Source organism: Martelella sp. AMO21009 (assembly GCF_053484295.1).
The window spans coordinates 1-57,671 of sequence record NZ_JBAKFR010000020.1; the positions used below are offsets into that span (position 1 = coordinate 1).

The 57,671-nt window shown below is 61.9% G+C and carries 51 protein-coding genes; 38 read left to right on the forward strand and 13 right to left on the reverse strand.

All coding sequences use genetic code 11. From position 1 onward, the window contains the following. Nucleotides 1–224: 224 nt before the first annotated feature. Complete coding sequence (locus tag V6766_RS18185; RefSeq protein ID WP_448468904.1) at nucleotides 225–986, reverse strand: IclR family transcriptional regulator; 762 nt, start codon at nucleotides 984–986, stop codon at nucleotides 225–227. 191 nt (nucleotides 987–1,177) lie between these two features. Between V6766_RS18185 and V6766_RS18190 the strand changes: the two genes are divergently transcribed. The 7 genes from V6766_RS18190 (at nucleotide 1,178) to V6766_RS18220 (ending at nucleotide 9,250) form a co-directional block, all read left to right on the forward strand. After that, nucleotides 1,178–2,767, forward strand: coding sequence for an ABC transporter substrate-binding protein (locus V6766_RS18190; protein WP_448468906.1), 1,590 nt, complete (start codon nucleotides 1,178–1,180; stop codon nucleotides 2,765–2,767). 65 nt (nucleotides 2,768–2,832) lie between these two features. Continuing rightward, nucleotides 2,833–3,687, forward strand: coding sequence for an alpha/beta hydrolase family protein (locus V6766_RS18195; RefSeq protein WP_448468908.1), 855 nt, complete (start codon nucleotides 2,833–2,835; stop codon nucleotides 3,685–3,687). Beyond that, complete coding sequence (ggt, locus tag V6766_RS18200; protein WP_448468910.1) at nucleotides 3,684–5,306, forward strand: gamma-glutamyltransferase; 1,623 nt, start codon at nucleotides 3,684–3,686, stop codon at nucleotides 5,304–5,306. Before V6766_RS18195 ends, ggt begins: the two co-directional genes overlap by 4 nt. Nucleotides 5,307–5,328: 22 nt before the next feature. Beyond that, entirely contained in the window at nucleotides 5,329–6,303 is a 975-nt protein-coding gene (locus V6766_RS18205; protein WP_448468912.1) for an ABC transporter permease, read from the forward strand. Nucleotides 6,304–6,306: 3 nt separating this feature from the next. After that, the gene (locus tag V6766_RS18210) at nucleotides 6,307–7,230 is read left to right on the forward strand and encodes an ABC transporter permease (protein WP_448468914.1); all 924 of its coding nucleotides are present in this window, start codon (nucleotides 6,307–6,309) and stop codon (nucleotides 7,228–7,230) included. After that, entirely contained in the window at nucleotides 7,227–8,216 is a 990-nt protein-coding gene (locus tag V6766_RS18215) for an ABC transporter ATP-binding protein (protein ID WP_448468916.1), read from the forward strand. The genes V6766_RS18210 and V6766_RS18215 overlap by 4 nt, the downstream gene beginning before the upstream one ends. Continuing rightward, nucleotides 8,213–9,250 (forward strand): ABC transporter ATP-binding protein, encoded by a 1,038-nt coding sequence (locus V6766_RS18220; RefSeq protein WP_448468918.1) that lies wholly within the window; start codon nucleotides 8,213–8,215, stop codon nucleotides 9,248–9,250. Before V6766_RS18215 ends, V6766_RS18220 begins: the two co-directional genes overlap by 4 nt. A 265-nt stretch (nucleotides 9,251–9,515) precedes the next feature. Here V6766_RS18220 and V6766_RS18225 read toward each other — a convergent pair whose 3' ends face one another. Continuing rightward, nucleotides 9,516–10,316 (reverse strand): IclR family transcriptional regulator, encoded by an 801-nt coding sequence (locus V6766_RS18225; protein ID WP_448468920.1) that lies wholly within the window; start codon nucleotides 10,314–10,316, stop codon nucleotides 9,516–9,518. A 232-nt stretch (nucleotides 10,317–10,548) separates the two neighbouring features. Between V6766_RS18225 and V6766_RS18230 the strand changes: the two genes are divergently transcribed. The 5 genes from V6766_RS18230 to V6766_RS18250 all read left to right on the forward strand — a co-directional run bounded on the left by V6766_RS18230 (nucleotide 10,549) and on the right by V6766_RS18250 (nucleotide 17,741). Then, the gene (locus V6766_RS18230) at nucleotides 10,549–12,255 is read left to right on the forward strand and encodes a M28 family metallopeptidase (protein WP_448468922.1); all 1,707 of its coding nucleotides are present in this window, start codon (nucleotides 10,549–10,551) and stop codon (nucleotides 12,253–12,255) included. Nucleotides 12,256–12,316: 61 nt separating this feature from the next. After that, nucleotides 12,317–13,876, forward strand: a complete 1,560-nt coding sequence (locus tag V6766_RS18235) for an ABC transporter substrate-binding protein (RefSeq protein ID WP_448468924.1) — start codon at nucleotides 12,317–12,319, stop codon at nucleotides 13,874–13,876. 135 nt (nucleotides 13,877–14,011) lie between these two features. After that, the gene (locus V6766_RS18240) at nucleotides 14,012–14,992 is read left to right on the forward strand and encodes an ABC transporter permease (protein ID WP_448468926.1); all 981 of its coding nucleotides are present in this window, start codon (nucleotides 14,012–14,014) and stop codon (nucleotides 14,990–14,992) included. After that, nucleotides 14,992–15,915, forward strand: coding sequence for an ABC transporter permease (locus tag V6766_RS18245; protein ID WP_448468928.1), 924 nt, complete (start codon nucleotides 14,992–14,994; stop codon nucleotides 15,913–15,915). Before V6766_RS18240 ends, V6766_RS18245 begins: the two co-directional genes overlap by 1 nt. Beyond that, nucleotides 15,915–17,741 carry an ABC transporter ATP-binding protein gene (locus V6766_RS18250; protein WP_448468930.1) on the forward strand — a complete coding sequence of 609 codons (1,827 nt, stop codon included), beginning with the start codon at nucleotides 15,915–15,917 and terminating at the stop codon, nucleotides 17,739–17,741. The genes V6766_RS18245 and V6766_RS18250 overlap by 1 nt, the downstream gene beginning before the upstream one ends. Before the next feature lie 648 nt (nucleotides 17,742–18,389). On the opposite strand, the gene V6766_RS18255 is transcribed toward V6766_RS18250, so the two are convergent. Beyond that, the gene (locus tag V6766_RS18255; RefSeq protein ID WP_448469052.1) at nucleotides 18,390–18,827 is read right to left on the reverse strand and encodes an Lrp/AsnC family transcriptional regulator; all 438 of its coding nucleotides are present in this window, start codon (nucleotides 18,825–18,827) and stop codon (nucleotides 18,390–18,392) included. Nucleotides 18,828–18,945: 118 nt separating this feature from the next. On the opposite strand from V6766_RS18255, the gene rocF reads away from it, so the two are divergent. From rocF to V6766_RS18295, 8 genes are all read left to right on the forward strand, one after another. Beyond that, on the forward strand, nucleotides 18,946–19,866 hold the full coding sequence (gene rocF / locus V6766_RS18260; protein WP_448468932.1) for an arginase: 921 nt from the start codon (nucleotides 18,946–18,948) through the stop codon (nucleotides 19,864–19,866). A 341-nt stretch (nucleotides 19,867–20,207) separates the two neighbouring features. Beyond that, nucleotides 20,208–20,699, forward strand: a complete 492-nt coding sequence (locus V6766_RS18265; RefSeq protein ID WP_448468934.1) for an RNA polymerase sigma factor — start codon at nucleotides 20,208–20,210, stop codon at nucleotides 20,697–20,699. Nucleotides 20,700–20,747: 48 nt separating this feature from the next. After that, nucleotides 20,748–21,749, forward strand: coding sequence for a FecR family protein (locus V6766_RS18270; protein WP_448468936.1), 1,002 nt, complete (start codon nucleotides 20,748–20,750; stop codon nucleotides 21,747–21,749). 143 nt (nucleotides 21,750–21,892) lie between these two features. Then, on the forward strand, nucleotides 21,893–24,538 hold the full coding sequence (locus V6766_RS18275) for a TonB-dependent receptor domain-containing protein (protein ID WP_448468938.1): 2,646 nt from the start codon (nucleotides 21,893–21,895) through the stop codon (nucleotides 24,536–24,538). Nucleotides 24,539–24,621: 83 nt separating this feature from the next. After that, on the forward strand, nucleotides 24,622–25,422 hold the full coding sequence (locus V6766_RS18280; protein WP_448468940.1) for a hypothetical protein: 801 nt from the start codon (nucleotides 24,622–24,624) through the stop codon (nucleotides 25,420–25,422). Nucleotides 25,423–25,432: 10 nt separating this feature from the next. Further along, the gene (locus V6766_RS18285) at nucleotides 25,433–27,265 is read left to right on the forward strand and encodes a type I secretion system permease/ATPase (protein WP_448468942.1); all 1,833 of its coding nucleotides are present in this window, start codon (nucleotides 25,433–25,435) and stop codon (nucleotides 27,263–27,265) included. Next, nucleotides 27,252–28,556: an HlyD family type I secretion periplasmic adaptor subunit gene (locus V6766_RS18290; protein ID WP_448468944.1), complete on the forward strand. Its 1,305-nt coding sequence runs from the start codon at nucleotides 27,252–27,254 to the stop codon at nucleotides 28,554–28,556. Before V6766_RS18285 ends, V6766_RS18290 begins: the two co-directional genes overlap by 14 nt. Before the next feature lie 61 nt (nucleotides 28,557–28,617). Further along, the gene (locus tag V6766_RS18295; protein WP_448468946.1) at nucleotides 28,618–31,419 is read left to right on the forward strand and encodes an autotransporter outer membrane beta-barrel domain-containing protein; all 2,802 of its coding nucleotides are present in this window, start codon (nucleotides 28,618–28,620) and stop codon (nucleotides 31,417–31,419) included. Nucleotides 31,420–31,726: 307 nt separating this feature from the next. Here the strand turns inward: V6766_RS18295 and V6766_RS18300 are convergent, their stop codons facing one another. Further along, a complete protein-coding gene (locus tag V6766_RS18300; RefSeq protein WP_448469054.1) occupies nucleotides 31,727–32,194 on the reverse strand; it encodes an autotransporter outer membrane beta-barrel domain-containing protein in 468 nt (155 codons plus the stop codon). Here V6766_RS18300 and V6766_RS18305 point away from each other — a divergent pair. Then, nucleotides 32,165–32,374, forward strand: a complete 210-nt coding sequence (locus tag V6766_RS18305; protein ID WP_448468948.1) for a hypothetical protein — start codon at nucleotides 32,165–32,167, stop codon at nucleotides 32,372–32,374. The two genes, V6766_RS18300 and V6766_RS18305, sit on opposite strands and share 30 nt — an antisense overlap. A gap of 94 nt (nucleotides 32,375–32,468) precedes the next feature. Here the strand turns inward: V6766_RS18305 and V6766_RS18310 are convergent, their stop codons facing one another. The 3 genes from V6766_RS18310 to V6766_RS18320 are packed head-to-tail and all read right to left on the reverse strand — an operon-like array spanning nucleotide 32,469 to nucleotide 35,431. Continuing rightward, a complete protein-coding gene (locus V6766_RS18310) occupies nucleotides 32,469–33,224 on the reverse strand; it encodes an ABC transporter ATP-binding protein (protein ID WP_448468950.1) in 756 nt (251 codons plus the stop codon). Further along, nucleotides 33,218–34,285, reverse strand: a complete 1,068-nt coding sequence (locus V6766_RS18315) for a FecCD family ABC transporter permease (RefSeq protein ID WP_448468952.1) — start codon at nucleotides 34,283–34,285, stop codon at nucleotides 33,218–33,220. Before V6766_RS18315 ends, V6766_RS18310 begins: the two co-directional genes overlap by 7 nt. 9 nt (nucleotides 34,286–34,294) lie before the next feature. Continuing rightward, nucleotides 34,295–35,431, reverse strand: a complete 1,137-nt coding sequence (locus V6766_RS18320; RefSeq protein WP_448468954.1) for an ABC transporter substrate-binding protein — start codon at nucleotides 35,429–35,431, stop codon at nucleotides 34,295–34,297. Between the two features lie 114 nt (nucleotides 35,432–35,545). Between V6766_RS18320 and V6766_RS18325 the strand changes: the two genes are divergently transcribed. Then, entirely contained in the window at nucleotides 35,546–36,334 is a 789-nt protein-coding gene (locus tag V6766_RS18325; protein WP_448468956.1) for a class I SAM-dependent methyltransferase, read from the forward strand. A 56-nt stretch (nucleotides 36,335–36,390) separates the two neighbouring features. On the opposite strand, the gene V6766_RS18330 is transcribed toward V6766_RS18325, so the two are convergent. Next, the gene (locus tag V6766_RS18330) at nucleotides 36,391–37,290 is read right to left on the reverse strand and encodes a LysR substrate-binding domain-containing protein (protein ID WP_448468958.1); all 900 of its coding nucleotides are present in this window, start codon (nucleotides 37,288–37,290) and stop codon (nucleotides 36,391–36,393) included. Between the two features lie 93 nt (nucleotides 37,291–37,383). On the opposite strand from V6766_RS18330, the gene V6766_RS18335 reads away from it, so the two are divergent. From V6766_RS18335 to V6766_RS18355, 5 genes are read left to right on the forward strand one after another with little or no spacing between them, the layout of a single operon-like run. After that, nucleotides 37,384–38,544, forward strand: a complete 1,161-nt coding sequence (locus V6766_RS18335) for a trans-sulfuration enzyme family protein (RefSeq protein WP_448468960.1) — start codon at nucleotides 37,384–37,386, stop codon at nucleotides 38,542–38,544. A gap of 43 nt (nucleotides 38,545–38,587) precedes the next feature. After that, nucleotides 38,588–39,610 carry an amino acid ABC transporter substrate-binding protein gene (locus V6766_RS18340; protein ID WP_448468962.1) on the forward strand — a complete coding sequence of 341 codons (1,023 nt, stop codon included), beginning with the start codon at nucleotides 38,588–38,590 and terminating at the stop codon, nucleotides 39,608–39,610. A gap of 8 nt (nucleotides 39,611–39,618) precedes the next feature. Then, a complete protein-coding gene (locus V6766_RS18345) occupies nucleotides 39,619–40,767 on the forward strand; it encodes an amino acid ABC transporter permease (RefSeq protein WP_448468964.1) in 1,149 nt (382 codons plus the stop codon). After that, nucleotides 40,767–41,855, forward strand: coding sequence for an amino acid ABC transporter permease (locus V6766_RS18350; RefSeq protein WP_448468966.1), 1,089 nt, complete (start codon nucleotides 40,767–40,769; stop codon nucleotides 41,853–41,855). Before V6766_RS18345 ends, V6766_RS18350 begins: the two co-directional genes overlap by 1 nt. After that, on the forward strand, nucleotides 41,852–42,595 hold the full coding sequence (locus V6766_RS18355) for an amino acid ABC transporter ATP-binding protein (protein ID WP_448468968.1): 744 nt from the start codon (nucleotides 41,852–41,854) through the stop codon (nucleotides 42,593–42,595). The genes V6766_RS18350 and V6766_RS18355 overlap by 4 nt, the downstream gene beginning before the upstream one ends. A 110-nt stretch (nucleotides 42,596–42,705) precedes the next feature. Here V6766_RS18355 and V6766_RS18360 read toward each other — a convergent pair whose 3' ends face one another. Together V6766_RS18360 and V6766_RS18365 are read right to left on the reverse strand one after the other, a co-directional pair. Further along, nucleotides 42,706–43,323, reverse strand: a complete 618-nt coding sequence (locus tag V6766_RS18360) for a ZinT family metal-binding protein (protein ID WP_448469056.1) — start codon at nucleotides 43,321–43,323, stop codon at nucleotides 42,706–42,708. 1,236 nt (nucleotides 43,324–44,559) lie between these two features. Continuing rightward, nucleotides 44,560–44,694, reverse strand: coding sequence for a hypothetical protein (locus tag V6766_RS18365; protein WP_448468970.1), 135 nt, complete (start codon nucleotides 44,692–44,694; stop codon nucleotides 44,560–44,562). A 65-nt stretch (nucleotides 44,695–44,759) separates the two neighbouring features. On the opposite strand from V6766_RS18365, the gene V6766_RS18370 reads away from it, so the two are divergent. Then, entirely contained in the window at nucleotides 44,760–44,942 is a 183-nt protein-coding gene (locus V6766_RS18370) for a hypothetical protein (RefSeq protein ID WP_448468972.1), read from the forward strand. 30 nt (nucleotides 44,943–44,972) lie between these two features. Here the strand turns inward: V6766_RS18370 and V6766_RS18375 are convergent, their stop codons facing one another. Next, nucleotides 44,973–45,263, reverse strand: coding sequence for a helix-turn-helix transcriptional regulator (locus V6766_RS18375; protein WP_448469058.1), 291 nt, complete (start codon nucleotides 45,261–45,263; stop codon nucleotides 44,973–44,975). Nucleotides 45,264–45,310: 47 nt separating this feature from the next. Beyond that, complete coding sequence (locus V6766_RS18380; protein ID WP_448468974.1) at nucleotides 45,311–46,171, reverse strand: alpha/beta fold hydrolase; 861 nt, start codon at nucleotides 46,169–46,171, stop codon at nucleotides 45,311–45,313. A gap of 310 nt (nucleotides 46,172–46,481) precedes the next feature. Between V6766_RS18380 and V6766_RS18385 the strand changes: the two genes are divergently transcribed. Then, nucleotides 46,482–47,510, forward strand: coding sequence for a VOC family protein (locus V6766_RS18385; RefSeq protein ID WP_448468976.1), 1,029 nt, complete (start codon nucleotides 46,482–46,484; stop codon nucleotides 47,508–47,510). On the opposite strand, the gene V6766_RS18390 is transcribed toward V6766_RS18385, so the two are convergent. Then, entirely contained in the window at nucleotides 47,474–48,286 is an 813-nt protein-coding gene (locus V6766_RS18390) for a DNA-binding transcriptional regulator (RefSeq protein ID WP_448468978.1), read from the reverse strand. The genes V6766_RS18385 and V6766_RS18390 overlap by 37 nt on opposite strands. Before the next feature lie 139 nt (nucleotides 48,287–48,425). Here V6766_RS18390 and V6766_RS18395 point away from each other — a divergent pair, with 139 nt between their 5' ends. The 9 genes from V6766_RS18395 (at nucleotide 48,426) to dmpG (ending at nucleotide 57,616) form a co-directional block, all read left to right on the forward strand. Further along, nucleotides 48,426–50,141: a bifunctional 3-(3-hydroxy-phenyl)propionate/3-hydroxycinnamic acid hydroxylase gene (locus V6766_RS18395; protein WP_448468980.1), complete on the forward strand. Its 1,716-nt coding sequence runs from the start codon at nucleotides 48,426–48,428 to the stop codon at nucleotides 50,139–50,141. A gap of 2 nt (nucleotides 50,142–50,143) precedes the next feature. Further along, nucleotides 50,144–50,941, forward strand: coding sequence for a 2-keto-4-pentenoate hydratase (gene mhpD, locus V6766_RS18400; protein WP_448468982.1), 798 nt, complete (start codon nucleotides 50,144–50,146; stop codon nucleotides 50,939–50,941). Between the two features lie 71 nt (nucleotides 50,942–51,012). Then, the gene (locus V6766_RS18405) at nucleotides 51,013–52,191 is read left to right on the forward strand and encodes an ABC transporter substrate-binding protein (protein ID WP_448468984.1); all 1,179 of its coding nucleotides are present in this window, start codon (nucleotides 51,013–51,015) and stop codon (nucleotides 52,189–52,191) included. 51 nt (nucleotides 52,192–52,242) lie between these two features. After that, complete coding sequence (locus V6766_RS18410) at nucleotides 52,243–53,109, forward strand: branched-chain amino acid ABC transporter permease (RefSeq protein ID WP_448468986.1); 867 nt, start codon at nucleotides 52,243–52,245, stop codon at nucleotides 53,107–53,109. Beyond that, nucleotides 53,106–54,119: a branched-chain amino acid ABC transporter permease gene (locus V6766_RS18415; RefSeq protein WP_448468988.1), complete on the forward strand. Its 1,014-nt coding sequence runs from the start codon at nucleotides 53,106–53,108 to the stop codon at nucleotides 54,117–54,119. The genes V6766_RS18410 and V6766_RS18415 overlap by 4 nt, the downstream gene beginning before the upstream one ends. Further along, complete coding sequence (locus tag V6766_RS18420) at nucleotides 54,116–54,901, forward strand: ABC transporter ATP-binding protein (protein ID WP_448468990.1); 786 nt, start codon at nucleotides 54,116–54,118, stop codon at nucleotides 54,899–54,901. The genes V6766_RS18415 and V6766_RS18420 overlap by 4 nt, the downstream gene beginning before the upstream one ends. Beyond that, entirely contained in the window at nucleotides 54,894–55,598 is a 705-nt protein-coding gene (locus V6766_RS18425) for an ABC transporter ATP-binding protein (protein WP_448468992.1), read from the forward strand. The genes V6766_RS18420 and V6766_RS18425 overlap by 8 nt, the downstream gene beginning before the upstream one ends. Before the next feature lie 36 nt (nucleotides 55,599–55,634). After that, nucleotides 55,635–56,579, forward strand: coding sequence for an acetaldehyde dehydrogenase (acetylating) (locus tag V6766_RS18430; RefSeq protein WP_448468994.1), 945 nt, complete (start codon nucleotides 55,635–55,637; stop codon nucleotides 56,577–56,579). Further along, nucleotides 56,579–57,616 carry a 4-hydroxy-2-oxovalerate aldolase gene (dmpG, locus tag V6766_RS18435; RefSeq protein WP_448468996.1) on the forward strand — a complete coding sequence of 346 codons (1,038 nt, stop codon included), beginning with the start codon at nucleotides 56,579–56,581 and terminating at the stop codon, nucleotides 57,614–57,616. The genes V6766_RS18430 and dmpG overlap by 1 nt, the downstream gene beginning before the upstream one ends. The last annotated feature ends 55 nt before the right edge of the window (nucleotides 57,617–57,671 follow it).

The following is a 57,671-nucleotide window of genomic DNA, read 5'->3' on the forward strand; positions in this document are numbered from 1 at the left end:
CCGTCAACACCGAAACGGCCAATGACAACCGGTTCCAGAAGCTTCCCGAAACCGGTCTGCGCGCCGCCGATTGCGGCAACCTGCCCTTTGACGAAAACGATGCGGCGGGCAACCGGGACACACCATCCGCAAGGCCGTCGGCGCAGTGGTTTCTCGCGGCGCCGTTCCCGTGCTGATCGGCGGCCCGCTCCATGGCGCTCAAGTCCGCTCGTGCAAATATAGAGCTAGATATTGCGTTCGATCTTGCGGGCGGCATCCTTGAGCAGATGACGGTAGCGGTCGATGTCGGCCTGCTCCGTGCGGAAACTCGGGGCGACGATATTCAGGCAGGCGAGCGCCATTCCGTCGAAGCCGCATACCGGAACGGAGATCGCGACCAATTGGTCGCTAACCTCCCCGTAACTTACGCAATAGCCGTTTGCCCGGATTTTCCTGAGTTCCTGAAATAACCTCTCCTTCTTCGTGATCGTGTTCGCGGTGAAGCGCGTAAAGCTTTCCGGCAATAACGTGTCCCAGCTCTCCTCGGGCAGGAAGGCCAAGATCGTCTTGCTCGATCCGGCATAGAGCGGCCTTCGCTTGCCGATATGGGCATGGACCCTGAGATCCCTCGATGGTTCAGCCTTGGCAATGCACAGGGTCTCGGTATTGAGCCGGATGCGCAACTGCACAGTTTCATTGGCCTTGAGCGCGAGTTGGTCGAGAACCGGCTCCGCACGTTTGACGAGATCAACCTGGGTCGAGGCGGCGCTGCCGAGCACCAGCATGGCCGTGCCGAGCCGGTAGCCGCCTTTCTGTGACCTCTGAAGCAGACCACGCCGTTCCATTGTACGTAACGATCGCAATATTCGAGGCTTGCTCTCGCCCAGTCTCCGTGCTGTTTCGCTGAGGGTGATATCGGCCGAACCAGCGATTTCGATCAGAATTGAAATCGCAAGGTCAACTGATTGTATATAATCAATATTATTTATTTTTTCTACTTTGTCCAAGCCGCTCTCCGATCACTCGTTCAACGTTTCGAAAACTACAACTTATGTCGTTACGACAGTCGTAACAATGAAAAAATTACCTTGACTTTACATAAACGGCCAAACCAGAATTACCCACATTCGCAACCAAAGATTCCGCTCGCGGATCGCCAAAACCAAGAGCGAATGTGCAAAACACAGAGGAGAACACGATGACCCTTCGCCTTACCAGACGCGCGCTCCATAAATCCGTTCTGGCCATGGTGGCGGCCGCAACCTTGCCCCTTGGCGCTCACGCCCAGCAGGGCGAAATGCTCGTGGTCGGCATGTCCACGACGCCGACGACACTCGATCCGCATGAAGACAGCAGCGCCCCGAACAACGCGATGTCGCGTCATATCTTCGACAGCCTGATCAATCGCAGCGGGTCCGCCGAGAACATGCCGCAACTGGCGACCAGCTGGAAAGTGATCGACCCGACTCATTGGGAGTTCAAGCTGCGTGAGGGCGTGACCTTCCACGACGGTTCCGATTTCGACGCCGAAGACGTCACCGCCTCGCTGCTTCGCGCCCGCGACAAGCCGAGCCAGAGCTTCGCCTCCTATACCCGCACCATCAAGGACGTGACAGCCACCGACCCGCTGACGATCGTGGTCGAGACGACCGCTCCAGATCCGATGATCCTCAACTCCCTGAGCCGCATCCGGATCATCAGCTCCGATTACGCCGACGCAAGCGTCGAGGATTTCGACAATGGCAAGGCGGCGGTCGGAACCGGTCCGTTCAAGTTTGCCGGCTACACGCCGGGCGACCGTCTCGAACTCGTCCGCAATGATGATTACTTCGAGCAACCGGCCGACTGGTCAAAGGTGACCCTGCGCTTCGTGCCTGATGACGGGGCTCGCCTCGCGGGCCTGCTTTCCGGCGACATCGACCTGATCGAGACCCTACCCGGCGAGGGTGCCGACCGCGTCGAAAGCAATGATAATCTCGATATAATCCGCGGCCAGTCCACGCGCATCGTCTATCTTGGCACTGACCAGGAAAACGATGTGACACCGTTCGCGACGGCGAAGGACGGTTCGCCCCTTCCGACCAATCCCTTCAAGGACGAGCGGGTGCGCAAGGCGCTGCTGATGGCGATCAACCGAGAGGCAATCGTTGAACGCGTCATGCAGAAGAACGGGACCGTCGCCGACCAGTTTGTCGCCGAAGGCTATTTTGGCCATTCGGATAAGGTCGAGCCGGTCAAGTACGATCCGGAGGGCGCCAAGGCGCTGCTGGCGGAAGCCGGCTATCCCGACGGCTTCAAGCTGACGATCCACGGTCCGTCAGGACGCTATGTCGACGACAGCGAAGTTCTGCAGGCCGTGGGCCAGATGTTCGCCCGTGTCGGCGTCGATACCCAGGTCGAGGTCATGCCGTGGTCGATGTATGCTGACCGTTATGCAGCGGGAGACTTCAGCCTTTTCCTTGCCTCGTGGGGCGTCAATACCGGGGAAGTCTCCAATCCGGCGACGGCTCTGGTCGCGACCCGCGACTCCGAAAAGGGAACGGGGCGCTACAATGGCGGCGGCGTTAGCGTTCCCGCACTTGATGCCCTGATCGACGAGGCCAACCGGACGCTCGATGAGAATGATCGCAGGCCGATCCTTGAGGACGTTTCGGAAATGACCTTCAACGAATATCTAATCCTTCCCATGCATTACGAAAATGTCGTACTGGGCGCGCGCAAGGGGATCGAATACTCCCCGCGCGGGGACAAGTATACGCTCGCCTATGACGTGAAGTCTGACGAATAAGCGCAGAGTTCGATAAAAGGCGGCCGCGATGCACTGCGGCCGCCGAAATTTTCCGGAGAAAAAACATGAAAGAGCTCGGTGACACCGATGCGCGCGCGCGCGCGGCGGCGATCTATGACTATGGCGCGACCGCGATATTCGCGTCCCGCTTCGACCCTCGCCTGCACATGCTCCTCTACGTCCCGAAGGTTGCTGCAGAGGGTCGCCCACTCAAGCTGATCGTCGCCGTCCACGGCACAGGCCGCACCTCGGCCATAGAATTCCGCGACGGTTTCGCCGAATTCTGCGAGTATAATGACTGTGCTGTCCTCTGTCCGATCTTTCCTATGAACGTTCGGGGAGACGGCGCGCGGTCGGGCTACAAATACATCATTGAAGGCGACCTGCGCTACGATCTGGCGATCCTGTCCATGGTCGAGGAAATGGCCGGGAAATACGCTCAGGACTGGTCGCGTTTCGCCATGTTCGGCTTTTCCGGCGGCGGACACTTCACCCATCGCTTTGCGATTCTCCATCCCGAAAAACTCTGGGCCGCCTCCGTCGGCGCGCCGGGCTCGGTCACGCTTCTCGATCCGGAACGCGACTGGTGGGTCGGCATCCGCAATGTCGAGGCGTTGTTCGGCAAGCCGTTCGATGCGGCAGCGCTGGCGCGGGTGCCGGTGCAGATGGTTGTCGGGGACGCAGACCTCGAGACCTGGGAAATCACCCACAAACCGGACTCACGCTACTACATGGAAGGCGCCAATGACGCCGGACGAACGCGGCCGGAACGACTGAAATCGCTGGCGAAATCCTTCGAGAGCGCCGGTGTCGACGTTACGCTCGACATCGTTCCGGGCATCTCCCACGACCGCATGAAGGTTCTCGGCCACGTGAAAGCCTTTTTCAGGAAACAGCTTGGGAAGATCGAGACCCGATGAGCAATGCAACCATTTGCGCGCCGCAGCCCGAAGCCGTTGAAGCCGGCGCGCGTATTCTCGAGCAGGGCGGAAACGCGATCGATGCCGCGCTGGCCTGCGCCTTCACCCAGGGGGTCGTCGATCCCCAGATGGCGGGCATCGGCGGTTTCGGCTCCATGCATGTCTTCATGCCGGAACGCGGCGTTCACGAGATTCTCGAATTCTACGCGCGCGCGCCCTTGGCCGCCACGCCGGACATGTGGGTCGACAAGGTCAGGGGCCAGAGCCGAGACGGTTTCGGCTATATCCTCGACGGCAACATCTCCGATATGGGTTACCACGCCGTCTGCACGCCCGGTTCGCTGAAAGGGTATGAAGAGGCGCTCAGGCGTTACGGCACCTTCGACTGGGCGGATCTGATCGCCCCGGCCATCCGCTATGCGCGCGAGGGTTTCAATATCCGCAACCACATGCACTGGTACTGGACCAAGGATCAGTCCAGCGACGGCTTCGCCAATACGCTTGACAAGCTGAGGCTGACGGAAAGCGGACGCAAAATCTATTTCCACGGCGACGGCCGCCTGCGCTCCGTCGGCGAGCGCCTCGTCAACCCCGATCTGGCCGATACCCTGGAGTTGATCGCCCGGAGCGGAGACGCCGATATTTTCTACCGCGGCGAACTGGCGGAACGGATCGCTGAAGATTTCGCCGCCCATGGCGGGCTGATCGGCATGGACGACCTCGCCGCGTACACGCTTCAGGTCGTCGCGCCCGCCTGGGGCAGCTATCGCGGACGGCGCATCGCCTCGTCTCCGCCGCCAGGTTCCGGAGTGTCGGTGATCGAGCTGTTGCAGATTCTGGAGCATTTCGACATCGCCAGCATGGAACATGCGGGAACGGGCCATGTCACGCTGTTGTTTGAGGCGATGAAGCGGATGACCCTCGACAAGGATGCCTTCATGGGTGATCCCCAATATGTCGACGTTCCGGTCGACAAGCTGCTTTCGCGAGAACGCGCGGCAATGCATGCGGCGTCCATCCGGGCCGGAGAGCGGGCCTTTGTCGAGCGCATGGATATGTCGCAGCGCGATACGACGCATGTTTCCGTCGTTGACGGTAAAGGCAATGCCGTCGCCATGACGCACACGCTCGGAAGCCCTTCGGGCGTCATTACCGACGGGCTCGGGTTCATGTACAATGGCACGATGAGCCGCTTCACGCCTTTCCCCGGACATCCGGGGTCGATCGCGCCGGGCAAGCGGCGTCCGAGTTCGGCGGCGCCGACAATCGTCTTCGAGAATGGCCGCGCGCGCATCGTCGTCGGCGCGCCGGGCGGCAGCTACATCGCTCCGACCGTGGCTCAGTGCATCATGAACATGATCGATTTCGACATGAGTGTCCTGGAAGCCATCGTCGCGCCGCGCGTTGTCGGCGTTTCCAATACGATAGATATCTGCAATCGCATCCGCAGGTCAGTTGAGGGGGAACTGATCGCCGACGGCTATGCGGTGGAACGTTCGCCGCAGGCTTATGCCTTCGCCGCGCTGCACGCGATCAGCGTAGGTCCAGACCAGTTATCGACGGGGGCGGCGGATCCGCAAAGGGACGGCATGTCCCTTTCGGTTCGCGTACCGCGGTGAGATCGGAAAGGAGGGCCAGGAAATGGCAACATCGCTGATCCGAAGGCTGATACAGGCGCTGTTCGTCATCATCGCCATGACGATCATCGTCTTCATCGGCGTGAACGTCATCGGCAATCCCGTCGACATTCTGATCAATCCGGATGCAAACCAGGCCGAGCGGGCGCGAGTCATCGCCTTTTACGGGCTCGACAAGCCTCTTTGGGAGCAATACCTCCTGTTCCTGAGGGGCCTGCTGCATGGCGATTTCGGCAACAGTTTCGTCTATGGGCGACCAGCGCTGACGATCATCCTCCAGCGCCTGCCGGCGACGCTCGAGCTGGCCTTCAGCGCGTTGATCATCGCGATCGTCATCGGCATTCCGCTCGGTCTTTATGCCGGGCTCTACCCCGACCGGCCCTCTTCCCATTTTATCATGTCGGGCTCGATCCTCGGCTTTTCCCTGCCGACCTTCTGGGTCGGGCTGATGCTGATCATGCTGTTTTCGGTAGATCTCGGCTGGCTGCCATCCAATGGCCGTGGCGAAACGGCCCCGCTGCTCGGAATCCAATGGTCGTTTCTGACGCTCGACGGCCTGAAGCACCTGATCCTGCCGGCCATCAATCTGGCGCTGTTCAAGACGTCCATGGTGATGCGCCTGACGCGAGCGGGCGTTCAGGAAGTGCTGCCGCAGGACTATGTCAAATTTGCGCGCGCCAAGGGATTGCGCGAGCGCCGGATTGTGTTCGTTCATGTGCTGAAAAACCTGATGATACCGGTTGTCACCATCATCGGGCTGGAATTTGGGTCCCTGATCGCCTTTTCGGTCGTGACCGAAAGTATCTTCGCCTGGCCCGGCATGGGACGGCTGATCATCGAGAGCATCAACCTGCTCGACCGACCGGTGATCGTCGCCTACCTGATGATGATGGTTCTCCTGTTCGTGACCATCAATTTCCTCACCGACATCTGTTACATGCTCCTCGACCCGCGCATCCGCATCGACAACAAAGGGTGACCTATGACAGACACACCAGTTGATACCGTCCTGTCCTCGGAACAACCGGAGTCCATCAAGGCGTTGCGGCGGCGCAGGGTCCTTGCCTTTTTCGCCTCGCCGAGCGCCGCGATCAGCTTCCTCACGCTCGTGGTCATAGCGCTGATCGCGATTTTCGCCCCCGTGCTGGCACCGCAAAATCCTTATGACCTTTCTCAACTCGACATCCTCGACGGACGACTGCCACCGGGATCGGAATCGATGACCGGAATGCACTACTGGCTGGGCACCGACGGACAGGGTCGCGATATCCTGTCGGGGATATTCTTTGGCCTCAGGACTTCCCTGACTGTCGGTCTGCTGTCCGCGCTTGCCGCGGCGCTGATCGGCACGACCATTGGTCTGTTGGCCGCCTATATCGGCGGGCGCACGGAAACGCTGCTTATGCGGCTGGTCGATCTCCAGCTCTCCTTTCCCACCATTCTCATGGCGCTGATGCTGTTGGCCGTGCTTGGCAAGGGAGTCATGAACGTGGTCATCGCGCTGATCATCGCCGAATGGGCCACCTACGCCAGAACCGTGCGCAGCACGGCTCTGGTGGAGCGCGAGAAAGAATATATCGAGGCCGCCCGCAACCTCAATCTGCCAGGCCGGCGGATCCTGTTCCGGCACCTGCTGCCCAACTGTCTGGCGCCGGTCATCGTGATCGCCACCATGCAGGTCGCCCGCGCCATCAGCCTCGAAGCGACGCTTTCCTTCCTCGGTCTCGGGGCCTCGGTGACCCAGCCGTCCCTCGGCATGCTGATCGCCAACGGCTATAAATATCTCCTGAGCGGTCATTACTGGATCAGCTTCTTTCCGGGTATCGCGCTGCTGATCACGATTGTCGCCATCAACCTCGTCGGCGACCGGCTCCGCGATGTCCTGAACCCGAGGAATGCGCTATGACGCCGATCCTCCAAGTTCGCAATCTCGTGACCGAATTCGGCATGCATCCGGGAAAACCCGGGCTGAGAGCCGTGGACGATGTCAGCTTTTCCCTGGAAAGGGGAGAAATACTGGGACTGGTCGGAGAATCCGGATCGGGCAAATCGGTTACCGGATTTTCGATCATGGGGCTGGTCGATCCGCCCGGGCGCATCAGCCAAGGTCAGGTCCTCTTCGACGGCCGGGACCTGGCGGGCCTTGGTCCTGCGGAAATGCGCGATCTGCGCGGGCGGCGGATCGCCATGGTCTTCCAGGACCCGATGATGACGCTCAATCCGGTGCTGCGTGTCGGAACCCAGCTCACCGAAACCCTGCATGCCCACGAGCGGCTTTCGCGGCGCGAGGCGTGGTCGCGCGCCCGCGATGCACTGGCCATGGTCGGCATTCCGAGCCCCGAAGAGCGGATGGAGGCCTATCCGCATCAGTTTTCCGGCGGCATGCGGCAGCGCGTGGCCATCGCCATCGCGATTCTGCACAGGCCGGACCTGATCATCGCCGACGAGCCGACAACCGCGCTCGACGTGACCATTCAGGCGCAGGTCATCCACGAGTTCCAGCGCCTGGCGGAAACCGCCGATACCGCCGTCATCTGGATCACCCACGACCTGGCGATCGTTTCGCGGTTGGCCGACAGGATCGCCGTCATGTATGCCGGACGGCTCGTCGAAAGTGGTCCCGTTGCCGACATTCTGACCCGGCCCCGCCATCCTTATACGAAAGGTCTGATCGGTTCCGTGCCCAGCCAGAATTCGAGGGGCCAGCGCCTGATGCAGATACCTGGCATGACGCCCGGCCTCGGCCGGCTTCCGGCCGGCTGCGCCTTCCAGACCCGCTGCGACCGCGCCGATGCGCGGTGTCTGGTCCAGCCGGAGCTATCGATCGAGGGAGACCGCGAATATCGCTGTTTTCACCCCGTCGCCGAACACGTTGCCGGAGCACGACCATGACCGTATCGCCACAGCAGGCACCGAATCTCTCCACGACGGAAACCGCCGCCTCATCGGTTCTCGAGCTTCGCGGCGTGACGCGCAGGTTCGGTGCGCAGCCTGACCTTGCCGAGCGGATCGCGATCGGATTGAAACTCGCCCGCCCCCGATCCGTCGTGCATGCCATAGACGGCGTGGACCTCACGGTGCGGTCCGGCGAGGTCCTGGGCCTCGTTGGCGAATCTGGTTGCGGAAAATCGACGCTGGGCCGGATCGCGGCGGGCATTCTGCCGCCAAGCTCCGGTTCGGTCCTGTGGAAGGGCCGGGACCGCGCGGCGATGACGCAGCGTGAGCGTCACGCGGTCGATCTCGACATCCAGATGATTTTCCAGAACCCCATGGCCGCCCTTAATCCGCGCATGACGATCTCGGAAATCGTGGCCGAGGCGCCGCGCGCCCACCGCCTGATCGACGGCCCGGACGGCCCTTACGTCGATCGCTATCTCCGGATGGCGGGCTTCGACCCGGCGATGAAACGGCGCTTTTCCCACCAGTTTTCGGGAGGCCAGCGTCAGCGCGTCAATATTGCCCGCGCCCTCGCCGTGCGACCGGAGTTCCTGGTGTGCGACGAAAGCGTCGCCGCGCTGGACGTCTCGATCCAGGCGCAGGTCATCAACCTGTTCATGGATCTGCGCGAGACGCTCGGCCTGACCTATCTGTTCGTCAGCCATGATCTCGGCGTCGTCGAACACATCTCCGACCGGGTGGCGATCATGTATCTCGGGCGGATCGTCGAGGAAGCCGATGCCGACGACATCTTCACGCGGCCGAGCCATCCCTACACACAGGCCCTGCTTTCCGAAATCCCGCGGATCGAAACGACGAAGCGCCGGTTTTCGCCGGTCAAGGGCGAACTGCCCAGTCCGCTTTCACCGCCTTCGGGCTGCCACTTCCATCCCCGCTGCCCGCACGCCACGAAACGCTGTCGCGAAGAGGCGCCGCGGTTGCGCGAAATCGCGCCGGGTCACCGCTCCGCCTGTCACCTCAACGGTTGATCCATTTTGAAATCCGGCCCTGCGGGCTTGCCTCGCCATTGGAGCATCAGCCGAAAAAGCGGAGTCCGGTTTTTCGGCCGACGCGTCAAAAGAAAGAATCCAGCGCCGCCGTCAGCCAATTTCGCCGTGTTTCTCTCTGGAGCTGTTCCGTGTTTCACGGAAATGCGAAACAGCTCTATCTCTTTGTTTTGACGCATTTTCGCGGACGTCAGGTGTTTCCACCTGACTGCGAAATGCTCTGTGGATGATATCCGGGCGGGCAACCTCAGTTCTGGAGACCCGCCGGCGGATTGGTAAGCCTGATGACGCGGCTGATCTTCTCCGCAGCGGCCATGACCTGCGGAACGACCTGCTGGGCGGTGGATGCGGACATTCTGGACGCGGGGGCGGCGAGATTGAGCACCGCGGCGACCCTGGAACCCGACGCGAAGACAGGAGCGCTGATCGAGACCAGCTCATCATTGACCTCGCCGTGGCTGATCGCGTAGCCGTCCGCCCGGATTCGGGCGAGGCGCTCCCGCAGAACGGCCGGATCGACGATCGAGTTCGCCGTCAGCCGCGGCAACGGCGCGGCCAGAAACCGCGCCAGTTCATCCTCTTCCATATAGGCGAGAAATATCTTGCTCGATCCGCCGTAAAAGGCGCCCCGTTGCCCGACCTCAGAATGAACGCGCACCGCCCGCTCCGGCTCCCAGCGGAAGACGCACAGGGATTCGTCGCCGTCACGGATGCGCAATTGCACTGTCTCCTGCGTCGCGCGTCCAAGCTCCAACATCGCAGGTTCGGCAATCTGGACAAGGTCGAATTGCCCCCGCGCGGCGGCTCCGAGCAACAGGGTGGCGAAGCCAATGCGGTAGGACTTTCCGTCATTGCCGCGGGTGACGAGATCGCGCGCCTCGAGCGTCCTGATCATGCGGAATATGCGTTGCCGGCTGCCGCCCACCTTGCGGGCGATATCGGCCATCGCCAGGCCCGGTTCCTCGGCGATCGCCTGCAGCACGTCGATCGCGCAGTCGACGGCCTCGATGCGATAGCTGTTGTCTTTTCTGTCTTCCGCAACCGACACGCTTTGCCCCTTCCGTTGCAACGATGCCCAAGGCCCTGTTGTAGAGGGATGGATGGCAATGGGCAATTCGCAGTTTGTAACACTAGATGTGACATGTATTATCAGTATTGACTAGTGATATCAACATGCACTAACCTCACCGAAAGATCCGGCGCGCCTGGCTTGCGCGACTGACTGGCGGCGGGAACGCCGGAATCGAAATTCAGATGCGGTAATACGGAGTGCAGGAGTGATGACAGGCGAGCATGCGGCTGTGGAATTGATGTTGGAGCCTGACGGCGCCGTGCTCGGCGAACTGAAGGATGTCGTCAGCGGCGCGCGCATGATGGAAACGCTGGATCATCTGGCGCGCTTCACCAAACTGGCCGGAACGCCGTCCGAGCGCGAGAGTCTGGAAGGCCTTCGTTCGAAGCTCGCGGATATCGGTTTCGAGACTTCCATGCTGGAACACGACGCCTATATCAGTCTTCCCGGTAAGGCCGGACTGCGGATCGCCTCTACCGAATATGCCTGTATCACCCATTCGATGGGGATATCTTCCCCGGTCGACGGACTGAAGGCGGATCTGGTGGACCTGCCCTCCGGCCTGGCGGACGACCTGCCGAGCGGCGCGGTTGCCGGAAAGGTCGTCGTCGTCGACGGAATCGCCTCGCCGGACGTGGCGCATCGCATGACGGCGCTCGGCGTCGCCGGCATCATCCATGTCAGTCCTCACGAGCATATTCACGAGATGTGCATCTCCCCGGTCTGGGGGAACCCTTCGGTACAGACGATGAAGGACCTGCCGGCCTGCGTGGTCATATCCGTCTCGGCGGCGACTGGCCTCGCGATCCGCAAACAGATGGCCGAAGGCGGGCGTGAGGCGCTTATCCACGCCGAGGTGGACACCGGCTGGCGAAAGACGCCGCTGCTCGTGGCGGAGATGGCTGCGGCCGAACCGACCGGAGAGGCGCCGTTCGTGCTGTTCTCCGGTCATCACGATACATGGTACTACGGCGTCATGGACAACGGGTCGGCTAACGCCTGCATGATCGAGGTGGCGCGCCTTGTCGCTTCGCAACGCGCTCACTGGCGGCGTGCCCTTCGGATCTGCATCTGGTCCGGCCATTCCCAGGGCCGGTATTCCGGATCCGCCTGGTACGCGGACCAGAACTGGGCCGACTTCGACCGGCGATGCGTCGCCCATGTCAATATCGACAGCCCAGGAGGTATCGGCGCGGGCAATCTGAAAAATACCGGTGTCATGCGTTCTTTGCGGCCGCTCGCCGCCAGAGCAATCGCAGCCGAAACCGGGCAGGTGCTTGCCGGCAAGCGAAAAGTCCGCTCAGCCGATGAATCGCTTCAGGGGATCGGGATTCCGTCGATGTTCGGGTCCCTGAGCGGCCAGTTTACTGATCCCGACAGCAAGATGCGCAACGCGCTCGGCTGGTGGTGGCATACGCCCGACGACCTGATCGACAAGATCGATGAGGCGAATCTCGTGCGCGACGCCAGGGTCGTCCTTGAATGCGTATGGCGGCTTCTGACCGAGGACGTGCTCCCGATCGACATTCTCGCGTCGCTTGAAGACTTGCGCTCGGAGTTGTTTCCACTTCAGGAAAAACTCGGCGAGAACCTGGACCTCGGCGTATTGATCTCGGGCATTGACGCGGCGACCGACCGCCTTCACGCCCTTCACAAACATAGCGCGCCGCCATTGATCAACAGCGCCATCATACGCGCCTCGCGTGAACTGGTGCTGCTCGAACACAGCCGCGGAGACCGGTTCGTCCACGAGCCGGCGCTCGCCCTGCCCGCATGGCCGGTGCTGGAGCCGCTCCGCATCCTGTCCGCGGCGACCCCCGGAACGGATTTCTTCCGTTTTGCAATGGTCGACGCCGTCCGCGCGCGCAATCGCATCGCCTGGCACCTTGAACGGACAGCCGCCTGCATGGATTAGCCGGGGCGGGACAAAGAGGCACTTTAAACGGAAACCAATCAACCAAAAAGGGGAACTCCGAATGAAACCTAGAACAGCCTTACTCGCAATATTGATCGCAGGCCTGATGACGGGCGCGGCGACCGCGAAGGATCTTGTCATCGGCATGAAAGCCGCTGTCGACAACGCTGATCCTCATCAACTCTACACGCCGAACCGCAACGTGGATCTGCAGGTCTACGAGCCGCTGGTATATCAGGACCGCTATCTGAGGCCGGTCCCCTGGTTGGCGACGTCTTGGAAGCCTCTTGATGACACAACCTGGGAATTCCGACTTCGGGAGGACGTCAAGTTTTCCAACGGCACGCCCTTCACGGCACAGGACGTGGTCTTCTCTCTCAATCGCGGTATAACGATCAAGGGGCTGCGCACCTATGCCGGGTATCTCAAGGATATCGCCTCGGTCGAGGCCAAGGACGACCACACCGTGATCATCAAGACCAAGACGCCGACTTCGATGTTGCCATGGAACCTGACCTCCATAGGCATGGTCTCGGCCAAGGCAGCCAAGGACGCGACCGAGGAAGATTTCAATGGCGGCAGCGCCGCCATCGGCACGGGCCCTTACCGCTGGATCAAATGGACGCCCGGCGACAGCGTGGTTCTGGAGAAGAATCCGGACTACTGGAATGGCGTGGAGCCGTGGGACAAGGTCACTTACCGGTTCATTCCCGATGACAGCGCCAGGGTTGCAGGTCTGCTTGCCGGTGATGTCGATGTCATCGACCAGGTTCCCGGCAACCTTAGCAAGCAGATTGCTGACAGCGGCAAGACCAGCCTCGTCGAGGACACCTCGGTATTCAACGTATACCTTTCCTTCGACAGCGTCAGACCGAATTCCCCCTTCATCAAGGCCAATGACGGTTCGGATCTCAAGGAGAACCCGTTCAGCGACCCCGACGTCCGGGAGGCGGTGAACATCGCGATCAACCGTACGGGTCTTGCCGAGCGCATCATGAATGGCGCGGCGGTTCCCACAGGCCAACTCGCGGCCGAGGAAATGCAGGGCTATGTGCCCTCACTGGGCGTTCCCGAATACGATCCCGCGAAAGCGAAGGAGCTGCTTGCCAAGGCCGGATATCCTGACGGGTTCCGCATGACGATCCATTGCTACAACAACCGCTTCACCGGCGACGTTCAGACCTGCCAGGCGGTCGCGGCCATGCTTACCGCGATCGGAATCAAGACGAGCGTGGACGCCATGCCCACCTCGGTCTTCTTCAAACGCGCGCGCGCGAACGAATTCTCCTTCTTCATGATCATGTACGGCACGCCGACCGGCAGCACGACCAGCATGGTGACGACGGTGCTTCAGACCGTCGACAAGGAAAACGGCTACGGCGCAAACAACAATAACTTCTATTCGAACCCTGAGGTCGACGAGCTCATCATGGAATCGCAGAGCACGTTCGACGAGGCGGAAAGTGAAGAACTGCTGAAAAAAGCGACCGAGGTTGCGATCAAGGACCATGCGCTGCTTCCGCTGTTCTTCCTGAAGTCGAGCTGGGGCGTGCGCAAAGGGCTGTTGCTCGAGCCGCGCGCCGACGGTTTTACTATGGCGCGCAACATTCGCGAACAATAGACTGTCATCGGCGGGCGCCCGGGCTTCTCGCAGGCCCGGGCGTCGTGACAGCCGAGCGCCCGGGCCCCGACTTCCGGGGCTGAAAAAGTGCGTGCACGGCTCGAAACGAAAACTCCGGAACTAAGGTAAACGCAGATGGCCCTTTGGCTCGGCAGGCGGTTTTTCCAGGCTGCGCTCGTCATTCTCGCCATGACGGTAATCGTCTTCATTGGCGTCAACGTGATCGGCAACCCGGTCGATATTCTCATTCCACCGGATGCGACCCAGGCGGAGCGGTTGCGTCTGATCCACTCCCTCGGGCTCGATCAGCCGCTTTACATCCAGTATTTCGACTTCCTGAAAAATGCGTTGCGCGGAGATCTCGGCAACAGCTACGTCTACAACCGGCCGGCTCTCCAGATCATTCTCGAGCGTATGCCCGCGACATTCGAACTGGCAATGAGCGCCATGGTGATATCCGTGGCCATCGGCATACCGCTGGGGCTTTATGCCGGGCTTCGGCCCGACAGCCTGTCAGCCAAGACACTGATGGCGGGAAGCATTCTCGGGTTTTCCCTGCCCACCTTCTGGGTTGGCATCATCCTGATCATGGTTTTCGCGGTCCAATTGGGGTGGCTTCCCGCCAGTGGCCGCGGGGAAACCGTGAAGGTGTTCGGCGTCGGCTGGTCGTTTCTCACGGTTGACGGCCTACGTCATCTGCTGCTCCCGGCAATCAACCTGTCATTGTTCAAAACGGCGCTGGTGATGCGGCTCACCCGCGCCGGCGTGCAGGAAACGCTCCCGCAGGACTACATCCGCTACGCCCGCGCCCGCGGACTGAACGAGCGTCGCGTCGTTGCCGTGCATGTGTTGAAGAACATCATGATCCCCGTGATCACGATCCTCGGCCTCGAATTCGGTTCGATCATTGCGTTTTCGGTCGTGACGGAAAGCATTTTCGCCTGGCCGGGTACGGGCAAGCTCATTGTCGACAGCATCAATGTTCTCGATAGGCCCATTATCATCGCCTACCTGGTCATGATCGTCATCGTGTTTACCATCATCAATCTTACAGTCGATCTGACCTACACGCTTCTCGATCCGCGCGTGAGACTTAGCATGAAGGGAGGCGTATGATGACCGATCTTTACGAACCGGATATCGGGCCTGTTCAGCTTGTTGCCACGGAGAGACCGGGCAAGCGCCTCCTGCGCGACTTCATGAAATCAAAGATCGCGGTCTTCGCGCTGGCTGTTCTTGTCCTGATCATTCTGGCGGCCATATTCGCGCCGCTGATCGTGCCGCAGAACCCCTATGATCTTCTGCAACTCAACATCATGGATGGCCTTATGCCGCCGGGCACCCCGGCAGCCAACGGCGAATATTCCTATCTGCTTGGATCGGACGACCAGGGACGCGACATGCTGTCGGCCATTCTTTACGGCCTGCGCATCTCGCTGACGGTCGGCGTCGCTTCCGCTTTCGTCGCGGCAATGATCGGCGCCTCGCTCGGTTTGCTTGCCGCCTATGTCGGGGGCCGGGTCGAAAGTGTCATCATGCGTCTGGTCGACCTGCAGCTCTCCTTTCCGTCCATGCTCGTCGCATTGATGATTCTCGCTTTCTTGGGCAAGGGCGTCGGGAATGTGGTGCTGGCGCTGATCATCGTGGAATGGGCGACCTATGCGCGCACGGCGCGCGGCACGGCGCTGGTGGAAAGCCGGCGCGAATATATCGAGGCCGCATCCTGCCTCGGCGTTCCGTCCTATCGGATCGTCTTTCGCCATTTGCTGCCGAACTGCCTGCCGCCGCTGGTCGTGATCGCAACGGTCCAGATCGCCCGCGCGATCGCGCTTGAGGCGACCCTCTCGTTTCTCGGTCTCGGCGTTCCCGTGACCGAACCGAGCCTCGGCCTGCTGATTGCCAACGGCTACAAATACATCCTGTCCGGCCAATACTGGGTGAGCATATATCCCGGTGTCGCGCTCCTGGTTACCATCGTCACCATCAATCTCGTCGGCGATCACCTTCGTGACATCTTCAATCCGAAAGGGCATGGATAATGGCTGTTCTTGCTTCGCAGACCACGCTTGCCCCCCTGATTTCCGTCAATGGGCTTGAGACGTCCTTTCTTGTCAATGGAGCCTGGAGCCCGGTCGTCAGGAATATTTCCTTCGATATCGGACGAGGGGAAACCGTCGCCGTAGTCGGCGAATCCGGTTCTGGCAAAAGCGTTACCGCAATGTCGATCATGCGTCTGTTGCCGAAGGCGACCAGCCGGATTCGGGGCGCCGTGGATTTCGAGGGACGCGATTTGCTCTCTCTCCCGGACGATAGGATGCGCGCGATCCGGGGCAACCAGATCGCCATGATCTTCCAGGAAACCAGCCTCAATCCGGTCTATACGATCGGATTTCATATGATAGAGACCTTGCGTCAACACCGCGATATCTCGCGGGAGGACGCCAGGAAAGAGGCCATCGCCCTTCTGGACAGGGTTCGCATCCCGTCAGCCGAAAAACGCCTGTCCGACTACGCCCATCAATTCTCGGGCGGCATGCGTCAGCGCGTGATGATCGCCATCGCTCTTGCCTGCAGACCCAAGCTTCTCATCGCGGACGAACCGACTACAGCGCTCGACGTCACGATCCAGGCCCAGATCCTCAATCTCATCAAGGAATTGCAGGACGAAGTGGGAATGTCTGTGATGTTCATAACCCATGACATGGGCGTGGTGGCGGAAATATCGGACCGGACCGTCGTGATGTATCGCGGCGATGCAGTGGAAACCGGCCCGACACCGCGGATCTTTCGCGCGGCGCAGCATCCTTACACCAGGGCTCTGCTATCGGCGGTCCCGCATCTTGGCGGGATGAAATCACAGGTCCTGCCGATGCGTTTTCCCGTCATCAGCAAGACCACGGGGGAGGCGGCGCCGATACCCGAAACGCCCGACACCGTTGACAAGTCGGAAAAACCCCTCCTCAGCGTCAAGAACCTCGTCAAGCGGTTCGACATTCACGATGGCCCTCTGGGCGGCCTGACCGGGCGAGTCCATGCCGTGGAGAACGTCTCCTTCGATATCAGGAGTGGCGAAACCCTCTCGCTTGTCGGCGAATCCGGCTGCGGCAAGTCGACAACCGGACGGTCTATCCTGCGTCTGATCGAACCGACATCCGGCTCTGTGTTCATGGATGATACGGACATGGCCAGGCTCGGCCGGTCGCAGTTGCGCTCCATGCGCAAACGGGTCCAGATGATCTTTCAGGATCCGGCGACCAGCCTGAACGCGCGCATGACGATTGGCGATGCCATCGCCGAACCGTTTCTCGTCCACGGGCTCGGGACGCGGCGGCAGGCGCGCGAAAAGACGGCCGACCTTCTGGTTCGCGTTGGGCTCGAAGCGGACATGGCGCATCGATACCCGCATGAATTCTCCGGCGGTCAGCGTCAGCGCATCAGCATCGCGCGCGCCCTCATTCTCGACCCGCGCCTGATCGTGGCGGACGAGTCGGTCTCGGCTCTCGATGTTTCTGTGAAGGCGCAGGTCGTCAATCTTCTCCTCGATCTCCAGCAGAGCATGGGGCTTTCCTACCTCTTCATCTCGCATGACATGGCCGTCGTCGAGCGCGTCAGCCATCGTGTGGCGGTAATGTATCTCGGGGAGATCGTCGAAATCGGGCCACGGGCGGCCATCTTCGAAAACCCGCAGCATCCCTACACGAAGAAGCTGATTGCAGCCGTGCCGGTTGCCGATCCCGAACGGCGCAAAATCCGTTTCGGTAGCGATGTCGAGGAACTGAAAAGTCCTGTGCGGCCACTGGATTTCGTCACACCCGAGCGCCACTACGATGAAGCGGGGCCGGATCACTTCGTCCGCAGGGAATAGGCCGGACTCCTGCCGGTCCGTCCGCAAAATGGGTTCCCACAAACAGCTCTAGAGTCCTTCAGGCTTAAATGGAATCCGTTCTGTTTGCCCAAACCGGTCATTCCACTCGAAGAAGCCCGCGCGGCATAGCCATAGCTATGGCGAAGGGCTTCGACAAAGTGGAGGGCCGGTTTCGGCAAACCCGCAGGGCGGCACGAATTTGCGCCATTACCGGCGGTCTTCGGCTTGGACATAGTGACGGCTATGCCCTGCGCCAAAGCCCTTGGTCCTGGCGCAAATTCCTTGCCGCAGAACGCTTCCATTTAAGCCTGAAGGGTTCTAGCTCTTTGTTTTGACGCATCGGGGATCGAAAACCGGATTCCACTTTTTCGCGCGATGCTCCTTGCAACGCTCTCCTGCGCGGAAACGTATTCCTGCGGCATACGCCAGGGCGGCGCCTTCGAACTGAAACAGGCCGTCTGAGCCTACGACCGTGCATCGGAGGGCGTGGCGCCGGATATCGCCGCGGCGGTGAAAGCCGAAAGCCTGCATGACTGGTTCACAAGGATGCCCTGGACAAGGAACCGCTCTGCGATCCGCTGGAACAGCGAGTACGAGGACTATCTGCTGGAGCAGTGGCATGACCCTTTGGGGACCGCGGGTCCGGTTTTACAGTTTCGCCCTGGTGGTCCTCGGCGTAGACAGCAACAGGCTCGTTTCGCTGTTGGTGATGCCCGGAACAAGTCTGATCTTGCGCAGCACGGCGTCGAAATCAGTGAGATTCAACGCCTGCAGTTCGACCAGCAGATCCCATCTGCCATTGGTCGTATGTATTTGCGTGACTTCAGGAAAACCACCCAGCATACTGATCACCCGATCCGTGACATGGCCTTCGATCTCGATCATCATGACCCCGCGAATGGTGTCCTCCAGGGCGTCCGCCCGCAGCATCACCGTATAGCCGATAATGGTGCCATTCTGCTCCATTCGCTCGATGCGGCTGCGCACGGTTGCCCTGGAAACGTCCGTTTCGAGGGCGAGATCGGAAATGCTTCTCCGTCCGTTGCCGCGCAGCAGCGTAATGATCTGCCGGTCAAGCTCATCCATATCAAAGTGGGCCATTCTGGTTTCAATCTGAATAAAAAGGCATGACGAACTGACAATATTCGCCGTTCAATCTGCCACTCCGATCCCATATATCTGAGGTTATAGTCAGGAGTAAATCATGGAATGCACATTGATTGGCGCGCCGCTTCAGATCGGCGCCGGACAGCTCGGATGCGAGATGGGCCCGAGCGCCCTGCGCATAGCCGGGCTCAAGACGGCACTGGAGCAGCTCGGCCATCGCGTCAGCGATATCGGCAATCTGAGCCCGGGCAACGCGGCCGAGATCGCACATCCGAACGAAGCCGTCCATCATCTCGGCGAGGCTGCCGTCTGGATCGAGGCGCTGACAGCGGCAGCCTACAAGCACAGCCGGTCCGGCATGCCGGTTTTCCTTGGCGGCGATCACACGATTTCAGCGGGCACTGTGCCGGGACTCGCCCGGCGGGCGCAAGAGCTTGGCCGGCCGCTCTTTGTCCTCTGGCTCGACGCGCATACTGATTTTCACAGCCTCGATACGACGGTCAGCGGAAATCTCCACGGCACGCCGGTTGCCTACTATACCGGCCAGCCAGGATTTTCCGGCTATTTCCCGCCGCTCGCCCATGCCGTGCCGGCCGCCAATGTCTGCATGATGGGCATACGCAGCGTCGATCCCGCGGAACAGGACGCCATCGGCAGATCCGGCATCGAGGTCCACGACATGCGCGCGATTGATGAACACGGCGTCGCGGTCCTGATCCGCGCGCTCATCGAGCGCGTCCAGGCCGCAAACGGGCTCCTTCATGTCAGTCTCGACGTCGATTTCCTCGATCCAGACATCGCCCCGGCCGTGGGCACGACGGTGCCCGGCGGCGCAACTTTCCGCGAGGCTCATCTGATCATGGAGATGCTGCACGACAGCGGGGTCGTCTGCGCCCTCGACATTGTCGAACTCAATCCCTTTCTCGACGAGCGCGGCAGGACGGCCCTCCTTCTCGTCGACCTCGTCTCAAGCCTGATGGGAAAAAGGGTGATGGATCGCCCGACAATGCCCGGCTGAACCCCTCCCGCAACATTCGGTCGGAACGCCCGTGAACGCCAGTTCCAGACTCAATGTCGTTCTGTTCGTCAGCGTGGCCCCGAAGGCGTCGACCGGCGCGCGCTGGTCGAGCAGAACATGCCCCGCCTTGCTGGGAAATCCCCTTGGACCGCAACGAAAAATTCACGAACTCTATGCAATTGATTTAAACATGAGTATTGCATACAGGTTTTCAGGAGGCCGCTTCCATGCCGGCAATCGAGCATCGGCTTGACGCGCATGGGCGATCTCGGACGCGCAATCTAGAATCGGCTGCAGGTTGCAGGGAGCGCTGGTTTCTTATGACTTCGTGGAAGCAACAATTGGCGCGACTTTTCGCGATGCATCGGGGACATGTGGAGCAGATCGCCTTTCGCAGGGTGCATGACCGCGAAGCCGCCGCCGATATCGTTCAGACCGCCTTCGCCAAGCTTCTGGCGGCCGAGGGGCGGGAAAGCGAGGAAGAGAGCACCAAAATCCTGTTCACGACCGTGCGAAACGAGAGCCTGAACTATCTTTCCGGCCGTTCCCGGCGCTCACGGATCATGTCCGCACTGACGACGGAGCAGATTTATCACGGATCGCCGTCCTCCCAGGATGCGGTTGAGGGCACGCAGGCGATGACGGCGCTGGAAACGGCGCTCGCGGAATTGCCCGAGCGAACCCGCACCATCTTCATAAGACGTCGCCTGCATGGTGAGAACAATGCCGAAATCGCCGCCGATCTCGGCATATCTGTCCGCGCCGTCGAAAAGCATCTGGTGCGGGCGATGGAACATTGCCGGTCCGCAATCGACGACTACTTTTCCGCCTGAAACTGTGTGAAACTGCGCGATGCACAGCACCGGGAAGGCCGGCCGAAAATGAGCAAGGAAGACGACAACAGTGAGCGGGAAGACGTGGCCATGCAGTCCATAACGCTGAGCGGCGAGGAGCGGAAAGCCGCCTATGCCTGGCTTGCCCGCCGGGATGGGAATACATCGGCGGCGACCGAGGCTTCCTTTCAACGTTGGCTGTGCGCGAATCCAAGAAACAGGCGGGCCTATGACGAGGCTTCCCGCCTGTGGGCGATGATGGGCGCGCCGGCTGCGGCCGTTGCCGCCAGCGGCGAGTGTCGCCCGCCGTTGCGGCGGCACTGGCAACGCTCCGGCTTCATCGCACGGGCTGCACTGGCCGCGACGATCATCCTGACGGCCTGTGTCGCGCTTTTGATTTTCAGCTCCAATATGCTGCAGGACTGGCGAGCCGATGTGGTGACCGCCTACGGCCAGATCAGGGAGTATCCGCTTCCCGATGGTTCAACCGTCACGCTCGGTCCCGATACCGCGCTGGCGCTTGATTTTGACGGCGGCGCGCGGCGGGAAGTCGAGATCCTGCGCGGCCAGGCGTTTTTCGATGTCAGGCCCGGACTTTCCGCACCCTTCACCGTCGAGGCCGGGAAGGGGCGGGTCGAGGTCACCGGCACGGCGTTCGATGTCGACAGGCTTGGCGATGACGTCACGGTGGTTGTCGAGACCGGTTCGGTAAAGGTTTCGGGCAGCGGCGAAAACGCGGCTCTGCTGGGCGCTTCCGAAATGGTCGATGTCGACGATGGCGTCCCAGGCAGCATCCGGAACGTCGATACCAGCCTCGCGCTGGGCTGGATGAAGGGGCAGGTGTCCTTCGATCGCCAGCCCGTCGACAAGGTGATGGCAACGCTGCAACGCTATCTGCCCGCCAGGGTCGTGACCCGCGGAAAAATCGGCGAGCGTCTGGTTTCCGGAAGCTTCCCGACCGATGATCCGGAGCAGGCGATCCGGGCCATCGCGTCGACCGTCGATGCCCGGGTCCGCCGCATAACGCCTTGGTTTATCGTTATTTTCTGATTTTTCCCAGGCTATGAATGGCGTGATCGGAAAAAACTTGAGTAAAATAGTTCGCTTTTAGAGATCTCACTTGTTTTAGCTGATGAGAGGCACGGTTGCCTCCCGCCGGGTTCGGCGCGGGTAAAACAGGGAATGCTCCATTTATGTTGTATCGAGTAGCGGGCGAGCGGCGTCGGTTCTGTTTCGCTTCTGTGTTGTTGTCGTCGGTCGCCATTGCCGTTCCGGCTTATGCGCAAACCTCTGCCGGCAGCGCTGCTGTCGAAACTTCCGTTTACGATTTCAACCTCCAGCCTTCGGTCCTCGGCTCGACCGTCGCCAGGATCGGCGCTCTTACCGGCTGGCGCATCTTCTATGGCGGCGACGTGCCATCCGATACGCTGACAACCGCCGTCAGCGGCCGGTTCTCCGTGACCGAAGCCCTCGGGCTCGCGCTTCAGGGAACCGGGCTGCAGTATCAGGTCACGGGGCCGCGCTCGGTGAGCATCGCCTCGTCGATGTCCTTTGACGACATATCTTACATGAACGATCCCGAGGCGACGCTGCTCGAACCTGTTTTTGTCACGACCGGGGTTCGGGGTGCATCGGGCGCCGGTTTCATGGGTACACCGGACTGGGTCTACGACACCGCTGGCTCCGTCAGCGTTGTCTCCCGCGAGGCCATTCTCGGTGCGCCGTCGCGCAGCGCGGGCGATCTGCTCGACAATGTCGCGGGCGTCTATGCCAACCGCTCCAATGGCCAGGACCCCGGCATTTCGGTCAATATCCGCGGCCTTCAGGATCAGAACCGCGTTGTCACCATGGTGGATGGCGCCCGCCAGAACTTTCAGATCGCCGGCCACGGCACCACGTCGCGCGCCTATGTGGATTCCGCCTTCATCCGCGAGATCGACATCGACAAGATGGGCGGCTCAGGCGTCGGCGGGGCGGGCAATCTCGGCGGATCGGTCAATTTCCGCACCATCATCGCCGACGATCTGATCACCGGCGACAAGGACTGGGGGCTCTCCTTCAACGGAACCGGCGGTTCCAACGAATTCAATTTCGACGGTTCCATCGCGGCGGCGACGCAACTGACCGACAGTTTCTCGGTTCTGGCGGGCTACAGCCGCAAGAAGATCGGCGCCTACGAGATCGGCACGAACGGCGATATCGAACTCAATCCGGAGACCACGTCGGACAACGTATCGGTGTTCACCGGTTCCGAGGTGGAATCGAGCATTCTCAAGGCCGAGGCCCAGCTGACAGACGATCTCGACCTGACGCTCTCCTGGCTGCGCAACAGCTCCAAGTTCAGCACCGGCGGTTACATCACGGCCGGCACGCTGGAGGGCGGCACGCAGGAATCCGAGTACGAGGTCGTCAACAACACGTTCACGGCCAATCTCGGCTGGGATCCTTTGAGCGATCTCGTCGATCTCGACGCCAACCTCTGGTACAACCACCTGCAGAACGATCAGGAATTCGAACAGCTTCTGATCGGCGTCATCCTTTCCGCCCCGGCGCATTATGAGCTCGGCACGTTCGGCGGCAGCATCGACAATACCAGCTTCTTCGAAACGCCGCTCGGCGACCTGACCGTCAATTACGGCATCGAGGGCTTTCGCGATGACGGAAAGACCGAGGTCGACGCCGACTTCCCGATGGACGAACTCACCGGCAATGAGGGGCTTACCGGGCCGAACCCGACCGGAACGCGCGATGTCTTCAGCGGCTTCGCCAGCGCCACGCTGGAGCCGACGGACTGGCTCTCGCTGACCGGCGGACTTCGCTACGATTGGTACAGGATCAAGGGGATAGGGTCCTATGCCTGGATACGAAGGCACCCCAACACACGTGTATGCGAGAGGGTTCTGGACGAATCGACCGGTTCATGGCGTCAAGTATGCACAGGTGAGAAGGCTTGGCAGGAGTGGGCCAAGGAAGATGTCGATATCGACCGGTCCGATGGCGCCTTCCTGCCTTCGGTGACGGCGGCCTTCGGCCCGTGGGACGGCCTTCAGCCCTTCGTCCGTTATGCGAAGACCTTCCGTCCGCCGACGCTGATGGAGCAGCTCTGGGGCGGTCAGCACTATATCGGCAGCTCGCCGCTGTCCTTCGCGCCCAATCCGGACCTCAAGGCCGAACGCGCCGATACCTACGAGATCGGGGTCAACTATGCCCGGGACGGCTGGCTGCAGTGGGATGACAGTTTCAGGATGAAGGCCGTCGGCTTTTTCCGCAAGGTCGACGACTATATCGCGCTCGGCCACGTCTACAAGGAGACCGGCGAACGCGCCTATCAGTCCTTCGTCAATCTCAACGGCGCAAGCTACATGAAGGGCATCGAGTTCGAGGCCAATTACGATGTCGGGCGGTTCTATATCGGCGCTTCGGCAACCCTTCTCGATACCGACTATGCCGACACCTACACCTATTACGGCGAAAGGGCGCCGGGATCCGGGACGAGCAAGCCGTTCAAGCCCGGAGACGTGCTGAGTTCGGACACGCTCTATGTGCCGCCGACATTCTACCTGACCATGGATGCGGGGCTGCGGTTCTTCGACGAGCGCCTGACCCTCGGCGGCCGCCTGACCCATTCCAACGGCGGCAAGGCCGGGGACATCGAAACCTACGATGTCGAGAACTACACGGTCTACGATCTTTACGGCTCGTGGGTGTTCAACGACACCGCCGCGCTCCGTTTCGCGATCGATAACGTGACTGATCTTGCCTACGTGCCCTCGATGGGCACCGCAGACCTGCCGGCGCCCGGCAGGACATTCACGGCATCACTCAATCTGACGTTTTGAATTCCGCGGCTTTTGTCGCGAACAGGGGTCCGTCCCCGGACGGATAATGTGAGGAACGCCATCAACTTGGAAGGAAAAGGACCATGGCAGTTACGATCACGCAGCAGAATGGCTACAGCAACGATTTGCTCGAGTACTTCGGTTCCTGGAGCTATAGTTACACCTATTATGATCACGGGTATTTCAACCCGGCGTCCGGCAGCACCTATACCCAGTGGGGCGCGGGCACGGTATACGATCCTACCGACCCCAATGACACGCCGACCTCCAGCATCATCTTGAGCGGTGACGACTTCACCTATTCGACCGGAAACTTTTCCGGCAATATCGAGACTCTGAATTTCGGCGAGGGAATTTACTACGACAGCGGCTCTTCCGAATACGTTCAGACGAATGAGCTTTTGATCGACGTCAGCGATGTGGATGTCACGAGCTCGAACGCCTTCCCCTACGCCATCTATGTTCTATCGAACTATGGTTCGTTCGAAAACGAGACCATTTTCGGTACAAACTTCCCGGGCATGTATGACTTCTTCGCCGAGCAGGGAACGGAACAGATCGGCACGGCCGGGGCGGATACCCAGTCCAGCTTTGGCGGCGACGATACGCTGACTGGCGGTTCGGGCAACGATACCTTCCGCTTCGTGCTGGATGACACGGGCGCGAGCGTCATCGGCAACGATACGATCACGGATTTCGACGCTGCGAATGAAGTGATTTGGTTTGGTCTCAACGACACGGCTTACGACAGCGATGCCGATATCATCAACGCGGCTTCCGACACAGTTGACGGCGTCTACATCGATCTCGGCAGCCATGGTTCGGTCACGTTGAACGGCGTGACCGTTTCCGAACTGTCCGGCAGCAACTTCGATTTCGCCTAGGCAGGAACGAATGTTTGGACCTTCCAGACAGGTTCCGTCGCAGCATCGCGCTGCGACGGTTTCCTTCCCGATCGCAGGGAGCGTTGCGGGCATTGGCCTGATCAGCGGTGTGGTCAACCTTCTGGCGCTGACCTCACCGCTGTTCATGCTGCAGGTCTACGACCGCGTGCTGGCGAGCGGCAGCGTTCCCACGCTTGTCGGCCTGGCGGTGCTGGCGGCGGGTCTCTACGCCTTCCAGGCGGTTCTCGACGCCTTGCGCGCCCGCGTGCTGCTCAGGATCGGCGAACGCTTCGACGGCGCCTTTTCCGGCAGGGTCTACGATGCGATCCTGAGAACGCCGCTCCTGACGCGCGTCAACGGTGACGGACTGCAGCCGCTGCGCGACCTCGACAGCGTGCGCGGCTTTCTGGGCGGCAACGGACCGACGGCGTTCTTCGATCTGCCATGGATGCCGCTCTATCTGGGCATCTGCTTCCTGTTCCATTTCTGGATCGGCATGACCGCTCTCATCGGCGCCGTGGTGCTGATCGCGGTGACGCTGCTCGCCAACGCGCTGTCGCAAAAGGCGGTGCGGGATGTCAGTGCGCGCGGCATGACGCGCAACGCGTTGATGGAAGGTGCGCGCCGCAATGCCGAGGTGGTTCGCGCCATGGGGCTGCAAGGCGTGCTGGCAGATCGGTGGCAGAACGCCAACAGCGCCTATCTCGAAGCCAACCGCAAGGCTGGCGATGTTTCCGGCGGGCTTGGTTCGCTCTCCCGGACCCTTCGGATCATGCTCCAGTCCGCCATTCTGGGAGTCGGCGCCTATCTTGTCATCCGCCAGGAGGCGACTGCCGGCGTGATGATCGCAAGCTCGATCATGATGGGCCGCGCGCTCGCGCCGGTCGATACGGCCATCTCGAACTGGCGCTCGTTCCTGATGGCGCGGCAGGGCTGGGGGCGGCTCGGGGATCTGCTGGCGCATGTTCCCGGAGAAGCATCCGTCCTGCAACTTCCGGAGCCCGGCAGGGACCTGAGGGTCGAGGGTCTCGCGATCGTCCCGCCGGGACAGAAATCCGCGAACCTCGTAGGCGTGAGCCTGAAGATCGAAGCGGGCAATGCGCTCGGCGTGATCGGGCCTTCGGGGGGCGGCAAATCCACCTTCGTGCGTGCGCTCGTCGGCGTCTGGCAGCCGGCAGCCGGCAAGGTGCGGATCGATGGCGCGAGCCTCGACCAATGGGACCGCACGCTGCTCGGGCGTCATATCGGCTATCTTCCGCAGGGCGTCGAGCTTTTCGACGGCACGATCGCCGAGAATATCGCGCGGTTCGAGCCCGGAGCGGACCCAGCCCGGATCGTCGAGGCGGCGGAGGCCGCCGGCGTGCATGAACTCATCCTGCGCTTCGAAAAGGGATACGAAACCCAGATCGGCGAGAGCGGTTCGGCGCTCTCGGCGGGGCAGCGCCAGCGGATCGGTCTTGCACGCGCCCTATACGGCAAGCCCTTCATTCTGGTGCTGGACGAGCCCAATGCCAATCTCGACGCGGCCGGAGAGGCCGCGGTCATCCGGGCGATTGCCGGCGTGCGGGCGCGCGGCGGGATCGCGGTGGTCGTTGCCCATCGTCCCAGCGCCATCGAGGCCGTCGATTTTCTGCTGATGCTCGAAAACGGTCGCCAGAAGGCTTTCGGCAAGCGCGACGAGGTGTTGTCCCGCGTGCTTCAGCCCGCATCGCCGGGCAATGCGCGCGGGTTCCCGGCGACGGGCGTCGGGCTGACGCCGTTGCGCGTTGTCGCCGATGCGGCGTCCGCGCCGGCCGGCCTGCAATCGAATGCAGTGGAGGAGGTGCCCGATGGCGCGCATTGATGTGGTTTCCCGTTCGATCCGCCGTCATCTGATTGCCGGACTGGCCGTCAGCCTTCTGCTTGTCGGCGGCATCGGCACATGGGCGGCGGCGACCAGTCTTTCGGGCGCCGTCGTGGCATCAGGGCATTTCGTCGTCGACAGCTATGTGAAGAAGGTTCAGCACCCCACGGGCGGCGTGGTTGGCGAGATATTCGTCAGCGAGGGCGACACAGTCGAGGCCGGCGATGTGGTGATGCGGCTCGACGCCACCCAGACCCGCGCCAATCTCGCCATCGTCGTGAAGCGGCTGAATGAACTCAACGCTCGCCTGGCCCGCCTGCAGGCCGAGCGGGACGATCTCGACACGATCACTTTCCCATCGGCGCTGACACAACGCGCCGATGAGCCCGAAGTCGCCTCCATCATCAACAGCGAGACGAGCCTGTTCGCGTTCCGCCGCGAGTCGCGCGCCGGCCGGAAAGCGCAGCTCGAGGAGCGGATCGCCCAGTATCAGCACGAAATCGAGGGGCTGAAGGCTCAGGAGATCGCCTATACGGAAGGGTTGGAGGTGCTACGGAGCGAAATTTCCTCGCAGGAGGCGCTGTTCAAACAGGGGATCGTCTCCGTCCAGCGCCTGAACGGCCTGCGCACCGAGGCGGCCACCTTCGGCGGCGAGCGCGGTGAAAAGATCGCCTATCAGGCGCAGGCGGCCGGAAAAATTGCCGAAACCAGATTGCAGATCCTCTCCATCGACAATGACCTCAAGACCGAGGTCGGCCAGGAGTTGCGCGAAGTTCAGGCGGAGATCGGCGAATATGTGGAACGCAGGGTTGCCGCGGAGGACGAACTCAGGCGCATCGACATTATCGCGCCGCAGGCCGGCGTGGTGCACCAGCTTGCCGTCCACACTGTCGGCGGCGTGATTTCGCCGGCTGAACCGGTGATGCTGATCGTGCCGGAGGGTGACGATCTTGCGCTTGAAGTGCGCATCCGCCCGCAGGACATCGACCAGATTGGCCCGGGCCAGAAAGCGATGCTGCGCATGTCCGCCTTCAATCTCAGGACGACACCGGAACTCGAAGGCTTTGTCAGCCGTGTTGCGGCCGACCTCTCGACCGATGAGCAGAGTGGCCTTTCCTACTATCTCATCCGCATTTCGGTGCCCGCCGGAGAGATCGCCAGGCTTGGCGAACTGGCGCTGGTGCCGGGCATGCCCGCCGAGGCGATGATCCGAACCGGCGATCGCACCGCGCTTTCCTATCTCGTCAAACCGCTTTCCGACCAGGTCGCGAAGGCATTCCGTGAACAGTAACCGAGAAATCCGGACGCCCGCGTCGGCGGCGTCCTTTTTGAAGACAGAGGGATCAAGTAGAATGTCTGTTGGGAAGTATCGCGTTGAAAGTACATCAGGCGCATCGAAGGGGACGACCGGCAGGACGCGGCGGCGCGTGCTCGCCAGCGTCTTTCTCGCCTCGACCGTGCTCGGCGCTGCGACGCCGCTCAAGGCCTCGGATTGGGTCGCTGGCGATGGAGACTGGTTCAACGCGTGCAACTGGAGCGACGGTTGCATGCTGCCGAGCGTGCAGGCTTCGGCCTACATCAGAAATGGCGGCAAGGTCACGATTGCGAGCGGCGATGCCGTCGCGGGCACGCTGCAGGTGGGCGACAGCGGCGGCAGCGGCACCCTGACCTTCTCCGGCGGCAGCTTGAATACAGGCAACGCCGAAATTGGAAATGGTACCATGACGGTGACGGGCAGGGGCACGGAATGGGATCTGACAAATCCCCGTATGCCTGTCGTCAAGTCGCAGCTCAGGATTGGCACCGATGGAGCGGGCACGCTCACGGTTTCCAATGGCGCCAAGGTTCTGAACGTGGGGGGCGTGACGATCGGTACCGGGGAGGGATCTTCGGGAACCCTCACCCTGACAGGTATCGGGACCACGCTGTCGTCCTCAGCGACGGTCAATGTGGGTGGTGGAGATGCAGTCGGCACCGTAACGATCTCGGAACGCGCCAGTTTCACAACGCCGTTATCCTTCAACGTCGGCACGTTTGATGGCGGAAGGGGTACGGTCGTCGTCACCGGAACCGGTTCAAGCCTGACGGCTTCCACGCTGACAATCGGCTATCGCGGCAGTGACGAGAAGCGGTCCAGCGGATCGCTGACGGTCTCTGACGGCGCAGTGGTGAATGCCACCGAGGTACTCCAGATCACCCGAAGTACGGATCATTCCGGCGTGACCGGGACGGTGACCATCGGAGCCGCCGAGGGCGAGGCCGCCGCGGCCGCCGGCACGATCAATTCGGCCAATGGTATCTTCTTCGGCGATGGCGAAGGCATACTCGCCTTCAATCACACCGAGTCGAACTACGATTTTTCGCATGTGATGACCAATTCGGAGACGGGCACGGCGACGATCAAGCAACTCGCTGGCGTGACCACGCTTTCCGCCGACAGTTCCGCCTTCAACGGTTCGACGATGGTCACGGGCGGCACGTTGCTGGTGAACGGCGCGCTCGGCGGCACGCTTTCGGCCAGCGGTTCGGGCGTGCTCGGCGGCGCCGGCACGATCGGCTCCGCGACGATTGCATCCGGCGGCGCGCTTGCGCCCGGCCTGCGCAATGCGATCGGTACGCTCACCGTCAATGGCGACCTGACATTCGAAAGCGGCTCCTCCTATGCTGTCGACCTGACGGGCGCGGCCAGCGACCTTGTCAGCGTTTCCGGCAAGGCGACGCTGAATGGCGGCACGGTGCGCGTGCGCTCGCTCGACGATTCGACCAGCTATCAGCAGAGCCAAACCTACACGATCCTCTCCGCCGGTTCGCTTGAGGGCAATTTCGAAGAGACGCTCAGCACCTCCGCCTTTCTTGACGTGACGACCGCATATGAAGGCAATGACGCCAGGCTGACCGTGACCCTGATCGGCGAGGGCGAGGGCGGCGATGATGGCGGCGGCGACAACGGCGGTGATGGCAGCGGGGATGACGGCGGCGCGGACTATCCCGGCGTCTTCACGCCGATCGCCGAGACCGAGAACCAGTATGCCGTTGCGCAGGCTCTCGATTCGCTGGATCAGTCCGGCGATTCCCTGTCGCTCTACAACAGCATGCTCATGCTCGGCGTCGATGAGGCGCGGGAGACCTATGAACAGCTCTCGGGCGTCGTTTATGCATCCGGTCAATCGGCGCTGATGCAGAACGCGCTGACGGTCAACACCGTCATCAACAACCATTTGCGTGGCGCCGCGGCGGGAAGCGTCGCGCCACCCTCGACGGATGCGCTCGGCTACGCGGAAGAACCGCAGGCCGACCCCACCGGAGATTTCCCCGTTGTCGCGGAGGATGGTTTCGATGAGGGCCGCTTTGCCGTCTGGGGCAGCGGCCTCGGAACCTGGGGCAAGATCAACGGCACGGATGGAAGCTCGGACGCTGACCTGAAGAGCGGCGGTTTCCTGCTTGGCGCCGACATGCTGGTGGATGACATGTGGCGTCTCGGCGTGGCGGCCGGCTACACCCGTTCGTCCTTCGATATCGACCAGTCCAGCGGCCAGAGCGACGACTACATTCTGGCGGCCTATGCAGGCATGGATCTGAATGGTTTCGCCGTCCGCAGCGGGCTCGGTTATACATGGCACAGCGCAGAGGCGACGCGGGACGTGCCCGCCCTCGACCAGACTCTCACGGGCGAATATGACGCCGACAGCTTCAACGCCTTCGGCGAACTCGCCTACAATTTCGATCTCGGCCCGGCCGCGGTCGAGCCTTTCGCCAACCTGTCCTTCGTCCAGGTCAAGACCGATGGCTTCACCGAAACCGGCGGGACAGGCGCGCTGACGGTCGACGGTCAGACCATGAACACGACCTTCACCACGATCGGCCTGCGCGCGGCGACGGATTTCGACTTTGGCGGCGTGGCGACTTCGGCGCGCGGCGCGCTCGGCTGGATGCATGCCTTCGGCGATGTCGACACCGAGACGACGGCACGCTTTGCCACCGGCAACGACTTCACCGTCTTCGGAACGCCGCTCGACCGTGACACCGCGATCATTGAGGCCGGGCTGGATTTCCAGGTCACGGAGTCGGCGACCATCGGCATCGGTTATGCCGGTCAGTTCGGCGAAAACGCGCGGGATCAGGGGCTGAACGCGGATCTGCGCGTGCGGTTCTGATCGGATAGCAATTGGGCATTGGAGCGTCGGGCCAAAAAGTGGAATCCGATTTTTCGTTAATCCGACGCCTCAAAAAAGAATCTGGAGCATCGGGCGATGTCAATTAATCGCCCGATGCTCTAACTGGCATTCACAGCCGAACCGCTTTGTCATTTGCTCTTGCGCACTTTTTTGGTCATGCCAGACCGCCTTGCTGCGAAGCTCGTCTAGAAACGGATATTCAGGCCCGCACGGACGCCATTCTGCGTAATGCCATCGCCGAACTGGCCTGTGTAGCCGATACCGAATTCGGCATGCGGCGCCAGTTTCAGGCTAAGCCCGCCTCGACCACCGCGGCATTGCGGGCGATGGGCGTTCCGGCAACGGAGAAGCTGTCGCTGCCGGCGAAAGCCATGGCGGCAAGCGGCGTGATGGCGCCGAAGGCATGCTGCCAGCCAAGAGTGCCGGAAAGCGTCGCCGTGGCGTCGCCAAGCGCAAAATCGCGTTCCGCCCGCGCGCCGATCGTGGCGAATGTCGTATCCATATCGGACGCATCGACGGACAGCGCCGCCGCGCCGCCAGTCTCGGTAAATCCATCCTGATGGAACCTAACATAGGCCAGCCCGACAAAAGGTTCGAAGGCGGCAAGCCCGGTATCAAAACGACAGGCTGCCTCGCCGAAGGCCTGGAAGGCCGCGGCATCGTAATCTGCCGCAAGACTATCGGCGAAGCCCGTAAACGCCACCGTCCGGGAGCTGGAAACATCATGCCAGGTGTAGCCAAGGCCGCCGCGCAGGGCGAAGTCGCCCTAACCGCCGGCGCCGTAAAGGGCAAGGCTCCAATCGTTGCTGTCAGTCTTCGATCCCTCGCCGGAAACGGTGATTTCGCTCGCGCCGTAACCGCCGGCAATGCCTACGAGAAAACCATCGCCAAGCATGAAGTCGGCGCCGGGTCGGCGGTTGAGGCTCCTTCATAGCCGTGTTCCCGGCCGACAAGCGCACGAAGCTCTTCCAAAGGACGCCGCTGACCGGTTGCTTAGCCTTGCAGACCGGTCAGCCATATCTTGCTTCTCAGGCAATCGAAGTGCCGTCGACAATGACATGGTCATAGTCCATGGAGCATTTCTCGATGCGGGCCTGGATTCGGTAGACCTCCCTCAGCATGTCGACGGTGACGACGTCACGCGGGGTTCCGCAGGCCCGCATCCGGCCATTTTCGATCACGATGACCTTGTCGGCAAAGCGCAGCGCCTGGTTGAGATCATGGATCGCGATCAGGACGATCATGCCCCGCATCCGCGCCTGCCTGCGCATGAAATCCAGCACCTCGACCTGCCGATGGAGATCGAGCGCGCTTGTCGGCTCGTCCATCAGCATGATCTCCGGCTCGCGCGACAGCGCCTGCGCGATCGACACGAGCTGCCGCTGTCCGCCCGAAAGCGCGCCGAGATCGCGGAAGGCAATCGACACGATATTGAGCGCCCGCATGATTTCGTCGATCAGCCTTGTGTCCTCGTGGCTCACCGACCAGGACTTGCCCTGCTTGCGGGCAAGAAGGATTGATTCGTAGACCGTCAGCACCGCATTCGCCGATGTGTCCTGCGGCATGTAGCTGATGGCGTTCTTCGCCCTTGAGCCCTCGACGCGCACTTCGCCCGGGCCTTTCAATATACCTGTGATGCGTTTGAACAGCGTCGACTTGCCGGCCGCGTTCGGCCCGATGACCGCAACCAGTTCGCCAGCCCTCATCGGCGGTGTCGTCACATCTTCAACGAAGAGCTTTCTGCCGTGATAGGCACCGACCGATTGAAGCTGCAGGGCTACCATGAGCGGCTCCTGTTGGAGATGATGAGGGAGAAGAAGAAGGGAACGCCGACAAGGGCGGTGATGATGCCGATCGGGAAGACGACGCCCGGAACGATGGATTTCGAAACGATCGAGGTGACGGACAGAAGCAGAGCGCCCGAGAGGAGGGAGCCCGGCAAAAAGAACCGCTGATCCTCGCCGAGGATCATGCGGGCGATGTGAGGACCGACCAGCCCGACAAAGCCGATCGTGCCGACGAAGCTGACCGGTACGGCCGCCAGCAGGGAGATGATCAACATGGTTTCGAGCCGGATACGGCGGACATTGATGCCGAAGCTTGCGGCCTTGTCCTCGCCGAGCCGAATGGCGGTGAGCGCCCAGGCGTTGCGGGCGAAAAACGGCACGGCGAGCACCAGAACTGTAAGCGTTACCCAGATTTTCGGCCATGTCGCCTTGGTGAGGCTGCCCATGGTCCAGAACACGACGGCGGAAAGCGCCTGTTCGGAGGCGAGATATTGCAGGAATGCCAGAAGCGCATTGAACGAAAACACGAGAGCGATGCCGAGCAACACCACGGTCTGCACCGACACGCCGCGCAATTGCGAGACGAAGTGGATGAAAAGCGTCGCGGCCAGCGCCACGATGAAGGCATTGACGGGCACGAGCATGCCGGCGGCAACGGGGACGAGCGAAATACTGGTGACGATGCCAAGCGCTGCGCCAAAGCTTGCGGCGGCGGAAATACCCAGCGTGAACGGGCTCGCCAGCGGATTGGCAAGGATGGTTTGCATTTGCGCACCCGCGACCGAGAGGGCCGCCCCCACCACAATCGCCATGACGGCGACGGGCATGCGGATATCCCAGACCACGGTGCGAACCTGCACGGAGACGGATGACGGGCTGAAGATCGCGGCCAGCACCTCGCCAAGCCCGTACCGCGCCGGCCCCCAGGCGAGGTCGACAGCAAAGGACAGGAAAAGAAGCGCCGAAAGTCCGAAGAGGATCAGCAGCTTGCGCCGGGCAAGGGCGCGATATCGCGCGCCCCCGGCTTCAGCCTCGATCATGTCTATCGAAGCATCCATGATTTCGGCCTACTGCGCCGGCTTGATGTCAGCCCAGTAGCCCGGCTGGTAGTCGATCGGCAGGAATTTCTCGTGGAACTCCGCAAACGTCGCGTCCGGGTCGAGATCGGCAAAAAGCTTGGGGTGGAACCACTTGGCAAGTTGCTGGACGGCAACGAACTGGTAAGGGCTGGTATAGAACTGATGCCAGATCGCATGAACGTCGTCGTTCGCCACCGCCTTGGAGCCGGTAAAGGCCGGGTGCTCCATCAGCGCCTGCAGCACCGCGCTGTTTTCCTCTGCGGCGGACGCGGAGCCCGGGCCGACATTGACGAAGCCGCTGGCATCTTCCGTATTGGACCAGTTGGCGCCGGTGATGACGATCACATCGGGATTGGACGCCAGAACCTGCTCGGCATTGATGGATCCGGTATAGCCCGGCAGGAAATCAGAGCCGATATTGTGGCCGCCGGCCCAATCGACCATGAGGCCGAAATTGTCCGGGCCGAAGGTTCCGCAGCACTCCACCAGACCGGCGGCACGGTACATGAAGACGTCAGGCTCCTCCGGTTGCGCCGCTTCCAGCGTGTCCGTGACCCGCGCCATCTGCGCGTTCCAGTAATCGGCGACGGCCTCGGCGCGATCCTCATGACCAAAGAGCTTGCCGAGCACTTCAAGGCTTGGTTCGGTATTTTCCAGAATGTGCTCGCGGAAATCGATATAGACGATCTTCGTGCCGGTCTCCGCCAGTGTCGCCTCAAGCCCGATTTCGTCGGCGGCTTCCTTGTCGCCGATCGGCAGAAGCAGCACGTCGGCATCAAGATCGACCACGGTCTCGATCGAAAGCGTGCCGTTGGAAAGACGGCCAAGGAAGGGAATGTCGGCGGCTTCAGGGAACTTCGCGACATAGGCGGTGTAGCCGCCCTTGTCGTTCATATACATATCATTGCGCCATCCGACGACCTTCTCGAAAGGGTTTTCCTTCTCGATCGGCGCCAGCCCGTAGATCATCCGGCCCTCGCCGAGGATCACGCGCTCGACCGGTGCATCGAAGCTGACCGCACGACCCGCCACATCCTCAACCGTGAAGGACTGGGCAAAGGCGGAAAGCGGCAACAGGGACGCGACGGCGGCGGTGGAGCCGGCAAACAATCTCACCAAATTCATTCTGGAAAACTCCCTCATCTCATCGGATGAATTGAGGCTTATAAAACATGACTTGCTGAATCAAGTTTTATGTTTTAGAGCTTTTCCAAAGTGTTAGAGCGACATGAGTGCCTGATGAGCGAGCCGAAGAGCAATTATTCCATCCGCGATGAAATCCGCGACTACTGGTCGGAAAGAGCCGGAACGTTCGATCAGAGCGTCGGCCACGAGATTTTTTCGGATGCCGAGCGGCGGGGCTGGCAAAGGCTCATCCGAAAGCATCTCGGCGAAGGCCAGGAACGGCAAGCCCTGGACCTTGCCTGCGGAACGGCGGTGATCTCGCATCTTTTGCATGATCTCGGCTTCTCGGTCACCGGCCTGGACTGGTCCGATACCATGCTGGCTCTGGCGCGCGCCAAGGCGGAAAGCCGCAAGGCCGATATCCGGTTCATCACGGGGGATGCGGAAAACACGCTGGAGCCACTCGAAACGTATGACGTGATCACCAACCGGCACCTGGTCTGGACGCTCGTCGATCCGCCCGCAGCGTTTCGCGAATGGTTTTCGCTGCTCAAGCCCGGCGGCAAGGTTCTGATTGTCGATGGGAATATGGGCAAGACGACCTGGGTGAAGGGCCTGCAGACGTACTGGACCCGCATGACCGGCAAGGACCTTTCCGGGCCGCTCAGCACAGATATGGCAGAGCGGCTTCGCGATATCAGGGCGAGGGTCTATTTCTCTGACCAAATGCCCGCCACCGCAGTTGCCGGACTGCTGGAGGCGGCCGGTTTCGAAAACATCGTGATCGACCGCAAGCTCACCGATATCCACTGGGCGCAAGCCCGCAAGATGCCCTTCCTGCGCGGACTCGACCGAATGGTCCAGGAACGCTTCGCCATCTGTGCCGAGAAGCCAAATCGATAGGAACGAGCCGCTGCCGGGGTCAGGCCTCGCTGAACAGAACGAGAGGCGGTGCTCTCCTACGCCGTCGGCATCTCGAGCCGGTTGCGCAGTCGGAAAAGCTCGGCCGTGAAGCCGCGGACGAGGGTGGACTTCTGGATGTCGGCGGGAAAGAGAAGGTAGACGCGGAACATCACGTCGGGCGTGAAGGGGCGGAGCGCGATGGTTCTGTTTTCCGCTTCGCCGATGACCAGCGGGTTCACCAGTCCCACGGCGTCGCCCTCCTGCGCCAATGCGCAGATGGTGGCGGCGTTCGGGGTCTCGATCACATATTTCGGCTCGTGCCCGGCTTTCCTCATCGTCTCGTCGAAACGTTGCCTTGCCCGATCCTCCGGGCTGAGGCCGATCAGCGGCCATTGCGCGATCAGATCGGGAGTGATCGACTTGTGAAGGGTCAGCGGATGGGATTTCGGCATGGCGACGAGGCCCGGAAAGCTGCCGAATAACTGGCTGTCGATGCCCGATCGGTCGATTTCGTCGGCCGCAAGCCCGAGATCGTACTGCCCGTCGGTGATGCCGTTCCGGATCGCTGACGACCAGGTGATGTGGAAGGTGATCCTCACGCCCGGATTCTGTTTCCGGAAGGCGCGGATGGCCGCGGGCGCCAGAATGGCCCCGGCCGCCGCCAGCGAGGCGATCTTCAGCGTGCCGGCCCCGTAGTCGCGGATGCTGGCCGCGGTCGCCTGCAGTCGGTCCAGCCCCTTGAAGCTGACCTCGACCTCCCGGAAAAACAGCGTTCCCTCGGGCGTCGCGATCAGCCGCCCGCGCACCCGGTCGAACAGCGGAAACCGCACCGCCGCTTCCAGCTCGGCGATCAGGCGCGACACGGCCGGCTGGGTGACGCCCATCAGCTCGGCGGCCCGGACGGTCGAGCCCGAGATCATGACGGCGTTGAAGGCTTCGAGTTGGCGAAAATTCATGCCTATAAGGTTTCCGCATAGAACTATGTGTCCTGATCAGTATTCCTGCTGCCAACAAAAGGCAATGATGGCGTCATTATTTCAGGAGTTCACATGCGCGACGCAACCAAGAGCGTTCACCACCCGAAGATCAGCGAAGAGGGCTATGCTGCTCTCGGCGTTCCGACCCACCGGGCTTCGACCATCGTCTTTCCGGACGCGGAAGCCTATGCGACGCGCTCGCAGCGGGACCTCGACGGCTATTCCTACGGCCTGCACGGCACGCCGACCCAGCGCGTGCTGGAGGCGCAGCTTACAGCGCTCGAAAACGGGTTGAAGACGGTCATCCTCCCCTCCGGCCAGGCCGCGATTGCCGTTGTGCTGCTCTCGTGCCTGAAGCCCGGCGACCATGTTCTGGTGGCCGACAACGCCTATCCGCCCGTCATCGGTCTCTGCCGCAATTTCCTGGAGCCGCGTGGCATCGAATGGTCCGTGTTCGAGCCGGGTATTGGCGCCGGTATCGAAGGCGATGTGCGGGACAACACAAGGCTGATCTGGATGGAATCGCCCGGTTCCACGACCATGGAAATCGAGGACGTGCCGGCCATCACCGCGATCGCGAAACGGCGCGGCATCCTGACCGGCATCGACAATACCTGGGCAACGCCGCTGCTGTTCAAGCCGCTCGACCATGGCGTCGACTTCTCGATGCAGGCGCTGACCAAATATCCGGGCGGCCACTCCGACCTGCTGATGGGCTCGGTCAGCGTCAACGATCTGGGACTGCGCAAGGCCTTGCGCGACACGATGCGCATGCTCGGTTTCGGCGTTTCGCCCGACGCGGTGCAACTGGTGCTGCGCGGGCTGGAAACCATGGCGGTGCGTCTCGCCCATGTCGGGCGCGTGGCCGGCGAAATCGCGGCGGAGCTGGAAAACCGCGATGTCGGGCCGGTTCTGTTTCCCGCACTCGCCTCCAGTCCCGGACACGCCATCTGGAAACGTGATTTCACAGGCGCCAGCGGCCTGTTTTCGGTTGTTCTGCCGGTCGAGCAAGAGGCGCGCCTCGATGCCGCGCTCAATGGTCTGCGCTATTTCGCGATCGGCGCCTCGTGGGGCGGCACCCGCAGCCTGATCGCACCGATGAGCGTCAAGACATCGCGGCAGATGCCGCACCCCCACAAGGATCGCATCATTCTGCGCGTCAATATCGGCGTGGAAGACCCCTCCGATCTCAGGGAAGACCTCGACGGCTTCTTCACTGCGCTCGCAGGCTGACAAGTCACATACAGCATATAAAATCCAACAAGGAGACGGGAACATGACCTGCAAGACCACATTGACCGCAATGGCAATGATCGCCGCGCTTACCGCGCCGGCAATGGCGCAATCGACCTCGACGCTTGAGACCGTGAAGGAGCGGGGGCGGCTGATCTGCGGCTCCAGCCAGGGCACACCCGGTTTCGGCGCGCCGGATGACAATGGCTACTGGCGCGGCCTCGACGTGGAGACCTGCCGGGCCGTCGCGGTTGCCGTGCTGGATGACAAGGATGCGGTCGATTTCGTGCCGCTTTCGGGCCAGCAGCGCATTCCGGCCCTTCAGACCGGCGAGATCGACATGCTGCCGCGCACGCTCACCTGGACACTGCAGCGCGACGCCAACGGCATCAACTTCACAACGCCGAACTATTACGAATTCACCGGCTTCATGATGCCGAAATCGCTCGGCATCACCAGTGTCGAAGACATGGCGGGCGCTTCCGTCTGCGTGCAGACCGGCTCGACCACCGAAGTGGTGGTCAACGATGTCTCGACCAAGAACGATCTCGATCTTCAGCCGGTCGTCTTCGACAACACCACCGCCGCGCGCCAGGCCTTCTTCTCCGGCCGTTGCGATGCGCTGATCACCGATGCCGGTGCGCTCGCCTCCGTCCGCGCGACGATGGCCGACAATCCGGACGACTACGTCATCTTCCCGGCAACGCCCTATATGGATGCGTTGACGCCCGCCGTCCGCCATGGCGACGACCAGTGGCTCGATATCGTGACATGGTCGATCCAGGCGATGATCGCCGCCGAGGCATTCGGGCTCAACAGCGAGAATATCGACGACTATCTCGACAGCGACGATCCGCGCATCCGCCGCTTCCTCGGCACGGATCCGGGCAATGGCGCGGCACTTGGTCTCAGCGACGATTTCGCCTACCGGATCGTGAAATCCGTCGGCAATTACGCCGAGGTCTATGACCGCAATGTCGGCATGGACAGCCCGCTGAAGCTGGAGCGTGGCCATAATGCACTGTTTAACGACGGCGGGCTGATGTTCCCGCTGGCCTTTCAGTAAAGCCGGTCATGCTGTCGCTCTGGTATTCCCAACGGGCCCGTTCCTGGGCCATGCAGATCGCCCTTCTGGGCGGTCTGGTCCTGTTCGTCTGGTGGCTTGCGGGCAATACGCATGAGAACCTGACCGAACGCGGCATCCGCACCGGGTTCGACTATCTCTGGCGGCCGGCGCGCTTTCCGATCTCCGAAAGCATCATTCGCTATGATGCATCGGATAGCTTCTTCTGGGCCTATGTTGTCGGCCTCGCCAATACGCTGTGGCTGTCGTTCCTGTCGATCCTGTTTGCAACGCTGCTCGGGCTGGTGGTCGGGCTCTCGCGTCGCTCCGCCCATCCGCTGCTGTCGCGTTTTGCCGGTACCTATGTCACCGTGCTGCGCAACGTTCCGCTCATCGTCCAGCTTCTCTTCTGGTATGCGATCGCCACGTCGCTGTTTCCGGTTCCGCGCGAGGCGCTCAATCCGCTGCCTGGCGTGTTTCTCTCCATTCGCGGCGTCTATGCGCCGGCCCTGACGCTCGGCCCGGGCGCCAGCATGCTGCTGATCGTCGCGGCGATCTTGATGGTCATTGCGCTCGTCGCCGGCTTCAAGCTTTCCGTCGGAAAGCGCCTGTCGGTAAAAGCCGCGAGCGTCGGCCTCTCTGTCTGCCTCTGGGTGGCAGTCGTTGTCGGGCTCTCCGGCATGCTCGGCCATCCGGTCGGCCTTGAGGCTCCGGCCCTGAAGGGGTTCAATTTCAGGGGCGGTATGGTGCTTTCGCCCGAATTCGCCGCGATCATCACCGGCCTGACGATCTACACTTCCGCCTTCATCGGCGAAATCATCCGCGGCGGCATCGACGCCGTCGAAAAGGGCCAGTGGGAAGGCGGCAGGGCGCTGGGGCTCAGCGAACGCCACATCATGTTCCGGATCATCCTGCCGCAGGCGCTGAGGATCATCGTGCCGCCCATGACCTCGCAATATCTCTCCACCGTGAAGAACACCACGCTTGCCGTGGCGGTCGGCTATCCCGAACTCGGTCTCGTGGTCAACACCGTGATCAACCAGACCGGCCAGGCCATCGAGAGCATCCTGATCATGCTGGCGGTCTTCCTCAGCATTTCGCTCTCCGTTTCCGTCTTCATGAACTGGTACAATGCGCGCGTTGCGCTGGTGGTGCGCTGATGACCGATATTACCTTCAACACCGCTGCCGATGCACCGCAGAAACCGCCCAGGGCAAAGCGCAAGCCGCTTCTGAAGCTGCTGTTCGGTGATCTGCTGTCGGCATTCCTCACGTTTCTGGCCGTCCTGATCCTTCTCGGGCTCATCCCGGCCTTCAACTGGGCCGTACTGGACGCGCATTGGGTCGGCGGTCCGGCCGCATGCCAGGGCGGCGGGGCGTGCTGGACCTTTATCGGCGCCAAGGCGCGGCTGATCCTGTTCGGCCTCTATCCGCCGCAGGCGCAATGGCGGGCGACCATCGTCATCGTCCTGATCGTCGCGATGGTGCTTGTTTCGCTGTCGCCGAAATTGTGGAACGCGCGGCTGCTGCTGGTCTGGGCCCTCGCCATTTCCGCCATGCTGGTGCTGATGGGCGGCGGCGTGCTGGGTCTCGACTACGTGCCGACGTCGAAATGGGGCGGCCTGCCGGTGACCCTGCTTCTGGCGGTGCTTTCGCTCGGGCTCGCCTTTCCACTGGCCGTGCTGCTTGCGCTGGGGCGGCGGGGAAAACTGCCGGTTGCCCGCGCGATCAGCATTTTCGTGATCGAACTGGTGCGCGGTCTACCGCTGGTCGGCCTGCTGTTCGTGGCGGCGATCCTGTTGCCGCTGCTCCTGCCGCCGGAATGGACCGTCGACAAGCTGGGGCGGACGCTTGCCGCGCTGACGATCTTCGCCGCCGCCTATCTGGCGGAGGTCATTCGCGGCGGCCTTCAGGGGCTGGATGACGGGCAGATCGAGGCCGCCGAGGCGCTCGGCATTCCCTACTGGAAAATGATCTGGCACATCGTTTTGCCGCAGGCGATCCAGAACGTGATCCCGCCGCTGACCAACACCGCCATCGTGATGATCAAGAACACCTCGCTGGTGCTGATCGTCGGCGTGTTCGACATGCTGAGCGCGGCGCGCAGCGCCAGCACCGATCCCGCATGGCCGGCGCCTTCCACCGAGGCCTATCTGTTCGTCGCGGCGATCTACTTCATCATCTGCTTTTCCATCTCAATCTATTCGCGCCATCTCGAACGGGGCGTAGCCGCAAGGACACACGGATGAAACCTGCGATTGAAATCGACAACATCGACAAATTCTACGGCGATTTCCATGTCCTCAAGGGCGTTTCGCTGACGGTTGCGGCGGGCGAGAAGGTGGTGGTGTGCGGGCCGTCGGGATCGGGCAAGTCGACATTGATCCGCTGCATCAACCGCCTCGAGGAGCATCAGGCGGGCCGGATTGTTGTCAACGGCATCGAGCTCGGCGACGATCTGCGCAATCTCGATGCGGTCCGGCGTGACGCGGGCATGGTGTTCCAGCATTTCAACCTGTTTCCGCATCTGACGGTGCTCGAGAACTGCGCTCTGCCGCAGATACTGTCGCGGCGTACGCCGCGCGCGGAAGCGGAGGCGGCTGCGGAAACCTTTCTGAAGCGCGTGCGGATTCTCGACCAGGCACCCAAGTTTCCCGGGCAGCTTTCCGGCGGGCAAAAGCAAAGGGTCGCCATTGCGCGCGCGCTCTGCATGCGCCCGCGGATCATGCTGTTCGATGAACCGACATCGGCGCTCGATCCGGAGATGATCCGGGAAGTCCTCGATGTGATGGTGGAACTCGCCGAGGACGGCATGACCATGGTGGTCGTCACCCACGAAATGGGCTTCGCCCGCCAGGTCGCCGACCGCGTGGTCTACATGGAGGCCGGCGGGATTGTCGAAACCGCAGCTCCCGATCAATTCTTCGATGCGCCCGAGGACGAGAGAACCCGACGTTTCCTCTCCAGCATTCGCACGATGATCCACTGACGTTTCGGATCCGTGAAATCGCAGGCAGGAACATCGCCGCCCACCTCGTTGGCAAAGCGGTGCGCCCGGCCATGTAGGCCGAGCGCTTGTTTCTACCTTTCGTGCAAGGCTCAGTGCGCCAGCATTTCGTCGACGATCTGGTCGGCGTTGAGCGATGACGGGTAATAGGTCGGCCAGTTGGTTAGCTCTTCCAGCAAGGCCGCGCGGTCGTCGCCCCAGTAGAGGTGATAGTGATCGGCGTCCGCCGGTGCGATCCGGTGGTCGGAGAACTGGATGAACTTGGGCGCGGCTTCGTCGCCTCCGGCCTTTTCGAAGATGAAGCGAACGCCGCGGTTACCCTTGGCGTAGGTCAGGATTTCATAGCCGTCGCTTTCGTAGTGGCCTTCAACGGCCTCGCCATCCCGATAGAAGGTGACCACGTCGCCTTCGATGGTGATGCGCTCGACATCGGTCTTGTAGCCGGTGTCGTAATAGGCCTTGTATTCTTCGGCGGTCATCGTGCCGGTCTCGGCCTTGTGCGCCATTACCGGATCGAGCGTTCCGTCCTGAAGATAGGGATAGACCGACTGCCAGTCGCCTTCCCAGTCGGAGAGCGGACGATCCGCGATCTGGCTGTCCTCGAAATAGCCCTTGTAGATCTGCGGATCGCCATGATCGTGGGCATGATCGTCGTGCTCGCCTTCATGCACCATGCCGCTGCCGCCGGCAACGGCGATATTGTAGGGCATGCCGCCGACGTCGATGGTGCCGACTTCCGTCAGGTCCTCCTTGGCGATGCGGCGGATGAGCCCGGCACTCGGGTCGCTCATGACGATCTCGTCACCAGCCATGGCGATGCGCGGACGCGGGTCGTTCCAGTGGCCATCCATCGAATAGGGCTCGGTGACCTTGGCGCTTGTCGTGAGGCTGGCGGCCAGAATGTCGATCTGGTGCAGGCTGCCATCTTCGGTCAGCACATAGCCGTAGCGGGCATTCGCCGGATCGAGCGCGAAGTCGACGCGGCGGAAGGGCAGGTCGATATAGCTGAAATGCGGCTCATCGGCCGGGTCGATGACGACGAGGCCATCCTTGCCGTAATTGCCGAGAAACACCTGCATGCTTTTCGCGCCAAGCAGGGTGCCCGTGGTCTCGCCTTCCGGCAGATCGTCGGGGTAAGTCAGCATCTCGAAGACGGGGCCGTCTTCGCCCGGTGTCACGGTCAGTACGCCTTCCTGGCAACCGGCAGCCAGATAGGCGCCGGAGAAAGCCTCGCCGTGAATGCCGGTGCAGGTCGCGACATCGCCGGTCGGATCGCCGTCTTCGGTGACGGCGCGCAGGCCGATGCGGGTGCCGTCGACCGGCGTGTCGGTGGCGACGGTCGTGACCCAGTACTGGCCGACAGGGGCGGCAAAACCGTGATGGGCGCGGTCCTGTTTCAGTTCGCTGGTTGCAATCTCGCCATGAGAAAGTTCATGGGAATCGACGATTGCGGCACAGCCGCCCTTGTCGAAGTTGATCACTACCTTGCCGTCGTGATCGATGATGTGGAAGGGGCGCGGGCCGGTGAGGCTGCCCTCGATGGCGACTGGCTCTTCGATATCGATGTCGGCATGGTCGCCATGGCCGCGCAGTGCAATGCCGCTGTCGATGAAGTGAACCGCATCACTGTCCGACTGGACGGCGACGATGGCGGCGCCGTCATTGACGGCGTAGAGCTTGTTCTGGCCGGCGGTGTCGAAGGACCAGCGATGCTCGGGTTCGCCAAGGTCGAAGGCCGTAACCTTCGCATCCGCATGGTCGCCGACGAAAACGCGGTAGAGGGTGACGCTGTCCTTATGGTCATCGGCAAACGCCGCCGGCGCGCCAAGCGCAATCGCGAGCGCGGAGGCGCCAAGGGTCCATCGTTTCATATCTGTCTCTCCTTTATGGTATAACGTAACTTTGACGGTCGCCAAGCGCCCGCGGCAATCCGACAGTGTCCTTCATCAGGGTCGATTTGCCGAAGCGGTCGCCGCCGATAACCGGCTGCCCTTGCCGACAACGCCGGTCAGGTGATGCACGGCTGGACGCCGGTGATATCCAAGCGTCAGGTCGCGACAGGTCAGGCTGGCCTCGGCCATAGAAATGCTCTCATTCCGACGGGTGGTTAGTAATGTAATATCATTACGATTATCGAACGCGTGATATGAAGGCAACCGCTTTTTCCGGCTTAGGCGAATATTTCCCCCGGTTTGTAGAATGGGACCAAAAACGCGAGCGACAGCGCTTGTTTGTTGCGCTGGTGCGGGCGAGCCTGTACCTGGCCGGCGCCGACGGTTCGGCCTTCCGGAAACCAGTTCTGGAGAAGCAGAAGATAACCGGCGAATAGAGCGATCTATCCCGAGCGCCCTGCCTTTCCTCACTGGCCCTTGGTATTGCCCGTCGGATCATCAAGGCTATACGCGTTGCGGAAGCGTTTTGGCGACATTCCGGTCTGGTCGTGGAAGACCGTGTAGAAGCGGCTGACCGAGCCAAACCCTGCTTCGAAGGCAATGGCGGCGGCGTTCTTTTCGCTTCTGAGCAGCAGGCGCTGCGCCGTCACCAGCCTGCAGCGCATCAGATACTGAGCAATCGTCATGCCAGTCGACTGCCTGAACAGGCTCATGGCGTATTTCGGCTCGACGCCGGTGCATTGGGAGAATCTAACCAGTTCCGGCGCGAATCTCCCTTGCCAACAAAGACATCAAAGGCAGCAGGTTACAGAAAGTCGAGCACCATCCGGTTGAACTTGTCGGCGTGTTCCCACTGAACCCAGTGGCCGCATCGATTGAAGACGTGCAGCTCCGACTTTTCTATGCCCGCCACCAGCCTGAGGCCGGTGTCCATCGGCACGAAGCGGTCGTTGCGACCCCACACGATCAGCGTTTCGGCGGTGATTTCGTGCAGCCGGTGGTCGACATTGGGGAACTGGCGCGGATTGATCGCCAGGCTCTTGACGAAATTTTCCAGATGGTCGCGGCGCGCCAGGATGTTCTTCAATCGCGTCTCGAACAGCTCTTCGGTGAGGTCGCTCGGATCGAAGACGAAAACCTCCATCATCTTCTTCAGGTTCTCGATGGTGGGGTTGCGGTAAAGCGCGCCGATCAGCTTGATGCCTTCGGCCGGTTGCGGCGTGAACAGGCTCACGCCGCCGGTGCCGCCCCCCATCAGGATCAGCTTGCCGATCTTTTCGGGATGCGTGAGCGCAAAGGCAACCGCACTGTGCCCGCCCATCGAGTTTCCGATGATGTGTATCTTCTTGAGCGCCAGTTTTTCGACAAGGCCGTTCAGCATCCGCGCGTTCAGATCGGAGCGGGAGCCTTCGGAGATGACCGTGTCGCTCTCCCCCCAGCCGGGGCAATCCATCAGCATGACGCGATAGCCGGCGTCGGTCAGGGGCTGGATATTGCGATTGAAATTCGCCCAGCCCGTGGCGCCTGGACCGGAACCGTGGAGCATGATCACGGTCTCGCCGCCGAGGCCGGGGTCGCAATCATTGTAATGAATTTTCAACGTGCTGTCGCCGTGGGCGATCTCGGCGAAACGGCTGGTCGCTTCCGCCGTGAATATCTGGGCCATGAGGTCTCCTCCGGTGATGGCGCTTTCTTCGAAGCGAAACTAGCGATCTCGCCCCGGCCTGCGCAAACGGCCAGCCCATGCTGTGCACATTGTGCACGGGGCCGATTTGGCGATTGTCCGGTTCGTTTTGCCTCTGTTAGCCAGTGAAAAGCAGACGACGCGGACCCAATGCTGTGAGGAGCGGCGTTCGCGCACCGTTTTCATGATCGAAGGCCAGCGCCGCGCATGTCGCGGCCGGGACGCAATGTCCAGGAAGCCCGCAGGCGGTTTCCCGGCCGGAACAGTGTTGCCATTTTCAGGGAGGCTTTCCATGGCATTTTCAGATCAATTTGACCCCGGCCCGCAGATTGCCCAATGCGGCACGGTCAACCTCGGCACGAAAGATATCGAAAAGTCGCTGTTCTTCTTCCGCGACACGCTGGGCATGGAAGAGGTCGAGCGCAAGGGCAATGTGTCCTATCTGCGCTGCTATCAGGAACTCGGGCATCATTCCCTGGTTCTGACCGAACAGGAAGAGGCCGTCGTCAATGCGTTCTCATTCCGCGTCAAGCGCCCGCAGGATGTCGCGCTGTTCCATGAGGAGCTGACCCGGCAGGGCATCGAGGTTCTCAAGGTTCCGGCCGGAGCCGAAGCCGGACGCGGCGAAGCGATCCGTTTCCTTCTGCCCGGCGGCGGTCATCCGTTCGAACTTTATTACGACATGGAAAAGCCGCTGGCGCCGGAAAGCATCCGCTCTCGCCTGCCGTCCAATAGCTCGAAACGCCGTGGCCTCGGCGTGCGCCGGATCGACCATTTCAATATCCAGACCTCGCCGGACACCATCAATCAGGCCGAAAGCTGGGTGCGCGATACGCTCGGTTTCAAACGCCGCGAGTTTGCCCATCTGCCGAACCGGCCGGGAACCGTCCTGGCTTCCTGGATGTCGGTCACGCCGCAGGTTCACGATCTGGCGATTGTCGCCAACGGCCTGAACAAGACCGCCCAACTTCATCACATCGCCTTCAACCTGCAGGATTTTTCCGACGTCTTGACGGCTGCCGATACGCTGCGCGATCTCGACGTTTCCTATGGCGTCGGGCCGGGCAAGCACGGCATCGGCCAGGCGATGTATCTCTATATCCATGATCCGGGGTCCGACCACCGCGTCGAGCTCTACGCCGGCGGCTACCTGATTTTCGATCCCGACTGGAAGGCGATCGAATGGGAACAGGAAGCCTTTCCCGACGGCATGACCTGGTATGGCGATCCCATCGATACATCGACGGGCAGCCGCGGCCGCGACACCACCGGCTGCGCCGGGCTTTATCGCAATGAGCTCGTCCCCGCCCCGGCCAAATAGTCTTCGACCTTACGCGCCGCTTCCCGAAGCGGCGCGAGATATTTCTCGCATGCCTGCGACAGGCTCATGGCCGAACGCAGCATCACGACATTGATGCAGCCGGCCACCTTGTCGCCCTGCATGACCGGAACCGCGAGCGCCATGATCTTCTGCTCGCGGGGCCAGTCGCCATTGGCAAATGCGTAGCCGTTCTTCCGGTAGTCGCCGAGCTGCGTCTCGAAGGCGCTCCGCGCCGACGGCTCCGCCAGAAGCGAGCCCGGCTGCCGCGCAAGGCCCGCCAGCAGTTTTTCGCGTTCCTCATCCGGACAGAAGGCGAGATAGGCGCGCCCGAGCGCCGTCGTGGTCAATGGCAGGCGGCGGCGCACCGTGACCTTGTGAAACGACAGCGGGCTGAAACGGTGCGTGGTCTCGCGCACCTGCATGGAAAGCCCGTCAAGCGTTGCCAGGTCCGAGGGCCAGACCACCTTTACCAGCAGTTCGCCGAGCACGGCGGAGGCTGCTTCCGAAATCCACTCGTCTTCATTGTAGCCGTCGCTCAGGCCGTAGACGCCGGCCGTCAGCCTGTAGCTGTCGTCGGAGGCGGATCGGCGCACCAAACCCTCGTTCTGTAGCGTTTCCAGAAGCCGGCGCACCGTCGTGCGATGCAGCCCTGTCGCCGCGCTCAACTCCCGCACGGTTGCCCAGCCGCCCTCGGCCTGATTGAGAGACCGCAACAGCGCGAGGCCGCGCGACAGTCCCTGAACGGGCTTGTACGGCGTTTGGCTTGCCTCTCCCATTTTGCTCTCCGGTTTTGTGCACTATGTGCACATATCTCTCATGATCATTGTTCACTTGGCAAGCCTGCTGATAGCTCATCTGCATTGCCGGGGCGCGGAGGAGAACGTCTCCCGGACGATGAGACCGAGGAGCCAGATCATGACAATTCCCGCCAGTTCACGCCTCGATGCCAGTGCAATGGCTGCGACCGCAAAAGCGACGCCGATGAGGACGCGGGTGCTGATTGCCGGCGCGGGCCCCGTCGGCCTGACGCTTGCCAACTATCTTGGCGGCTACGGCGTCGAGACGATCGTGATCGAGGCGCTGCCGGAGCTGATCGATTATCCGCGCGCCATCGGCATCGACGATGAGGCGATGCGCACGATGCAGGGCATCGGGCTTGCCGACAGGATCGAGCCGCATACCACGCCGCTGCACTGGATGCGGTTTTTGACCGCGAAAGGTCGCTGCTGGGCTTCTCTCGAGCCGAAAACCGACGAGTTTGGCTGGTCGCGCCGCAATGCCTTCATCCAGCCGCAGGCCGACCGGATTCTTTATGAAGGGCTTTCCCGCTACAGCCATGTGAAGGTCCTGTTCTCGACAGAATTCCAAAGCCTGAAGCAGGATGCCGATGGCGTGGTCGCGACGGTGGAAGGCCCGGACGGGCCCTTCACCATCGAAGCGGATTATCTGGTCGGCGCCGATGGCGGCCGGAGTCCGGTGCGCAGCGCGCTGGGACTTGCCTTCGAGGGCAAGACCGCCGCCAACAAGTGGATGGTCGTTGATGTCGAGAATGATCCCGTCGGCACGCCCAATATCTACCTGGTCTGCGATCCGAAGCGGCCCTACGTTTCCGCCGCCCTGCCGCACGGCGTGCGCCGTTTCGAATTCATGGTGATGAAGGACGAGGATGACGCGCATTTCGAACGCCCCGACGTCATGCGCAGCCTGCTGGCCAAGGTGCTGGAAAAGCCGGAAGAGGCCAAGCTTATCCGCCGCCGGATCTACAATCACAATGCGCGGCTTGCCAACCGCTTTCGCGTCGGGCGGGTCGTGCTTGCCGGAGACGCTGCCCACATCATGCCGGTCTGGCAGGGGCAGGGCTATAACAGCGGCATTCGCGACGCCGCCAATCTCGGGTGGAAGCTGGCAATGGTGGTAAACGGCCGCCTGGGCCCGGACCTTCTCGATACCTATGAGAGCGAGCGGCGCAGCCATGCCAAGGCGATGATCGATCTCTCGGTCATGGTCGGCAAGGTGTTCAATCCGCCCTATGCGTTTCTCGGCACGGTGCGCGATGGCGTGACCTGGTTTTTAAACCTGTTCCCCGCCGTCAAGCGCTACATCATCGAGATGCGCTTCAAGCCGATGCCGCGCTTTACCGAAGGCGCGCTGGTGCCGAGCCGCGTCAAAAGCAAGGAAAGCCCGGTCGGCCGCCTGTTCATCCAGCCGCGGGTGCGCACCACCACGGGCGAGGTCCGGCGCATGGACGACCTGATCGGCCCCAATTTCGCGATCCTCTCCTGGGGCAACAACCCGCTGCAATATATGGATGCCGACCAGATCGCGATGTGGCAGGCGCTGGGCGCGGTCTTCATCTGCGTCAAGCCGGACGTGCAGCTCGGCGTCAGGCCCGATGAGGCGCTCGGCTTCGGAACCGACGCGGTGAACGGCGTTATCGAGATCGGCGATCAGCAGGGGCGGCTGAAGGAATGGTTCGGCAACTGGCCGGAATCCGTGGTCTTCCTGCGGCCCGACCGCGTGGTCGCGGCCACGGCCACGCCGCTGACGGTGACCGAGGTCTCGCGTTCGCTGGCGCGCGCCATGTCCTATCCCGGCAAGCCGCAGCCAATGGCGCTGGCGAAGGAGGCGTGATCATGGTCGATGCCGCACTGGTCCGGCAACTCGCGGGCGCGCTTCTTGCCGCCGAGGAAACGGCAAAGCCTATCGCCCCGATCCGCGATGCAATGCCCGATGATGGCGGCGAGACCGCCTATGCGGTGCAGCGCGCCAATGTCGAGCATTGGGTGTCGACCGGTCGCCGGATCGTCGGCCGCAAGATCGGGCTGACGGCCAGGGCCGTGCAGGCGCAGCTTGGCGTCGATCAGCCGGATTTCGGCACGCTTTTCGCCGACATGATCTATGGCGATGACGAGGAAATGCCGTTTGCGCGGGTGATGCAGCCGAAGGCGGAGGCGGAAATCGCGCTGGTGCTGAAGGCTGACCTCCCGGCGGTCGATACGACGCTGGTCGAATTGATCCGCGCCGTCGATTTCGCCCTTCCCGCCATCGAGGTCGTCGGCAGCCGGATCGCGGACTGGAATATCCGCTTCAACGACACGGTTGCCGACAACGCATCGTCCGGGCTCGTGGTTCTGGGCGGCGTTCCGGCGCCGCTTGCCGGCCTTGATCTCAAGACCCTTTCAATGGCGATGACCCGCAACGGCGAAACGGTGTCGACCGGTTCCGGGGCGGCCTGCCTCGGCCATCCGCTCAACGCGGCGCTGTGGCTGGCGCGCAAGATGGCCGCCTTCGGCACGCCGCTTCTGGCGGGCGATCTCATCATGACCGGCGCGCTCGGTCCCATGGTTCCGGTTTCGCCCGGAGACCAGTTTGAGGCCGACATTGAAGGCCTTGGATCGGTGCGCGCCGCTTTCGGCAACAATCAGGACTGAACAGCAAGCCGGGCCAGGTTCTCAAGGAGGAGACCGGGTCCCGCCATCTTTTTTTGAGGAGGAAGACCGAAATGATCAAACGCAGACATTTTCTCGGCGCGGCATTGGTCGCGACCGCATTGACCGCGGGGCTTCCCGCCTTCGCCGCGGATGATACCGTCAAGGTAGGCGTGGTTCTGTCGCTGTCCGGGCCGTTCAGCATTTACGGCACCCAGATGCAGAACGGCATCGACCTGTTCATGAAGCAGCATGGCGATGAGGTTGCAGGCAAGAAGATCGAACTGATCGTCAAGGATGACGGCGGCATCGCCCCCGATCGCGCCCGCCGGGCCGTTCAGGATCTTCTGGTGCGCGATCGTGTCGACGTTCTGGCAGGCTTCACCTTCACGGCGTCAGCCATGGCGTCCGCGCCGCTGGCCGAGAAAACCAAAACGGCAATGATCGTGATGAACGCATCATCGTCGCATATCACCGATGCCAATCCCTATATGATCCGCGTCGGCCAGACCCTGCCGCAGATCACCGAGCCGGCCGGCCGCTTTGCCGCCGAACAGGGTTATGAAAACGTCTATACGCTGGTGGCCGACATCACCGCCGGTCACGATGCGGAAACCGCCTTCATTCGCGGGCTGACGACCAATGGCGGCACCGTCGCCGGCAGCCTGCGGGTTCCGGCGCAGAACCCGGATTTCGCGCCGTTCATCCAGCGGATCAAGGATGCCAAGCCGGACGCGGTGTTCGTCTGGCTGCCGCCGGGCGAGGCGACGATCAACTTCATCAAGGAATTTGACCAGCGCGGCCTCAAGGAGGCGGGCATCACCATGCTCGGCACGGGCGACCTCACCGACGAGCTGACCATCCGCCAGACCGGCGAGGCCGGCCTTGGCGTGGTGACCACCGGCCATTATGCGATGGCGCATGATTCCGACCTCAATCGGGAATTCGTGGAGGCCTATCTTGCCGACAACCCCGATGGCCCCTGGCCGAACTTCCTCTCGGTTTCCGCCTATGACGGCATGGCCGCGCTTTACTACGCGCTGGAAAAGACCGGCGGCGATGCCTCGGGGCCGGCCATTGCCGAGGCGCTGAAGGGCGCGACCATAGAAAGCCCGCGTGGACCGATCACCATCGATCCGGAAAACCGCGACATCGTTCAGACCATCTATGTCCGCAAGGTCGAGGCGGTCGACGGCAATCTCGCCAATGTCGAGTTCTTCGAATTTCCCGAAAGCCGGGACATGACGCCCTGAGGCCTGGGGCGGGGCGGCTTTGCCGCCCGCCTTCCTTTTTCGGAGCTTTGAATGGCAGGTAATATTGTCGGCATTCTCTTCGACGGACTGGCCTATGGCAGCTTGCTGTTTCTGGTCGGCGTCGGGCTTTCCATCACCATGGGACTGATGAATTTCATCAATCTGGCCCATGGATCGTTCGCCATGATCGGCGGTTATGCGAGCGTCTATCTGGCCAACAGGGCGGGCATTCCGTTTCTGGCGACCCTGCCGCTCGCCTTTCTGGCCGCCGGGTTCTGCGGCATCGTTGCCGAGCGGCTTCTGTTTCAAAGGCTCTACAAGGCCCCGCATCTCGACCAGATGCTGTTTACCGTCGGCTTCGTGTTCTCCTCGATTGCAGCCGCGCACTATTTCTTCGGCGCCTCGCAGCAATTGGTCGCAATCCCGGACATGCTGCAAGGGCAGGTCCGGTTCATGGGCGTCGACTTCGGCAAATACCGGCTGCTGCTGATCGCGTTTGTCGCCGTCGTCACGCTGGCGCTGCATTTGATGCTGTCGAAGACCCGCTTCGGCGCGGAAATCCGCGCCGCCGTCGATAATCAGGATGCGGCGGCCGGCCTCGGCATCAATGTCAATCTGGTGTTTGCACTGTGCTTCGCGCTAGGCACCGGCCTTGCCGGCCTTGGCGGCGCGCTGGGCGTGGAGGTGCTGGGCCTCGACCCGTCCTTCCCGCTGAAATACATGGTCTATTTCCTGCTGGTCGTGGTTGTCGGCGGCGCCGGCTCGATCAAGGGCCCGTTGATCGCGGCACTGCTCCTTGGCGTTTTCGATGTCGCGGGCAAATATTTCGTGCCGGAAATCGGCGCTTTCATCATCTATGTCATGATGATCGTGCTGCTGATCGCGTTTCCCAACGGACTTGGGGGTAAACGCGCATGACGATCCGTTTTCAGGCCGTCCAGAGGCTGGCGTCGCCGCGGCCGCGCCTTGCTGAAATTCTCTTCTGGCTGCTGCCGGCCGCCCTCTATTTCCTGTTCCCCTACGACCGGGCGCTCGCCCTGTCGCTGATGACCTATGCCATCGCGGTTCTGGGCCTTGATCTGGTGCTCGGCTATGCCGGGATCGTGTCGCTCGGCCATGCCGCCTTCTTCGGCATAGGCGCCTATACGGCGGGGCTTCTGTCCGTCCATGGCTGGCGCGAGCCTTTGAGCGGGCTTCTGATCGCAGGCGCGCTGACGCTCGCGATCGGTTATCTGACGAGCTTTCTCGTCGTGCGCGGCAAGGATCTGACCCGGTTGATGGTGACGCTCGGCATCTGTCTCGTCGCCTATGAAATCGCCAATCGCATGAGCGGCGTGACCGGCGGCGTGGACGGGCTTTCCGGCATCGAGATGGCGCCGATCTTCGGCCTCTTCGAGTTCGATTTCTTCGGCAACACCGCCTACTGGTATGCCTATGCGGTCCTCGTGATCGTCTTTGTCGCGCTGAAGTTTTTTGCCGCCTCGCCGCTCGGCCTGTCGCTGCGCGCCATCCGCGAGGGCGTCAACCGGATGCCCGCCCTTGGCGCGTCGGTCAACAACCGGCTGCAGGTCGCCTTCACGCTTTCGGCAGGCATTGCCGGCATTGCCGGTGGTCTGATGGCCCAGACGACGCAATTCGTTGGCGTCGATTCCCTTTCGGTTACTCGTTCGGCCGAATTCCTGGTGATGCTGGTTCTTGGCGGCACGGGCAGGCTTTACGGCGCAGTGATCGGCACGGCCGTGTTCGTGGTCGCCCATGATTTCCTCAATGAGGTCGATCCGGTCTACTGGGAGTTCTGGATGGGCGTTCTGCTGATGGCGGTGGTGTTTTTCCTGCGCGGTGGGCTGACCGGCGGCGCCAGCGATCTGGCACGCTTCATCGCATCGAAAGGCCCTCCGACCTTGCGCAAGAGGGAGCCGGCGGAATGAAGCACGATACCAGTTTCCTTTCCAAAAGCGCGGGCTTTGCACTGGCAACCGAAGGCCTGTCGAAAAGCTGGGGCGGTTTCCAGGCCAACAGCGATATCAGCTTCGCCCTGCCCACCGGCGCGCGTCATGCGCTGATCGGGCCCAATGGCGCGGGAAAGACCACCTTCATCAACATGCTGACCGGCGTGTTGCAACCGACCGCCGGCAAGGTGTTCATCGGCGGCGAGGATGTGACGCAGACCTCGCAGGAAGAGCGGGTGCGCAAGGGCATGGCCCGCACGTTCCAGATCAACACGCTGTTTCCCAAGCTCACGGTTCTCGAAAGCGTGCTGCTGGCGATACTGGAGCGCAAGGGGCTTACGCGCCACTGGTTCCGCCCGCTGCAAAGCCATACGGCCGAAATCGAGGAAGCGCTCGACCTGATCCAGGATCTCGGGCTTGAAAACCAGGCCGGCAGCACGGTCGAGACGCTTGCCTATGGCAAGCAGCGGCTGGTCGAGATTGCGCTGGCGCTGGCGTCCAGACCGCACATTCTTCTGCTTGATGAGCCGGCGGCCGGCATTCCGGCGGGCGAAAGCACCGAGGTCTTCAACGTCATCGCCAGACTGCCCGCCGATGTCAGCATTCTGTTCATCGAGCACGACATGGAACTGGTGCGCCGCTTTGCCGAGCGCATCACCGTGCTGGTTTCGGGCAGGGTGCTGACCGAGGGGACGCCGGACGAGATCATGAGCGATCGCCGCGTGCGCGAAGTCTATCTCGGGGAGGGCGGCCATGACTGATCTTCTGACCCTTGAGGGCGTTTGCGCCGGTTATGGCGAGGCCAGCGTGCTCGACAATGTCTCGTTTTCCATGGCAGGCGGCGACAGTATCGCGCTTTTAGGCCGCAATGGCGTCGGCAAGTCGACGCTGATGCGCACGCTGATGGGGCTGACGCGCCATCGGGCGGGCGTGATCCGTTTCAACGGCGCCGATATCACCTCGCTTGCCACGCACAAACGCGCCCATGCCGGTCTCGGCTGGGTGCCGCAGGAGCGGGCGATGTTTCCCTCGCTCACCGTCGAGGAGCACCTGACGACGGTGGCGCGACCGGGACCATGGGATATCGCCGCAGTCTACGAGGTCTTTCCGCGCCTCAAGGAACGCCGCGCCAATATGGGCAACCAGCTTTCCGGCGGCGAACAGCAGATGCTGGCGATTGCCCGCGCGCTGATGACCAATCCGCGCCTGCTGCTGCTCGACGAGCCGATGGAGGGCCTCGCGCCGATCATCATTCAGGAACTGGCCGATGTCGTGCGGGCGCTGATCCGCGACAGGGGGCTCTCGGTGATCGTCGTCGAACAGCATGCGCGTCTGGCGCTGTCGATGACGGCGCGCGCCATCGTGCTCGATCGCGGGCGGATCGTCCATCAGTCGACAAGCGCGGAACTCCTCGATGATGACGAAAAGCTGAGCCGCCTTGTGGCGGTCGCCGCCTGACCGGGCGGACGAAGGATTGACGGAAAAGGACAGGTCATGACGGAAAAGATCAAATGCGCGATCATCGGCTCCGGGAATATCGGCTCGGACCTGATGATCAAGGTGATGCGCACCTCGGACGTGATTGAAATGGGCGCCATGGTCGGCATCGATCCGCAGTCCGACGGCCTGGCGCGGGCAAAGCGGCTCGGCGTGGCGACCACCCATGAAGGCATTGAAGGTCTTCTGAAAATGCCGGAATACAGGGATATCCAGGTCGTTTTCGACGCGACCTCGGCGCGCGCGCATGTCTCCAACAACGCCCTCCTGCAAAGGGACGGCAAGAAGGTCATCGATCTCACGCCGGCCGCGATCGGCCCGTTCACCATTCCGGCGATCAACGGCGATGCCAATATCGACGAGCCCAATGTCAACATGGTCACCTGCGGCGGTCAGGCGACGATCCCGATGGTCCATGCCGTGGCGCGGGTCTCCCGCCGCACCGTCTATGGTGAAATCGTTGCCTCGATCGCCTCGAAATCCGCTGGTCCCGGAACCCGCGCGAATATCGACGAGTTCACCGAAACCACCTCGAAGGCGATCGAGCTTCTGGGCGGGGCCGAACGCGGCAAGGCGATCATCATTCTCAACCCGGCCGAACCGCCGCTGATCATGCGCGATACCGTTTTCGTGCTGTCGCAGGGGGCGTCGCGGGACGATATCGAGCGTTCCGTCGCCGAGATGGCCGAGACGGTCCGTGAGTACGTGCCGGGATACCGGCTGAAGCAGCGCGTGCAGTTTGAGGAGTTCGGCGACAACCAGCCGGTGCGGATACCGGGCATTGGTCTCGCGACGGGGCTGAAGACCACGATCTTTCTGGAGGTGGAAGGGGCGGCCCATTATCTGCCGGCCTATGCCGGAAACCTCGACATCATGACGTCCGCGGCGCTCAGAACCGCCAATCACTGGGCCGCGAAAAACATCAGGGAAAGGGCCGCGTGATGAGCCGAGCCAACAAGGACAAACTCTATATTCAGGATGTGACGCTGCGTGACGGCATGCATGCGATGCGCCATCAATACAGTCTCGACGATGTCCGCGACATCGCCCGCGCGCTGGACCGGGCCGGGGTCGACGCCATCGAAATCACCCACGGCGACGGTCTGGCGGGCTCGACTTTCAATTACGGCTTTGGCCGTCATGATGATGTTGAATGGATCGCGGCGGTTGCCGAGGTGTGCGAAAACGCCGCCGTCACCGTTCTGCTGCTGCCCGGCATCGGAACCGTGCACGAGCTCGAACAGGCCCATCAGGCCGGCGCGCGTTCGGTGCGGATCGCGACCCATTGCACCGAGGCAGATGTCTCGCGCCAGCATATCGAGGCGGCGCGCGCGCTCGGCATGGATACGGTCGGCTTCCTGATGATGGCGCATATGGCGGAGCCTGCAAAGCTTGCCGAGCAGGCGAAGCTCATGGAAAGCTATGGCGCGGAATGCGTCTATGTGACCGATTCCGCCGGCGCGCTGCTGCCGGATCAGTATCGCCAACGCGTGACGGCGCTGCGCGCGGCACTGAAGCCTGAAACCGAGGTTGGCGTCCACACCCACCACAATCTGTCGCTGGGCGTTGCCAATGCCGTTGCCGGCATCGAGGCGGGTGCGGCGCGCGTCGATGCCTCGCTTGCCGGCATGGGCGCCGGGGCCGGCAATGCGCCACTCGAAGTGCTGATCGCCGTCCTGAACCGGATGGAGATCGACACGGGCTGCGATCTGTTCGCGCTGATGGATGCCGCCGACGATCTGGTGCGTCCGTTGCAGGAGCGGCCGGTGCGCGTTGATCGCGAAAGCCTGTCGCTCGGCTATGCCGGCGTCTATTCCAGCTTTCTGCGCCACGCCGAAAACGCGTCGAAGACCTACGGCGTTGATGCGCGTGACATCCTGATCGAACTCGGCGAGCGCCGGATGATCGGCGGCCAGGAAGACATGATCGTCGATGTCGCGCTCGACATGCTCGAAACGCGCCGAAAACGCTCGGCCTGACGATGGTTTGGTCACCGAGGTCGACGCTCGGCCGAGCCCGTGCGGCGGCGGCCTG

Coding starts and splice junctions, on each gene's coding strand:
- V6766_RS18190 (WP_448468906.1), top strand. CDS start 1,178: ATGACCCTTCGCCTTACCAGACGCGCGCTCCATAAATCCGTTCTGGCC.
- V6766_RS18195 (WP_448468908.1), top strand. CDS start 2,833: ATGAAAGAGCTCGGTGACACCGATGCGCGCGCGCGCGCGGCGGCGATC.
- ggt (WP_448468910.1), top strand. CDS start 3,684: ATGAGCAATGCAACCATTTGCGCGCCGCAGCCCGAAGCCGTTGAAGCC.
- V6766_RS18205 (WP_448468912.1), top strand. CDS start 5,329: ATGGCAACATCGCTGATCCGAAGGCTGATACAGGCGCTGTTCGTCATC.
- V6766_RS18210 (WP_448468914.1), top strand. CDS start 6,307: ATGACAGACACACCAGTTGATACCGTCCTGTCCTCGGAACAACCGGAG.
- V6766_RS18215 (WP_448468916.1), top strand. CDS start 7,227: ATGACGCCGATCCTCCAAGTTCGCAATCTCGTGACCGAATTCGGCATG.
- V6766_RS18220 (WP_448468918.1), top strand. CDS start 8,213: ATGACCGTATCGCCACAGCAGGCACCGAATCTCTCCACGACGGAAACC.
- V6766_RS18230 (WP_448468922.1), top strand. CDS start 10,549: ATGACAGGCGAGCATGCGGCTGTGGAATTGATGTTGGAGCCTGACGGC.
- V6766_RS18235 (WP_448468924.1), top strand. CDS start 12,317: ATGAAACCTAGAACAGCCTTACTCGCAATATTGATCGCAGGCCTGATG.
- V6766_RS18240 (WP_448468926.1), top strand. CDS start 14,012: ATGGCCCTTTGGCTCGGCAGGCGGTTTTTCCAGGCTGCGCTCGTCATT.
- V6766_RS18245 (WP_448468928.1), top strand. CDS start 14,992: ATGACCGATCTTTACGAACCGGATATCGGGCCTGTTCAGCTTGTTGCC.
- V6766_RS18250 (WP_448468930.1), top strand. CDS start 15,915: ATGGCTGTTCTTGCTTCGCAGACCACGCTTGCCCCCCTGATTTCCGTC.
- V6766_RS18255 (WP_448469052.1), bottom strand. CDS start 18,827: ATGGATGAGCTTGACCGGCAGATCATTACGCTGCTGCGCGGCAACGGA.
- rocF (WP_448468932.1), top strand. CDS start 18,946: ATGGAATGCACATTGATTGGCGCGCCGCTTCAGATCGGCGCCGGACAG.
- V6766_RS18270 (WP_448468936.1), top strand. CDS start 20,748: ATGAGCAAGGAAGACGACAACAGTGAGCGGGAAGACGTGGCCATGCAG.
- V6766_RS18275 (WP_448468938.1), top strand. CDS start 21,893: ATGTTGTATCGAGTAGCGGGCGAGCGGCGTCGGTTCTGTTTCGCTTCT.
- V6766_RS18280 (WP_448468940.1), top strand. CDS start 24,622: ATGGCAGTTACGATCACGCAGCAGAATGGCTACAGCAACGATTTGCTC.
- V6766_RS18285 (WP_448468942.1), top strand. CDS start 25,433: ATGTTTGGACCTTCCAGACAGGTTCCGTCGCAGCATCGCGCTGCGACG.
- V6766_RS18290 (WP_448468944.1), top strand. CDS start 27,252: ATGGCGCGCATTGATGTGGTTTCCCGTTCGATCCGCCGTCATCTGATT.
- V6766_RS18295 (WP_448468946.1), top strand. CDS start 28,618: ATGTCTGTTGGGAAGTATCGCGTTGAAAGTACATCAGGCGCATCGAAG.
- V6766_RS18305 (WP_448468948.1), top strand. CDS start 32,165: ATGCCAGGTGTAGCCAAGGCCGCCGCGCAGGGCGAAGTCGCCCTAACC.
- V6766_RS18310 (WP_448468950.1), bottom strand. CDS start 33,224: ATGGTAGCCCTGCAGCTTCAATCGGTCGGTGCCTATCACGGCAGAAAG.
- V6766_RS18315 (WP_448468952.1), bottom strand. CDS start 34,285: ATGGATGCTTCGATAGACATGATCGAGGCTGAAGCCGGGGGCGCGCGA.
- V6766_RS18320 (WP_448468954.1), bottom strand. CDS start 35,431: ATGAATTTGGTGAGATTGTTTGCCGGCTCCACCGCCGCCGTCGCGTCC.
- V6766_RS18325 (WP_448468956.1), top strand. CDS start 35,546: ATGAGCGAGCCGAAGAGCAATTATTCCATCCGCGATGAAATCCGCGAC.
- V6766_RS18330 (WP_448468958.1), bottom strand. CDS start 37,290: ATGAATTTTCGCCAACTCGAAGCCTTCAACGCCGTCATGATCTCGGGC.
- V6766_RS18335 (WP_448468960.1), top strand. CDS start 37,384: ATGCGCGACGCAACCAAGAGCGTTCACCACCCGAAGATCAGCGAAGAG.
- V6766_RS18340 (WP_448468962.1), top strand. CDS start 38,588: ATGACCTGCAAGACCACATTGACCGCAATGGCAATGATCGCCGCGCTT.
- V6766_RS18345 (WP_448468964.1), top strand. CDS start 39,619: ATGCTGTCGCTCTGGTATTCCCAACGGGCCCGTTCCTGGGCCATGCAG.
- V6766_RS18350 (WP_448468966.1), top strand. CDS start 40,767: ATGACCGATATTACCTTCAACACCGCTGCCGATGCACCGCAGAAACCG.
- V6766_RS18355 (WP_448468968.1), top strand. CDS start 41,852: ATGAAACCTGCGATTGAAATCGACAACATCGACAAATTCTACGGCGAT.
- V6766_RS18360 (WP_448469056.1), bottom strand. CDS start 43,323: ATGCCCTACAATATCGCCGTTGCCGGCGGCAGCGGCATGGTGCATGAA.
- V6766_RS18365 (WP_448468970.1), bottom strand. CDS start 44,694: ATGGCCGAGGCCAGCCTGACCTGTCGCGACCTGACGCTTGGATATCAC.
- V6766_RS18370 (WP_448468972.1), top strand. CDS start 44,760: ATGAAGGCAACCGCTTTTTCCGGCTTAGGCGAATATTTCCCCCGGTTT.
- V6766_RS18380 (WP_448468974.1), bottom strand. CDS start 46,171: ATGGCCCAGATATTCACGGCGGAAGCGACCAGCCGTTTCGCCGAGATC.
- V6766_RS18385 (WP_448468976.1), top strand. CDS start 46,482: ATGGCATTTTCAGATCAATTTGACCCCGGCCCGCAGATTGCCCAATGC.
- V6766_RS18390 (WP_448468978.1), bottom strand. CDS start 48,286: ATGGGAGAGGCAAGCCAAACGCCGTACAAGCCCGTTCAGGGACTGTCG.
- V6766_RS18395 (WP_448468980.1), top strand. CDS start 48,426: ATGACAATTCCCGCCAGTTCACGCCTCGATGCCAGTGCAATGGCTGCG.
- mhpD (WP_448468982.1), top strand. CDS start 50,144: ATGGTCGATGCCGCACTGGTCCGGCAACTCGCGGGCGCGCTTCTTGCC.
- V6766_RS18405 (WP_448468984.1), top strand. CDS start 51,013: ATGATCAAACGCAGACATTTTCTCGGCGCGGCATTGGTCGCGACCGCA.
- V6766_RS18410 (WP_448468986.1), top strand. CDS start 52,243: ATGGCAGGTAATATTGTCGGCATTCTCTTCGACGGACTGGCCTATGGC.
- V6766_RS18415 (WP_448468988.1), top strand. CDS start 53,106: ATGACGATCCGTTTTCAGGCCGTCCAGAGGCTGGCGTCGCCGCGGCCG.
- V6766_RS18420 (WP_448468990.1), top strand. CDS start 54,116: ATGAAGCACGATACCAGTTTCCTTTCCAAAAGCGCGGGCTTTGCACTG.
- V6766_RS18425 (WP_448468992.1), top strand. CDS start 54,894: ATGACTGATCTTCTGACCCTTGAGGGCGTTTGCGCCGGTTATGGCGAG.
- V6766_RS18430 (WP_448468994.1), top strand. CDS start 55,635: ATGACGGAAAAGATCAAATGCGCGATCATCGGCTCCGGGAATATCGGC.
- dmpG (WP_448468996.1), top strand. CDS start 56,579: ATGAGCCGAGCCAACAAGGACAAACTCTATATTCAGGATGTGACGCTG.